59 protein-coding genes and 2 tRNA genes (1 of these 61 cut by a window edge) are annotated in these 55,219 nt (G+C 59.5%); 20 read left to right on the forward strand and 41 right to left on the reverse strand.

Annotated features, from left to right (window positions below; all coding sequences use genetic code 11):
* Nucleotides 1-536 (reverse strand): EamA family transporter (locus AC0V6X_RS00005; RefSeq protein WP_486182540.1); only part of this gene is annotated, 536 nt, incomplete at its 3' end.
* A gap of 200 nt (nt 537-736) precedes the next feature.
* Here AC0V6X_RS00005 and AC0V6X_RS00010 point away from each other — a divergent pair.
* Nucleotides 737-2,110 (forward strand): L,D-transpeptidase family protein, encoded by a 1,374-nt coding sequence (locus tag AC0V6X_RS00010; protein ID WP_486182541.1) that lies wholly within the window; start codon nt 737-739, stop codon nt 2,108-2,110.
* Nucleotides 2,111-2,116: 6 nt separating this feature from the next.
* On the opposite strand, the gene AC0V6X_RS00015 is transcribed toward AC0V6X_RS00010, so the two are convergent.
* From AC0V6X_RS00015 to AC0V6X_RS00025, 3 genes are read right to left on the reverse strand one after another with little or no spacing between them, the layout of a single operon-like run.
* Nucleotides 2,117-2,506, reverse strand: coding sequence for a hypothetical protein (locus tag AC0V6X_RS00015; protein ID WP_486182542.1), 390 nt, complete (start codon nt 2,504-2,506; stop codon nt 2,117-2,119).
* A gap of 4 nt (nt 2,507-2,510) precedes the next feature.
* Entirely contained in the window at nt 2,511-3,236 is a 726-nt protein-coding gene (locus AC0V6X_RS00020; RefSeq protein ID WP_486182543.1) for a murein L,D-transpeptidase catalytic domain-containing protein, read from the reverse strand.
* A 58-nt stretch (nt 3,237-3,294) separates the two neighbouring features.
* Nucleotides 3,295-4,746 carry an NAD(P)-binding protein gene (locus tag AC0V6X_RS00025; RefSeq protein WP_486182544.1) on the reverse strand — a complete coding sequence of 484 codons (1,452 nt, stop codon included), beginning with the start codon at nt 4,744-4,746 and terminating at the stop codon, nt 3,295-3,297.
* Nucleotides 4,747-4,802: 56 nt separating this feature from the next.
* Here AC0V6X_RS00025 and AC0V6X_RS00030 point away from each other — a divergent pair, with 56 nt between their 5' ends.
* Nucleotides 4,803-5,318, forward strand: a complete 516-nt coding sequence (locus AC0V6X_RS00030) for a hypothetical protein (RefSeq protein ID WP_486182545.1) — start codon at nt 4,803-4,805, stop codon at nt 5,316-5,318.
* A gap of 9 nt (nt 5,319-5,327) precedes the next feature.
* Here the strand turns inward: AC0V6X_RS00030 and AC0V6X_RS00035 are convergent, their stop codons facing one another.
* From AC0V6X_RS00035 to AC0V6X_RS00070, 8 genes are all read right to left on the reverse strand, one after another.
* Nucleotides 5,328-6,242 (reverse strand): histone deacetylase family protein, encoded by a 915-nt coding sequence (locus AC0V6X_RS00035; RefSeq protein WP_486182546.1) that lies wholly within the window; start codon nt 6,240-6,242, stop codon nt 5,328-5,330.
* Nucleotides 6,243-6,494, reverse strand: coding sequence for a hypothetical protein (locus AC0V6X_RS00040; RefSeq protein ID WP_486182547.1), 252 nt, complete (start codon nt 6,492-6,494; stop codon nt 6,243-6,245). It abuts the gene before it with no gap.
* Nucleotides 6,495-6,739: 245 nt separating this feature from the next.
* Entirely contained in the window at nt 6,740-7,252 is a 513-nt protein-coding gene (locus AC0V6X_RS00045) for a thioredoxin family protein (protein WP_486182548.1), read from the reverse strand.
* A gap of 11 nt (nt 7,253-7,263) precedes the next feature.
* Entirely contained in the window at nt 7,264-8,412 is a 1,149-nt protein-coding gene (gene ispG / locus AC0V6X_RS00050) for a flavodoxin-dependent (E)-4-hydroxy-3-methylbut-2-enyl-diphosphate synthase (protein WP_486182549.1), read from the reverse strand.
* A gap of 196 nt (nt 8,413-8,608) precedes the next feature.
* Nucleotides 8,609-9,271, reverse strand: coding sequence for an NrsF family protein (locus tag AC0V6X_RS00055; protein ID WP_486182550.1), 663 nt, complete (start codon nt 9,269-9,271; stop codon nt 8,609-8,611).
* A 6-nt stretch (nt 9,272-9,277) separates the two neighbouring features.
* Nucleotides 9,278-9,808, reverse strand: a complete 531-nt coding sequence (locus AC0V6X_RS00060; RefSeq protein WP_486182551.1) for a sigma-70 family RNA polymerase sigma factor — start codon at nt 9,806-9,808, stop codon at nt 9,278-9,280.
* 25 nt (nt 9,809-9,833) lie between these two features.
* Nucleotides 9,834-10,307 (reverse strand): DoxX family protein, encoded by a 474-nt coding sequence (locus AC0V6X_RS00065; protein ID WP_486182552.1) that lies wholly within the window; start codon nt 10,305-10,307, stop codon nt 9,834-9,836.
* 69 nt (nt 10,308-10,376) lie between these two features.
* Nucleotides 10,377-10,658: a BufA1 family periplasmic bufferin-type metallophore gene (locus tag AC0V6X_RS00070; RefSeq protein WP_486182553.1), complete on the reverse strand. Its 282-nt coding sequence runs from the start codon at nt 10,656-10,658 to the stop codon at nt 10,377-10,379.
* A 263-nt stretch (nt 10,659-10,921) separates the two neighbouring features.
* On the opposite strand from AC0V6X_RS00070, the gene bufB reads away from it, so the two are divergent.
* From bufB to AC0V6X_RS00085, 3 genes are all read left to right on the forward strand, one after another.
* Nucleotides 10,922-11,779 (forward strand): MNIO family bufferin maturase, encoded by an 858-nt coding sequence (bufB, locus tag AC0V6X_RS00075; protein ID WP_486182554.1) that lies wholly within the window; start codon nt 10,922-10,924, stop codon nt 11,777-11,779.
* Nucleotides 11,776-12,585, forward strand: a complete 810-nt coding sequence (locus AC0V6X_RS00080) for an HvfC/BufC family peptide modification chaperone (RefSeq protein WP_486182555.1) — start codon at nt 11,776-11,778, stop codon at nt 12,583-12,585. Before bufB ends, AC0V6X_RS00080 begins: the two co-directional genes overlap by 4 nt.
* 61 nt (nt 12,586-12,646) lie before the next feature.
* The gene (locus tag AC0V6X_RS00085) at nt 12,647-13,585 is read left to right on the forward strand and encodes an alpha/beta hydrolase (protein ID WP_486182556.1); all 939 of its coding nucleotides are present in this window, start codon (nt 12,647-12,649) and stop codon (nt 13,583-13,585) included.
* Here the strand turns inward: AC0V6X_RS00085 and AC0V6X_RS00090 are convergent, their stop codons facing one another.
* On the reverse strand, nt 13,586-14,533 hold the full coding sequence (locus tag AC0V6X_RS00090) for an SDR family NAD(P)-dependent oxidoreductase (protein WP_486182557.1): 948 nt from the start codon (nt 14,531-14,533) through the stop codon (nt 13,586-13,588).
* 62 nt (nt 14,534-14,595) lie between these two features.
* On the opposite strand from AC0V6X_RS00090, the gene AC0V6X_RS00095 reads away from it, so the two are divergent.
* Nucleotides 14,596-15,768: an isoaspartyl peptidase/L-asparaginase family protein gene (locus tag AC0V6X_RS00095; protein WP_486182558.1), complete on the forward strand. Its 1,173-nt coding sequence runs from the start codon at nt 14,596-14,598 to the stop codon at nt 15,766-15,768.
* A gap of 76 nt (nt 15,769-15,844) precedes the next feature.
* Here the strand turns inward: AC0V6X_RS00095 and bla are convergent, their stop codons facing one another.
* The 8 genes from bla to AC0V6X_RS00135 form a co-directional block, all read right to left on the reverse strand.
* A complete protein-coding gene (gene bla / locus AC0V6X_RS00100; RefSeq protein ID WP_486182559.1) occupies nt 15,845-16,774 on the reverse strand; it encodes a class A beta-lactamase in 930 nt (309 codons plus the stop codon).
* Nucleotides 16,771-17,718, reverse strand: a complete 948-nt coding sequence (locus AC0V6X_RS00105; RefSeq protein ID WP_486182560.1) for an RDD family protein — start codon at nt 17,716-17,718, stop codon at nt 16,771-16,773. Before AC0V6X_RS00105 ends, bla begins: the two co-directional genes overlap by 4 nt.
* Nucleotides 17,715-18,836 (reverse strand): stage II sporulation protein M, encoded by a 1,122-nt coding sequence (locus AC0V6X_RS00110; RefSeq protein ID WP_486182561.1) that lies wholly within the window; start codon nt 18,834-18,836, stop codon nt 17,715-17,717. The genes AC0V6X_RS00105 and AC0V6X_RS00110 overlap by 4 nt, the downstream gene beginning before the upstream one ends.
* Complete coding sequence (locus AC0V6X_RS00115; RefSeq protein ID WP_486182562.1) at nt 18,833-20,167, reverse strand: DUF58 domain-containing protein; 1,335 nt, start codon at nt 20,165-20,167, stop codon at nt 18,833-18,835. The genes AC0V6X_RS00110 and AC0V6X_RS00115 overlap by 4 nt, the downstream gene beginning before the upstream one ends.
* A 7-nt stretch (nt 20,168-20,174) precedes the next feature.
* Nucleotides 20,175-21,131, reverse strand: coding sequence for an AAA family ATPase (locus AC0V6X_RS00120; RefSeq protein ID WP_486185488.1), 957 nt, complete (start codon nt 21,129-21,131; stop codon nt 20,175-20,177).
* Between the two features lie 127 nt (nt 21,132-21,258).
* The gene (locus AC0V6X_RS00125; protein WP_486182563.1) at nt 21,259-22,539 is read right to left on the reverse strand and encodes a DUF4350 domain-containing protein; all 1,281 of its coding nucleotides are present in this window, start codon (nt 22,537-22,539) and stop codon (nt 21,259-21,261) included.
* Nucleotides 22,536-23,393: a hypothetical protein gene (locus AC0V6X_RS00130; RefSeq protein ID WP_486182564.1), complete on the reverse strand. Its 858-nt coding sequence runs from the start codon at nt 23,391-23,393 to the stop codon at nt 22,536-22,538. The genes AC0V6X_RS00125 and AC0V6X_RS00130 overlap by 4 nt, the downstream gene beginning before the upstream one ends.
* Nucleotides 23,394-23,489: 96 nt before the next feature.
* A complete protein-coding gene (locus AC0V6X_RS00135; protein ID WP_486182565.1) occupies nt 23,490-24,395 on the reverse strand; it encodes a prephenate dehydratase in 906 nt (301 codons plus the stop codon).
* A gap of 133 nt (nt 24,396-24,528) precedes the next feature.
* On the opposite strand from AC0V6X_RS00135, the gene AC0V6X_RS00140 reads away from it, so the two are divergent.
* Nucleotides 24,529-25,203, forward strand: coding sequence for a c-type cytochrome (locus AC0V6X_RS00140; protein ID WP_486182566.1), 675 nt, complete (start codon nt 24,529-24,531; stop codon nt 25,201-25,203).
* 70 nt (nt 25,204-25,273) lie between these two features.
* Here the strand turns inward: AC0V6X_RS00140 and AC0V6X_RS00145 are convergent, their stop codons facing one another.
* Together AC0V6X_RS00145 and AC0V6X_RS00150 are read right to left on the reverse strand one after the other, a co-directional pair.
* Nucleotides 25,274-25,942 (reverse strand): RlmE family RNA methyltransferase, encoded by a 669-nt coding sequence (locus AC0V6X_RS00145; protein WP_486182567.1) that lies wholly within the window; start codon nt 25,940-25,942, stop codon nt 25,274-25,276.
* Between the two features lie 4 nt (nt 25,943-25,946).
* The gene (locus AC0V6X_RS00150) at nt 25,947-27,203 is read right to left on the reverse strand and encodes a Ppx/GppA phosphatase family protein (RefSeq protein WP_486182568.1); all 1,257 of its coding nucleotides are present in this window, start codon (nt 27,201-27,203) and stop codon (nt 25,947-25,949) included.
* A 245-nt stretch (nt 27,204-27,448) separates the two neighbouring features.
* Here AC0V6X_RS00150 and AC0V6X_RS00155 point away from each other — a divergent pair.
* The 3 genes from AC0V6X_RS00155 (at nt 27,449) to AC0V6X_RS00165 (ending at nt 30,510) form a co-directional block, all read left to right on the forward strand.
* Nucleotides 27,449-27,522, forward strand: a tRNA-Gln gene (locus tag AC0V6X_RS00155).
* Nucleotides 27,523-27,677: 155 nt separating this feature from the next.
* The gene (locus AC0V6X_RS00160; protein WP_486182569.1) at nt 27,678-29,552 is read left to right on the forward strand and encodes an HWE histidine kinase domain-containing protein; all 1,875 of its coding nucleotides are present in this window, start codon (nt 27,678-27,680) and stop codon (nt 29,550-29,552) included.
* 49 nt (nt 29,553-29,601) lie between these two features.
* Nucleotides 29,602-30,510, forward strand: a complete 909-nt coding sequence (locus AC0V6X_RS00165) for an LOG family protein (RefSeq protein ID WP_486182570.1) — start codon at nt 29,602-29,604, stop codon at nt 30,508-30,510.
* A 226-nt stretch (nt 30,511-30,736) separates the two neighbouring features.
* Here the strand turns inward: AC0V6X_RS00165 and AC0V6X_RS00170 are convergent, their stop codons facing one another.
* From AC0V6X_RS00170 to glmM, 4 genes are read right to left on the reverse strand one after another with little or no spacing between them, the layout of a single operon-like run.
* Nucleotides 30,737-31,645 (reverse strand): acyl-CoA desaturase, encoded by a 909-nt coding sequence (locus AC0V6X_RS00170; protein ID WP_486182571.1) that lies wholly within the window; start codon nt 31,643-31,645, stop codon nt 30,737-30,739.
* Entirely contained in the window at nt 31,642-32,466 is an 825-nt protein-coding gene (gene thiD / locus AC0V6X_RS00175) for a bifunctional hydroxymethylpyrimidine kinase/phosphomethylpyrimidine kinase (protein ID WP_486182572.1), read from the reverse strand. Before thiD ends, AC0V6X_RS00170 begins: the two co-directional genes overlap by 4 nt.
* Nucleotides 32,463-33,227: a hypothetical protein gene (locus tag AC0V6X_RS00180; protein ID WP_486182573.1), complete on the reverse strand. Its 765-nt coding sequence runs from the start codon at nt 33,225-33,227 to the stop codon at nt 32,463-32,465. The genes thiD and AC0V6X_RS00180 overlap by 4 nt, the downstream gene beginning before the upstream one ends.
* Nucleotides 33,228-33,243: 16 nt before the next feature.
* Nucleotides 33,244-34,593, reverse strand: a complete 1,350-nt coding sequence (gene glmM / locus AC0V6X_RS00185) for a phosphoglucosamine mutase (RefSeq protein ID WP_486182574.1) — start codon at nt 34,591-34,593, stop codon at nt 33,244-33,246.
* A 106-nt stretch (nt 34,594-34,699) separates the two neighbouring features.
* On the opposite strand from glmM, the gene AC0V6X_RS00190 reads away from it, so the two are divergent.
* On the forward strand, nt 34,700-35,986 hold the full coding sequence (locus AC0V6X_RS00190; RefSeq protein ID WP_486182575.1) for a dicarboxylate/amino acid:cation symporter: 1,287 nt from the start codon (nt 34,700-34,702) through the stop codon (nt 35,984-35,986).
* Between the two features lie 3 nt (nt 35,987-35,989).
* Here the strand turns inward: AC0V6X_RS00190 and AC0V6X_RS00195 are convergent, their stop codons facing one another.
* The 5 genes from AC0V6X_RS00195 to AC0V6X_RS00215 all read right to left on the reverse strand — a co-directional run bounded on the left by AC0V6X_RS00195 (nt 35,990) and on the right by AC0V6X_RS00215 (nt 40,555).
* On the reverse strand, nt 35,990-37,138 hold the full coding sequence (locus AC0V6X_RS00195) for an AI-2E family transporter (protein WP_486182576.1): 1,149 nt from the start codon (nt 37,136-37,138) through the stop codon (nt 35,990-35,992).
* Between the two features lie 50 nt (nt 37,139-37,188).
* The gene (locus tag AC0V6X_RS00200) at nt 37,189-37,824 is read right to left on the reverse strand and encodes a sigma-70 family RNA polymerase sigma factor (protein ID WP_486182577.1); all 636 of its coding nucleotides are present in this window, start codon (nt 37,822-37,824) and stop codon (nt 37,189-37,191) included.
* Nucleotides 37,824-38,102, reverse strand: a complete 279-nt coding sequence (locus AC0V6X_RS00205; RefSeq protein ID WP_486182578.1) for a NepR family anti-sigma factor — start codon at nt 38,100-38,102, stop codon at nt 37,824-37,826. Before AC0V6X_RS00205 ends, AC0V6X_RS00200 begins: the two co-directional genes overlap by 1 nt.
* A gap of 172 nt (nt 38,103-38,274) precedes the next feature.
* Nucleotides 38,275-39,084 (reverse strand): response regulator, encoded by an 810-nt coding sequence (locus AC0V6X_RS00210; RefSeq protein WP_486182579.1) that lies wholly within the window; start codon nt 39,082-39,084, stop codon nt 38,275-38,277.
* A 304-nt stretch (nt 39,085-39,388) separates the two neighbouring features.
* Nucleotides 39,389-40,555 (reverse strand): N-acetyltransferase, encoded by a 1,167-nt coding sequence (locus AC0V6X_RS00215; RefSeq protein ID WP_486182580.1) that lies wholly within the window; start codon nt 40,553-40,555, stop codon nt 39,389-39,391.
* Between the two features lie 187 nt (nt 40,556-40,742).
* Between AC0V6X_RS00215 and AC0V6X_RS00220 the strand changes: the two genes are divergently transcribed.
* On the forward strand, nt 40,743-41,837 hold the full coding sequence (locus AC0V6X_RS00220; protein WP_486182581.1) for a fatty acid desaturase family protein: 1,095 nt from the start codon (nt 40,743-40,745) through the stop codon (nt 41,835-41,837).
* 4 nt (nt 41,838-41,841) lie between these two features.
* Here the strand turns inward: AC0V6X_RS00220 and AC0V6X_RS00225 are convergent, their stop codons facing one another.
* From AC0V6X_RS00225 to AC0V6X_RS00260, 8 genes are all read right to left on the reverse strand, one after another.
* The gene (locus AC0V6X_RS00225) at nt 41,842-42,141 is read right to left on the reverse strand and encodes a hypothetical protein (RefSeq protein WP_486182582.1); all 300 of its coding nucleotides are present in this window, start codon (nt 42,139-42,141) and stop codon (nt 41,842-41,844) included.
* A 44-nt stretch (nt 42,142-42,185) separates the two neighbouring features.
* A complete protein-coding gene (locus AC0V6X_RS00230) occupies nt 42,186-42,716 on the reverse strand; it encodes a GNAT family N-acetyltransferase (protein ID WP_486182583.1) in 531 nt (176 codons plus the stop codon).
* A complete protein-coding gene (lptG, locus tag AC0V6X_RS00235; RefSeq protein WP_486182584.1) occupies nt 42,713-43,810 on the reverse strand; it encodes an LPS export ABC transporter permease LptG in 1,098 nt (365 codons plus the stop codon). The genes AC0V6X_RS00230 and lptG overlap by 4 nt, the downstream gene beginning before the upstream one ends.
* 24 nt (nt 43,811-43,834) lie before the next feature.
* Nucleotides 43,835-45,085: an LptF/LptG family permease gene (locus AC0V6X_RS00240; protein ID WP_486185489.1), complete on the reverse strand. Its 1,251-nt coding sequence runs from the start codon at nt 45,083-45,085 to the stop codon at nt 43,835-43,837.
* A 169-nt stretch (nt 45,086-45,254) separates the two neighbouring features.
* Nucleotides 45,255-45,755, reverse strand: coding sequence for a DUF427 domain-containing protein (locus AC0V6X_RS00245; protein ID WP_486182585.1), 501 nt, complete (start codon nt 45,753-45,755; stop codon nt 45,255-45,257).
* 9 nt (nt 45,756-45,764) lie between these two features.
* The gene (gene clpS / locus AC0V6X_RS00250; RefSeq protein WP_486182586.1) at nt 45,765-46,208 is read right to left on the reverse strand and encodes an ATP-dependent Clp protease adapter ClpS; all 444 of its coding nucleotides are present in this window, start codon (nt 46,206-46,208) and stop codon (nt 45,765-45,767) included.
* Between the two features lie 273 nt (nt 46,209-46,481).
* Entirely contained in the window at nt 46,482-47,135 is a 654-nt protein-coding gene (locus tag AC0V6X_RS00255) for a phasin family protein (RefSeq protein WP_486182587.1), read from the reverse strand.
* Between the two features lie 311 nt (nt 47,136-47,446).
* Nucleotides 47,447-49,396, reverse strand: a complete 1,950-nt coding sequence (locus tag AC0V6X_RS00260; protein ID WP_486182588.1) for a PHA/PHB synthase family protein — start codon at nt 49,394-49,396, stop codon at nt 47,447-47,449.
* A gap of 179 nt (nt 49,397-49,575) precedes the next feature.
* Between AC0V6X_RS00260 and AC0V6X_RS00265 the strand changes: the two genes are divergently transcribed.
* The 7 genes from AC0V6X_RS00265 to AC0V6X_RS00295 all read left to right on the forward strand — a co-directional run bounded on the left by AC0V6X_RS00265 (nt 49,576) and on the right by AC0V6X_RS00295 (nt 54,194).
* Entirely contained in the window at nt 49,576-50,775 is a 1,200-nt protein-coding gene (locus AC0V6X_RS00265) for an LL-diaminopimelate aminotransferase (RefSeq protein WP_486182589.1), read from the forward strand.
* Between the two features lie 141 nt (nt 50,776-50,916).
* Nucleotides 50,917-51,468, forward strand: coding sequence for a hypothetical protein (locus tag AC0V6X_RS00270; protein ID WP_486182590.1), 552 nt, complete (start codon nt 50,917-50,919; stop codon nt 51,466-51,468).
* Between the two features lie 30 nt (nt 51,469-51,498).
* Nucleotides 51,499-51,849, forward strand: coding sequence for a hypothetical protein (locus AC0V6X_RS00275; RefSeq protein WP_486182591.1), 351 nt, complete (start codon nt 51,499-51,501; stop codon nt 51,847-51,849).
* A gap of 13 nt (nt 51,850-51,862) precedes the next feature.
* A complete protein-coding gene (locus AC0V6X_RS00280) occupies nt 51,863-52,435 on the forward strand; it encodes a hypothetical protein (RefSeq protein ID WP_486182592.1) in 573 nt (190 codons plus the stop codon).
* 8 nt (nt 52,436-52,443) lie between these two features.
* A complete protein-coding gene (locus tag AC0V6X_RS00285) occupies nt 52,444-52,851 on the forward strand; it encodes a JAB domain-containing protein (RefSeq protein ID WP_486182593.1) in 408 nt (135 codons plus the stop codon).
* On the forward strand, nt 52,848-53,228 hold the full coding sequence (locus AC0V6X_RS00290; protein WP_486182594.1) for a winged helix-turn-helix domain-containing protein: 381 nt from the start codon (nt 52,848-52,850) through the stop codon (nt 53,226-53,228). The genes AC0V6X_RS00285 and AC0V6X_RS00290 overlap by 4 nt, the downstream gene beginning before the upstream one ends.
* A 129-nt stretch (nt 53,229-53,357) precedes the next feature.
* The gene (locus tag AC0V6X_RS00295; RefSeq protein WP_486182595.1) at nt 53,358-54,194 is read left to right on the forward strand and encodes a crotonase/enoyl-CoA hydratase family protein; all 837 of its coding nucleotides are present in this window, start codon (nt 53,358-53,360) and stop codon (nt 54,192-54,194) included.
* Nucleotides 54,195-54,222: 28 nt separating this feature from the next.
* Here the strand turns inward: AC0V6X_RS00295 and AC0V6X_RS00300 are convergent, their stop codons facing one another.
* Nucleotides 54,223-55,002: an acyl-CoA thioesterase gene (locus tag AC0V6X_RS00300; RefSeq protein ID WP_486182596.1), complete on the reverse strand. Its 780-nt coding sequence runs from the start codon at nt 55,000-55,002 to the stop codon at nt 54,223-54,225.
* A 162-nt stretch (nt 55,003-55,164) separates the two neighbouring features.
* On the opposite strand from AC0V6X_RS00300, the gene AC0V6X_RS00305 reads away from it, so the two are divergent.
* Nucleotides 55,165-55,219, forward strand: a tRNA-Cys gene (locus tag AC0V6X_RS00305) (it continues 19 nt past the right edge of the window).

Below are 55,219 nucleotides of genomic sequence, written 5' to 3' on the forward strand. Positions count from 1 at the left end.
GCGTAAAGCAAGGCTGAGAACATCAGCGAGGCAAGACCCAGCATGATGTCACGGTCCCACTCGCCTTCGCCGATCTTCCCTCCGATGATGACGAGGGTCCCGATAAAGCCAAGCACACTGGCAAGGATCGCCTGCCGCTTAATCTCTTCGCCCAGCAACACTTGCGCGAAATAGAGTGCCACCAGCGGGGCGACAAAGCTGATTGCGATGGCCTCTGCTAGCGGCAGTTTGGTGAGCGCGTAAAAGAAGCTTAGCGCCATGAAGGCGGAGATGATGCCGCGCTCCAGATGGAGCTTCATTGTCGCCTTGGCAGGCCAGCCCTTCCACCGCCACAGCCAGAAGGGTGCGATAATCGCTGCGCCGATCAGAGCTCGCAAGACGGTCGCGGTGTAAGCCCCCGTCGCAGTCGCGGCCTCTTTCATGAACGCGTCCATCATCGAAAGAAACCCCACACCCGCGATTGCGGCAATGTAGGGCATCAGCCGCGCTGCATTGCCGTCAGCGGCGGCGTTGGACGAGGAAGCTGGAGAGTCCATGGAAAGCCTGCTTTAGGCGCAGTGGTCGGGAAGGTCACTCACTGCTTTTGCTCCGCTGGCGATGGATCAAGCGTGCCACGGATTCATCAAAGCGAAAGCGCTTATGCTTGATAGCAGGCGGGTAACAGGGGTATATTCTCTCTGCTTTGCAAAAGGGATCGCGCAATTCAGTGCGATCCTACGCTTACGGGAAGGCTAATATGCGCAAACGGGTTGCAACATTCGCAGTGGGTCTTGCAGGAGCGGGATTGCTCGCTAGCACGGCCTTGGCGCAGCAGGAAAGCGGTGCATCAAACACCACTCCGGAAACCGCGCCGGATGCAAGCTTTGACGAAGCCTTTCCGCAAATGGTCTCTGATCCGATGGTGCAGGGCGACCTCGCGCCTCCGGGACCGCTGGTGCAGGCATGGGATGCTGAGAACGTCGCCAGCCTGATCAAGGTGATTGAGGGGATTGAGGATGAGGGCCTTGACCCCGACGACTATAACCTCATGGGGCTTAAGGCGCTGATGGCCGAAGGACCGTCAGAAGCGCTCGATGCGCTCGCTTCGCGCAATTTCGTCTGGCTGGTGGAGGATCTGCGCGATGGACGCACCCCGATGTCGGCGCGCAAACAGTGGTTTATCGTCGATCCAGATCGCGACACGTTCCGTACCGGTGACCTGCTCACTGAGGCGCTTACGAAGGGCGATGTGGCTGGCGTTCTTGCTGAGCTGAACCCAACCCACGGCGACTACGCACGCCTTCGTGAAGAGCTGGCTGCCACCCCATTGGAGGATGTTGAACGCCGCAAGCTCATCCGCGCCAATATGGACCGTTGGCGCTGGCTGCCGCGAGATCTGGGGCGCATTCACCTGATAACCAATGTTCCCGAATATCAACTGCGTCTGACCGTCGGAGACCGTATCATCAAGAGCTACCGGACAGTTGTCGGTAAGCCGGGCCGGACTGCGACACCTCAGCTGGCCGAGATGATTGAAGGCGTCGTCTTCAACCCGACCTGGACTGTTCCACAGTCGATTGTGGTGGGCGAAGGACTGGGCCGCCGCGTGCTCGATAATCCGCAATGGGCGCGTGCAAACGGCTACACTGCGACCGAGGGCGCGAATGGCTGGATCACGGTCGTGCAGCAGCCGGGGCCGGGAAACTCGCTTGGCCGGATGAAGCTGGAGATGCCCAATCCGCACGCGATCTTCTTCCATGACACGCCGTCGCGCCACCTGTTCAACAACGCCAACCGCGCGCTCTCCCATGGCTGCATCCGCACCGAGCGCGCGCTGGAGTTGGCGATGACGATGGCGATCCTTGGCAAAGGCGCAACGCGGGACGAAGCGGTCGCGATTGCTCGCTCGGGCCGCTACACCAAGGTTCGCAATGAGCGGGAGATCCCTGCTTACATCACCTATTTCACCATGGGCGTGAACATCGAAGGCGAGCTGGTGACCTTTGACGACATCTACAACCGCGATGCGCCCGTGCTCGCCAGCCTCGACGAGGCCCGCGTCCAGAACCGCTCGGGCGAAAGCGATGACGAGGTCATCGTGATCGAGAACAACCCGCTGGCGGGGTCTTAGGTCACCTCAACCGCTGAGGCTTTTCTCTAGCTCTATCTGACGGTGATAGAGCAGGACCGCCGGAATGGCGTAAGGCAAGACGAATATGAGATAGCCCATTCCGCCCAAGGCTGCGGCCAATAATGTTGCGAGAACAAAGGCAATAATAACGGGGGCCATTGGCCCGTAGTTTTCTCCCAACGTATGGCGCAGGACCAGATCTATGGGCGGGCCCACGATTGCGAGACAAAGAGCGACACCCACCGTGCCTATTACAAAGGCGATCGGATAAACTATGATCGCCCCAAGCATGAAGGGTAAGGCTACAACCGCCGATCCAATTGCACTGGCCCACATGCTGACCGTTGGAATTGCGCCGACTGAGCCGGAAACATCATAGGTTGGCTTGTAAGGCACGCCTCTAAAACGCCCCCGGATTGTACCGCTGCATAGCGCTCGGATTGTCGGGCCTCAGCGTCTCAAGGTTCAACGCCAGCTGCTGCTCGCGGGTGAGCATCGCGCCGTCCTCTTGCAAACCCAGGCTGTCGCAATAGAGCAGCCGACCTCCGGACAAGTTCAGCAACACATCGCGGAATTGCTCTTGTCCGAAAACAAAGCATCCGTTTGACCGGCCCATCCGGCCATAGCGCGCCAGATGCTCCGGCTCGGCATAGCGGGCGCGGTGCATGACGATGTAGCGGCGCAGGGCTGCGTCGTTGGTTTGATCGAGCCCTCCCAAACGCACCGATGTGCCATAGCGTCCGGTATACCACTCCCAGGTGACATAGGCGCCGCGACTCGATGCGTTTGAGCCTTCGACATTGGAGTAGGAATTGAGCCAGCCATCATGCTCAGGGTCGGAACCCTTGCCGTGGCTGCAATGCAATGCGGTCACTTCTTCAAGGCGCAGATTGACGAGGTAGAACCGCTCGCGCGCGCTGTGAACGCCGTAGTCGCAGATACCGACAATATCCTTGCGCCAAATCGCATCGCCTGCGCGGTCGAGCTCGCGTTTGGCAATGTCGAACAGGGCGCGGTCGCGCGGGGAGCCGGCGCGCGGCTGAGCGGCGAGTTTGGCGGGCAGAGCGGGAAGCGCGGCAGCGCTGGCGGCGACAAGCCCGGTTTTGAGGAGATCGCGGCGTTTCATAATGACTATACTACATAACCCAACATGGCGTTCCCGTGAATCCCCCTCTGGTAACCACTTAGGAGGTAGCCTCATGGATCGCTTTGGCGGCCATGCCGAGCTTGATAACGCCTGGCATATTGGCCTGAATCGCAGGGCCGACCTTGGCAAATTCAGCAAGGCGCGGGTCGTTCTCAGCAATCATTTTGGCGATGGCTGGCCCGGTGGGATGGAGGCGGCTTTTCGAGTTGAACGCATTGGTCTTCTCGTTGCCAGAGAGGATCGCGGTGCTCATCAGATTGGCCATCACCGCATACGGATAGGTCTCTGTCGTATCAGTCAGCGGAGCGGGCGGGAGAAGGTTGTTTTTCTCCTCGTCCGTCTCAAAATTCGCCTCGATGAAGGCAGCGAGCGCAGCGGAGTAGGGTACGAAGGGCGACTGAGCCAATTGCAAGGTGATCGTATCCCCATCGAAGAAGGGGCGACCATTGTTGCGCTGTTCAAACGGAACAGCACTGGCGGTGCAGTCAACGAAGAGCGTCCTTTCGGGCACTGACACGCGCTCTTCGCCAAACACCAGCGCGCCCGGTTCAACCGCTGTCACACGCTTGCCGCGATGAACCTTGGTGATCTGACCAAGAAGAGCGACTTCGGCTTCGGAGATCACAGCGAAGTGGAACATTTTCGGCGTCACTTCGGGGTCAATCCGCAGCATCGTGCCAAGCTCTCCCAGCTTTGCGAACATCTCATCCCCGGTATCCGAGGACGCGGCGCATTCAACCAGATCGACCTGGAACTTGATCAGCCGGTCAATGTGATGCTGAGCGGGTTGGAGGAGCTTGCGGTTGAACATCCAGCTGTCGCGCGGACGCACCCAGTCAATGCGATCGGGGGAGACGCCTGCCTCGAGCAACCAGACAGCGGTATCCATCGCCGTCTTCCCGCCGCCGATAATGGCGAAGTGTTCGGGCAGGTTGTCGGTGTCTTTCCAAAGGCCCGGCAGATCGCCCGGCACCGCAAAGCGCGCATCCGCAGCAACCTGATACCCGGCTTTGTGGGTCGAGGGGACGGAGGTCTTGAACCACGTGCCATCGACCAGCTTGCGCCGGACGGTGAAGGTCGTCTCTTCACCCGACAGGATATGATGCGCTGTATGTGTGCCGTCGGAGCCGCCCTCGTAACTCGTCAGCGGATGGTAGGCGACGCGGCCTGACGGGATCAGCCGTTCGCTCATCAGCTTGGAGTAATAGGCCAGAAGCTCTGAGTGTTTCGCCAGCGGATACATCCCCGCATTGTGCCCATGCGTGTCGACGCGGTCGGGGCATAGCTCCATTGAGTTCACGCCATAGGTCGCGCTTGGCTGGTGCAGCGTCACGAAGGAATAGGCGTCGTTCCAGTGCCCACCGGGGGCGGCATGCTTGTCGATGATCGTGATGTGACAATCCGGATCTTCGTCCAGCAGAGTGTCAGCAAAGGCGAGGCCAACCGCGCCCGCGCCTATGATCAGATAGTCGGTTTCGTGGCTGTTCATTCTCGGGGCATCCTGTTTGACGTAGTGTCTTTGCGAATCGTCTTGGGGGAGTTTCTATGTCTAAACCGCTCTTGGGAACATTGCTTTCGATCGGGCTTTGTCTGTCCGTCAGCGGGCCGGCATTGGCAGGCCAACATATCATGGATGTGGTCGAAGAACATCTTGAAGGCTCCGCGCTGCCACCGACGCGCATCCTCAGCAATAACGATGTGGAACGGCTGAAGAGCGAGCAAGGGCTAACGCTTCAATGGATCAGCTGGGACACCCGGGGTGAGTTGAGCATACGCGTGTCTGAGCAAGGGCATTGGTTCATGTCTGGTGAGCAAGATGGCGGAGATGCTGGTAAGCTTTCTCTGGATGGTTTCATCCAAGAGATTGGCCCTGACTACTTCCTCTTCGACGGTCGTATAACGATCTTGAATGCACCCTCTGCGGGGCGCACTTGCAGCGAGCACAAGGTCTGGCGGTTCGAGGCGACCCAGCGCCGCTCCTATTACCGCCTGCGCGAATTTGAGTGGTGCGATGGCCTGACCGACTATGTCGACATCTACTTCGCGCCCGGCCTGCGTTAAGGGCTTTCGCTAGGCTCTCACTCTAAGCCGCGCATTCTCATCCGCCATCGCAAGCATGGAGCGGGCGTGACGTTCGGCGACCTCGCGTTGGTCGTCTCCATAACCCCCTCCCAGCGCCGACGCGATCGGAAGCCCGCGTTCGCGCGCAGCGCGGACGACGAAGCGATCACGTTGTTCAAGGCCCTCGTTGCTCAGACTGAGCCGCCCGAGCTTGTCCTCAACATGCGGATCAACACCCGCCTGATAGAGCACAAGGTCGGGCTGGAACCCGTCGAGCATCCTTGGCAAGTGGTTCTCCAGCACACTCATATAGCCCGCATCCGTTGTTTCATCGGGCAAGCCGATATCGACGCTGGAGCGGGCCTTGCGCACCGGGAAGTTTTTCTCTGCATGGATTGAGAGGGTGGCGATGTCGGGGTTGGCGGCGGTCAGGCTGGCGGTGCCATCGCCCTGATGCACATCAAGATCGACGATCAGGATGCGTTTGGCATCCCGCTCAGCCAGCAATCGGTTGGAGGCAACAGCGAGGTCGTTGAACACGCAGTATCCCGCTCCCGTGTCGGCCAGCGCATGATGGCTTCCCGCAGCCGAATTCGCCGCATAGCCATGCTCCATAGCAAGCTGCGCGGCGAGCCAAGTCCCGCCATTGGTATGCCTCACCCGGTCGCGAATGCGCTCGGTCACCGGAAATCCGATCCGCCGCTCCTTCTCGCGCGGGACTTCGGCGCGGAAGACCTCGTCCACGTAGGCGGGATCATGCACCGCCTCCAACCACTCGCGCGGCATGGGGTCAGGTGCATGTTCGGTGACGGGTGCGCCTGAGGTGCGGAGCGCCTCCATCACCAGATAGTACTTGTCGAACTTGAACGTCCCCCGCTCCGGGCGAGGGGCCATGTAATCAGCGTGATGGACGACGTGGAGCATTTAGTGCCGTTCAAGGACGAGATACCAATCTCCATCCAGCCGCTTTGCAACCTCGCACCAGCCGACTTCCTTGATGTGGCAGTCGAGTGGTGCCGATGGCGGAAGCAGTGTCATCTCTTTGGGCAGTTCATCTGTCCGCATGAATGCAACCGACGAGCCGGCTACTATGAGCCCCGATGAACTCCGTTCAAGTACGATCATGTCTGGACCATAGACTGTGACGCCCGATTCAAGATCGAGTCTCTCGAACATTTTGCGGTAGGTGTCCCACTTGGCTTGAGGCGGATCGCCCGAACGTTCGCTCTCTGGCAACTCCCAATTCGGATGGGTGAATTCGAAAGAGATACGTGAATACTGCGTATCTTCTGAGGCTAGGTCCGCAAGAGAATCAAACCCTGCTCTTCTTTCGTTGAATTCGTCAACGAGTTGCTGTTCTGACGGATGGTTCGCGCATCCACAGAGCATTAGCATTGCGAGTAAAGTGAAAGCCAGTTTTCTCACAAATCCATCTCGGCAAGGCGCTCCAGCTCTCCGAAGATTGCATCTTCCTCGCGGCTCGCAGTGTTGCGCCATGTCGTTGCTGTGTCGGCGTTGATGAGCTCGCCCTCCGGCGTCAGCACCAGCAGGTTGGGAGTACCGGGAAGGTCGTCCAAACCAAAGCGCTGAGCGATCTCTAGATTATGCCCATCGTCCGATTGCGGCATGCCGATATTGACGAAGACCAGTTCGTAGCGCTCCTCGATCAGCGCTTCGAACCGCTCGGTCGCCAGCCAACCGGCCAGCGCGCGGCTGTCGTGGCACCAGTTCGCGCCCAGCACAAGCAGGACGCGCTTTTTGCTTTCTGCAGCGCGGGTGAGGGCAGCGTCGACATCGGCGCTCGCGTCCTGCGATACGGTGAAGGAGCGCGCTTCGGGATAGTCGTGCCCGGAAGCTACCGTGGCTTTGAGGACGGTTGCTCCGCCCGCCACCAGCAGTGCGGCGAGCAATCCGGCAAAGATCGGCTTCAGCATAGCTTCTGTGCTTACTCCGCCGCTTCGACTTCTTCAGCGTGTGGGTCGAAGGCGGTCGCTTCGCCGGCTTCGATCTTTTCCGCCTTCTCCTCGACCAGACGTACGATGTGGTCGAGCATGTCCTCGTCCTCAATCGTGTGGTCCTTCATGCCGGAGAGGTAGACCATGTGCTTGCCCGAGCCCCCGCCGGTGAGGCCAATATCGGTCTCGCGCGCTTCGCCAGGGCCGTTGACGACGCAGCCGAGGACCGAAAGGCTCATCGGCGTCTTGATGTGTTCGAGGCGCTTTTCCAAAGTCTCGACCGTGCGGATCACGTCGAAGCCCTGGCGCGAGCAGGAGGGGCAGGAGACCACGCGAACGCCTCGTGTGCGCAGACCAAGTGCCTTGAGCATCTCGTAGCCCACCTTCACCTCTTCCTCTGGCTCTGCAGAGAGCGAGACGCGGATCGTATCGCCGATCCCGGCCCACAGCAGCGAGCCCATGCCGATGGAGGACTTGACCGTTCCGCCGATCAACCCGCCGGCCTCTGTAATGCCAAGGTGCAGTGGACAATCCACCGCGTCTGCGAGGCCATGATAGGCGGCGACGGCGAGGAAGACGTCGCTGGCTTTCACCGCGACCTTGAACTCGTGGAAGTCGTGATCCTGCAACAGCTTGATATGGTGCAGGGCGCTTTCGATCAGCGCTTCGGGGCACGGCTCGCCATATTTCTCGAGCAGGTCTTTCTCGAGGCTGCCGGCGTTCACACCGATACGGATGGCGCAGCCATTGTCCTTGGCGGCGCGGACGACTTCTGCAACGCGCTTGTCGCCGCCGATATTACCGGGGTTGATGCGCAGGCAGGCTGCACCTCCGTCGGCGGCTTCGAGTGCGCGTTTGTAGTGGAAGTGGATGTCCGCAACGATTGGGATACGTGCGGCCTTGGTGATCTTCTTGAAAGCCGCCGTCGCCTCTTCCGTGGGGCAGGAGACGCGGATGATGTCGCAGCCCACATCCTCACACCGGCGGATCTGGTCGAGCGTCGCGACCGCGTCCTCTGTCGGCGTGTTGGTCATGGTCTGCACCGTTATCGGAGCATTCCCACCAACGGGCACATCGCCGACCATAATTTGGCGGCATTCACGGCGTTCAATCGTTCGCCAGGGGCGGATGGCATTCATCTAAAGCGCTCTCAACCTGTCATTTGACACACTTGGCACACTGTCTAGGGGCGAAAAGCCGACCCTTGGCATGCGAGTGGTGCCTATACAGGCTTTATGGCGATTATGCTGCCCTTTTGCGACTCTGCTGTGTTCCGGATCATGCGGAAAGGCATATCATTCCCGCACCTGAGTAGGAAAACCTCCTACCAGCGCCCTACCAACGGATGAGCGGCGGCGCAGCATAGCGCCAGAACACGCCTGCAAGGAACACCGGCGCGACATGCCAGATGCCGACATGAAGGATGCCATCAAACGGGCAGGTGATGTTGTAGGCAAGTGCTCCGAGAGCGCCGCTCGAAAGGCCCACCAGCCAGCCCGCACGGTCGAGCGAGACCGGCGCGCCTTTGCGCAGGAACATGATAGCAGCCAGAGCAATGATTGAGCTGGCGCCCAGACCATAGGCTGCGCACTCCCAATAATGCAGGCCCGGATCGTTGAGGCCGAGGCCGTGATCATGACCCGCTTCGATCGAGACCAACGTGATGATCGCCGCAATCGGCATCACCGCCAGCATCGCCGTGCTCCATCCTGGAGCCGTGCTGCGTCCACCCACACGCGGCGTCGCGCTGGAGACCAGCGCCGCCGTGCTCGACGCGCCAACGACGGCCAGCAGCAGGTTGCTGATCCAGTAAAAGGGCGAGGCCTGCCCTGTGATCGATCCGGTCCAGAAACCGAAGATCATGATACAGCTGATTCCCGCCGCCAGAGCCGCAAACACGATCAGTGCCGCCCCATCGCGGGCGCGCACACGCTTCACGGGGGTGACGTCAGCGGTGAGCGCTGCAATCAGGTCTTCGCGGGATTGTTGCTTTTCCATAATCTTCTATCGTTCTTCCTCAACCAAAGTGGCGAGCTTTTTCAGGCCACGATGGATGTTCACTTTGACGAGGCTTTCGCTCTGCCCCGTTTTCTCGGCTGCTTCACGGATGGAGAAGCCGCCGATTTTTACCAGTTCGATCACAGTCGCCTGTTTCTCGGGCAATTGTCCGAACAAACGGTCAAGGCTGACGCGCGACATGACGACTTCTTCTTCGCTGTCTTCAACCGCATCGTCTTCAAACAGTTCCTTGGCGTCGTGCTTGTAGACTTTGCGCAGGTGGTCGACCCAGCGATAGCGCGCAATGGCTGCGAGCCAGGGCAGGAAGGGACGCGATGGGTCCCAGGTTGCTCGTTTGGTGTAGAAGGCAATCAGCACATCCTGCACCAGATCGTCGATCGAATGCGGGGGGACGCGCCGCTTGAAATAGCGTTCGAGCCACACCCCTGCCTCTGACAGCAGCACATTGGTGGCGGCTTTATCGCCATCCTGTGCTGCTGCCATCAGGCGGGCAAATGTGGGCTCGTCGGCTACCATTGGTCTTGTCCCTCAAGGTCTTTGCTTAGGCCGCTTTGTTTCCGAAAGCGAGGTTCAGACCCTTATCGATGCTGAACATGCCCGGACCACGGCTGATTATCACAGCAGCCAAAGCCAGCACGGTGATGTCCCAGCCAAAGAAGTGTGCCCAAGTCGGGAACACAAAGATCTGGATCACCAGCGCCATCACGGCAAGACCAGCAGCAGCAAAGCGGCTGAACAGGCCCAGGATCAAGAGGATCGGCAGGGCAAACTCGGCATAGACAGTCATTGGCACCGCGAGCTCTGGAGAGATTGGCAAGCCAGTGAACTCATTGGCGAAGATGATGTACTGTACCGGATCAATTTCCAGCCAGGTGCCATCAACGACTTTGGTTTCATAAGAGCGCCAGAAAATCATTCCCAGCGCCACACGCGCCAGCAGAAGTCCGATGCTTTCGATGACGCTGCCCGACAAGATGCCGGTAATGCGCGTCCAGATTGAATTCAGTGCTTGCATTATATCCTCCAAAAGTGGGGAAGCGGGCGGCATCGATTGTGCCTGAGAAGCCGCCCGCTTCCAAATGTCTTATCGACGAATAGGCGTCAGTGAGCCTTTACCCTTAGGCGTTTCGATGCTGGTGCAGGTGCCCTTGTCGACATAGGTCCAGGCATTGCCCTGGTAGTCGCGGGTCGAAGTGCCGGCGCAGCTTGTGCCCGGGCCAGCGGCGCATTGATTTTCACCGGCGAGTGAGACGCCGTAACACTTTTCCTTCGCGCCTTGGGCAGCGACCGGAGCGGTGGTGAGGCCTGCGGTGACACCGGCGGCAAGAGCGAGACCGGCGAGTGAGGCGATTGATTTGGCATTCATGGCATTTTCTCCAAACGGGGTTTGTTTCTCTTGTCCCGCCACTGCCCGGGGTTCTCGGGGGTATCAGGGGATGGCAGTGACGGAACTGATCGGTGGTTCGGCGGCCTGTTGGAGTTGGTTACATTTTATCGAAAAAAGGCTGCGTTTCCCTCGGTGAGAGAACGTGTTCCAAGGTAGTTTGTGCGCGAGAATGTAACGCCCGCGCCTCTGCTTCCGAAAGGTCAGTGACATCCATCACGCGAATATCTGCTAAGGAGGCAATTATGCCCAAACCGCACGACCCGATTGCGCCCTTTGGAGGATTTGGCCTTGGCCTCAGGCGCACGCATTATGACGACTTTCTTGAAAGCGACATTGCAGTCGATTTCGTTGAGGTCATCAGCGAGAATTACATGATCGAGGGCGGTCGCCAGATGCGCATTCTGGAGCAGGTGCGCGCGAAACTGCCGGTGATCCTGCACGGTGTTTCGATGTCGATCGGTTCAGCGGGCGGACTGGATCAAGACCATCTGGCGAAGCTCAAACGGCTTGAACAGCGGATCGATCCGCTCTGGGTGTCCGACCACCTGTGCTGGACCCGCACCAGCGCGCACAATTCGCATGACCTCTTGCCGTTGCCTCTCACTGAGGAAGCTTTGGGCGTCGTATGCAGCAATATTTCGCATGCGCAGGACACGCTTGGCCGCGCGATGCTGTTCGAAAACCCGTCGAGCTACCTCACCTTCCCTGAGGACGAGCTTTCGGAGTGGGAGTTCCTCTCAGAGATGACGCGCAGGACGGGATGCTACCTGCTGCTCGATGTGAACAACATCTATGTTTCTTCTCAGAATCACGGCTTTTCAGCTGAGGACTACTTGGCCGGTATCCCGCTCGACCGGGTTCGACAAATCCACTTGGCCGGGCACGATCCTGCGACGTCGGAGCGCAATATCATCATCGACACTCACGACCGTCCCGTCGCGGACCCTGTTTGGGCGCTGTACGCGAAGGCCGCCGCGATGCTGCCTCAGCCTGTCGCAACGATGATTGAGCGCGATGAAGACATCCCGCCTCTGCCGGAGCTCCTGACCGAATTAGACCGTGCGCGCGGCATCGCTGATGAGGCGCTGGTGCCCGCATGACCGCGCCCTCCAACCTCACACTGGCTGACAAACAAAGCGCCTTCCTGCGCGCAATCCACGATGATCGCGTGGCCTTGCCTGATGGCTGGGGCAACAGCCAAGCGATGGGAATGCAGGTCTATCGTGGCAATTATCGCTCCGCGCTGATGGGCGCACTCGCCGACATCTATGAACGCACCGCGCTCTATGTGGGAGAGGGCCCGTTTCGGCAGGCGAGCATGCACCACGTCATCCATCATCCTCCCGCTGGCTGGACGATTGATGAGGCAGGCGCTGGCTTCGATGCAACTTGCGCTCAGCTGTTTGGGAACAATCGGGAACTCGCTGAACTCGCTTGGCTCGAATGGACATTGCGGGACCTTGCGACCGCTCCCGATAGCGAGCCGTTGACCCCTGAGGGCTTTGCCGAAGCAAGCGCTGCGTTTGGCGAGGAGGACTGGGCCTCTCTTCGCCTGCAATTCCAACCTCGAAGTGCTGCACGGCTGGTGGGGTGTGATCTCGATAAGATGTGGCGTGCTTTGGATGAGGAACCTCCGCAAAAGCCTGATGCCAAGCTAGCTGTCGCGCAAACCTGTCTCGTCTGGCGCGAGGGAGAGCGGCCCACTTTCCAGATGTTCGAGGCGGACCACGCCGCCGTCTTTACCGCGATGACGAATGGCGTGACCTATGCCGAGATGATCGGCCTGCTGCTGGGCGATACTACTGAACCAACCGCAGAGCAGGTCCAGAATGCTGCGATGCGCGCAGGAGCGATCCTGGGCCAGTGGCTGAGTGAGGGGCTAGTCACGGGCATGAATCCCGCTTGATGCGCTGACTTGACTTGGAGCGTGCCTCGTCCACTCTCGCCTTCGACAGGAGAGTAGAGCCATGCTGACCAACACCACGACCGAACTGCGCAGTCCCAAGCCCAGCATGATGATGCGCGGGATCAAGTGGTTGATGAGCAAGCGCAAGCCGGTTTTCCCGCACACAGCCGACGCTTTTGAAGACTACATGGCCGCGCGTCCACTGCCCAAAGACGCAAAGATGCCTGCCCATTTCGATGGGAAGTTCCAGGTTGAGGAGTGGGAGGCGGCTGGCCAGAAGATCATCACTCTCCACCCCAAGTCGGGCCCGGCTGAATGGCACATGCTTTACTTCCACGGGGGAGGCTTTGTCCTGCCTATGTTCAAGGAGCACTGGCCGCTCGCTGCTGCGATGGTTGATACCTGCGGAGTGAGCATCTCGCTGCCCATGTATGAGGTGGTGCCTGAGAGCTCTTGGGAGAAGCAAGACACGGTCGCGGATGCGGCCTTTGCCAAGATCGCTGAAACCCACGACCCGGCCAAGATCATCCTCAATGGCGATAGCGCGGGCGGGCATATGGCTTTGTCCCTTGCGCTGCGGCTGGCGAAAGCCGGAGGCCCTCAACCCGGCAAGTTGGCTTTGTTCGCGCCGTGGCTTGACGTGACCATGGCCGACCCCGCGATTGAGGCGGTCGAGCCGCATGACATCATGCTCAAAATCGGCACTCTGCGTTCTTGCGGGCAGATGTTTGCGGGAGACCGCGATCCGGGAAGTGCGGAGTGCAGCCCGCTCTACACCGCGACCGCAGACCTCGCGCAACTCCCGCCGACGCGGATTTGGACCGGTCGGCATGATCTCTTCATCATCGATTCTCGCACCTTTGTCGGCAAGCTGCGTGATGCGGGCGTGGACGCCAAGCTCTACGAATATGAAGGCGCGCCGCATGTCTTCATGGCGGTGGTCCCGACGCGAGAGGCGAAGGACACTCTGGCTTTGTTGACGGATTTCTTGGCAGAGTAGTTAAGAGTAAACCTCTCCGGTTAGGTTCTCCGACAACGCCCAAAGCTGGTCCGCCGCGCTCTTGTCGACTGCATAGCTGCGCACGCCGCTATTGCGGCTCTCATCGTCCACCGCCGCGACATGGCAATCCTCGCAATAGACGCCGCCTTGGCCTTCCAACTCCTCAGCCGTTGCCGCCCAGACCGACGTCGCAGCGCCCTGCGGAATGGTCTTGAACTTGAAGCTTGGGTCGGAGGTGGTCACGTTCTTGATCAGCTCTTGCTCTTGCTCCTCGGAGAGGTGACGGCTGAGGTTGGTGTTAATCCCGCCCGGATGGACGGCATAGGCATGGATCCCCCTGTCGGAGAAATGCTCCTCCAACCCCACCGAGAACAGAATGTTCGCGGTCTTGGACTGGCCGTAACTCATCCAGGGATCATATTCGCGCTGCTCGAAATTCACATCATCGAGTGCGACGGGCGTGATGAAATGACCGCGGCTCGACAGGTTGACGATGCGCTTATCCCTGCCATTCTCGATCAACGGCATCAGGCGGTTGGTGAGGACAAAGTGCCCGAGGTGATTGGTGCCAAACTGGCTCTCAAACCCGTCCGCAGTCGTGCCTTTAGGCGTCGCCATGATTCCGGCATTGTTGATGAGAACGTCTATCTTGTCGAAGCGCTCCGCTGCCTCGGCCCCGCAAGCGCGCAAGCTTTTGAGTGAGCCAAGGTCGCACAGGATTGTCTCGACACTTGCGCTGCCTGTGTCACCTCGGATCGCATTGGCCGCCGTGTCCAGCTTCGCCTGATCGCGACCAGCGAGAACAACATGCGCGCCCTTCGCCGCCATCGCACGGCCCGTCTCCTGACCCAGCCCCGAATTGCCGCCGGTGATGAAGACGGTCTTGCCTGACGGGTCCTTGCCCGCCAGCACTTCATCTGTGGTCGTCTCTTTGCCGAATGCGCTCATCTTGATCCCTCTTGATCCCGTCAAAATTGTTCCTTGGAGCAATGGGCGAAGATGGGTTAGCGATGCAAGCCATGAAAAACGCTGTTCTTGCATTCGCCGCCGCGCTCAGCGCCGCTCTCCTGCCCACATCCGCTTCTGCCGAGGATCACATGACCGAGACCCCTGAGTCGACAGGCTCGCCCAAATGGTCCCTCGCGATCCACGGAGGCGCGGGGACGATCCGGCGCGATCTGATGACACCGGAGATGGAGGCGCAATACGAGGCCGCTCTGCAGGAGGCTCTGGATGCGGGCGCTGAGGTACTCGCCAATGGCGGGACGGCGATGGAAGCGGTGCAGGCCGCGATCATTCCGATGGAGGACAATCCCTTGTTCAACGCGGGGCGCGGAGCGGTGTTTACCTGGGAGGGGACGAACGAACTCGACGCCTCAATCATGGACGGGCGCGATCGCAGCGCAGGCGCTGTGGCGGGTGTGACGACCGTGCGCAATCCGATTCTTCTCGCCGATCGCGTGCGCACGGACAGTCCGCACGTCTTCCTGATCGGCGAAGGTGCGGAACAATTTGCTGGCGAGCAGGACTTCGAAGTCACTGCGCCCGAATGGTTCGCGACCGAGCGGCGACGCGAGAGCCTTGAGCGGATGAAGGCGCGTGCGCTCTCTGCGATGGATGTTGATCACAAGTTTGGCACGGTGGGCGCGGTCGCGCTCGATATGCATGGCAACATGGCTGCGGGCACTTCTACCGGCGGGATGACCGGCAAGCGCTGGGGTCGCGTTGGTGATGCGCCGATCATCGGAGCGGGGACCTATGCGGACAATCGCTCCTGCGCAGTCTCAGCAACGGGCTGGGGCGAGTTCTTCATCCGCGTCGGCGTGGCGCATGAGATTTGTACGCGGTTGCGATATAGTGTGGGTGACCCCGGCGCTCGCACTCTCATTCCAGAAGGTGGCTTGAGTGGTGAGCTCAATGATATGCTCACGGGAAACACTGAAACCGCGATGGCCATCTGGGAGAGAAGACGGGCCCAACGCATCTCAGACGGCGTGATGGCCGAAGTCGCCGAGCTTGGAGGTGACGGTGGCATCATCCTCGTCACGCCAGAGGGCCACACGATCTACTCGTTCAACACCGCCGGCATGTATCGCGGGCGCGCTGACAGCAGCGGCCTCAACGAAGTGGCGATCTTTGGCGGAGAGGAGCCTTCGGAGCCCACGGCCACGCCTGACCACTAGAATTCTGCGAGCGTGCATCCGGGATGGGCTGTATCTCAGACAAACCCATGTCGGTGCCAAGTTTCCAGCAGACGAGCTAGCCTGCAGCGATCCCTCGACGCTCGGCGAAAGTTGTTAGCACGCCGCCCACATTGGCGAGCACCGCTTCTTCCTCAGGCACCATGCCGTCGCCGCCTTGTCCCTTGGCGCGGAAATAGGACGCGAAGCTCAGCGTCCTGCCAAGGTTCGTCTCGACCACGCCGATATCGACATAGAGCCGCCCCATGCCCGGCCAGATCGACGTCCCGGTCTTGTCGCCCGCTACCCAGTTTTCTGGCAAACCCGCACGCACGCGGCGGGCTCCGGTTGGTGTGTCGACCATCCAAGCCATAAGGGTGTTGCGATGTTCGGGCGGGAGGACATCGCCATAAACCAGCTTTGCCACTGTGCGCGCCATGGCGGCGGGCGTAGTCGTGTCGCGGACCTCTCCGACAGGGACGTTGTTGAGCGCAGGCTCGATCCGATCAAGCCGGCTGACATCGTCTCCGATAGAGCGCCAGAACGCGGTAAGAGCCTCAGGCCCGCCAAACTCGCGAAGCAGGATATTGGCCGCGGCATTGTCCGAATATTTCTGTGTGAACTCTGCCAGCTCGCGCAAGGTCGCGCCTTCTGCGAGGCGGCGGGTGGTGAAGGGGGAGACGAACATCAGATCGTCCTCGCCCCAAGTCACCAGCCGATCCGCATCATCCTGCCCCGCCGCATCGCGCGCCAGAGTCATGGCCGCCAGAGAAAGCTTGAAGGAAGAGCAATGGCCAAAGCGCATATTGCGATTAAGGCCAACCGACAGTCCGGAATCCACGTCAAACAGCTCAACACCCAAAGTGCCGCCGGAAGCCGCCTCGATTATGCGCAGTGAGGCATCGAGCCGTCCGAGCGGGCTCTGATCCACTGGAACGCACGCGCCTGTCGCGGCGGCCAAGCCTGTACCCAGCACGCCGCCAACCCATTCTCGCCTATTGAGCCTCATGAAAACTTGTCCGCTTTGCGAACTCCAAAGCGCATGTCGCCTTCCAGCTTGGCGCGCAGCTGGCCGTAAAACGCCTCTAGGAAGGCCCGCTCGTCTCCGGCGCCCGGATCCCAACCGATCTTGCGGCAGATCGTCGCATGGACCGCCGCGAGCGCTTCGGGCTGAGCGTCGCGCAGCATGCGTTCGAGGGTTTGCAGCTCATGCTCGCCATAGACGGAGAGCTCTTCATCACCGAACTCGTAACGCGCGCCGGTGACGTTGCTCGCCGCTTCCTTGATCGCGCCTTGGGTAGACAGCGCATCGGCCAGCTTGGTGCGCGGAGCCTCCACGACCCACGTGCCCGCGATCACATCTCCGGCTCTCAGCGAATCCTTGTTGAAAAAGGGGAAGGACATGAAGACGAGGAACCAGATCATCCCCGCAAGGCCGAAATTGCCCGCATCTCCGCCCGGTGCAACCATCAGGAAGATGAGCGGCATGAACAGCTCTATGTCGCGCAACAGATTGCGCGCGACGACCGCTTCGGGGGTCAGTCTGCCGCCATTTCGCGCCGCGACGCGGATGCCGACAATCCGCTTGCCCCAGGTCGCCCCGCGCGCGCCCAATTCGAAGCTCAAGAAATAGCCATAGCGAGCCATGAAGACGAGCAGGATGAGCAGGATGACGACAAACTCCGCCGCCCCTGAAACCTGCCGGTCAAGCGCATCGCCTGCTTCCTGAAGCACGCCTCCGAAGACGAAGACGAGGAAAAGGACGATGGCGATTGTGCCGAAGATCAGAATCAGAAAGTCGAGGATCAGTGCCCCTAGCCGGCTCCCGCGAGAGGCGATGGTGACAGGCACTGCGATCCCCTCTGGCGTGACCAGCATGCGCCGCCGCTTTTCCAGCTGCGCGGTGGCGGCTTGATAGGGCGTAGGCCCCGTCGCTGTACCTTGCGCGCTCACGCCTGCCCCTCCTCTGCGTCGCTATCCGCATCTGTGCGGGCCGGGAAGTAGAGGAAGAAATAGGCCAGCCAAAAGGCGAGGAACATGCCGCCGATCACAAAGCGGCTTTGCGCCCCGTCCACCAATTGGCGCGGGAACGCCTCCAGCAAAGCGGCAATGATCATCATGATTACGACACCGACCATCACAATTGCCGCCCGCCGCCCGCTGGTCGAAGCGGCTTCCAGCACCGACTTCTCGCCCGGAAACGCCATAGAGCGGCCAATATGCAGACCTGCGGCTCCTGATAGGAGGATGCCGAAAATCTCAGTCGTCCCGTGCACGGAAAGCCATGCAGAGAATTCAACGATCAGACCGGCCTCATTGAACAGCCACAGCATCGCCCCCAGCAGCGCCATATTGTGCACCAGCAGCATCAACGATGGAATGCCAAACGCAAAGCCTAGCGCGAAGGCAAGGATGCACACGCCTGCATTGTTGCTGAAAAGGGAAGCGGCGAAGATTGAGAGGCCGTCGGTGGAATTCTCCACTTGCAGCGTCTCCATCAGTTCCTCGCGGCTGGCCCCCGGCACGCGGGTACTGGCGAGGTCGACGGGGACAAGGCGGAAGAACCACGCTTCATCGCGCGCGACCAGCAACCAGCCCACAACAGTGCCGGCAACCATGACGAACAACGCAATGCAGATGTCGAGCCAAATCTCGCGCACCGCTTTGCTCCAGCCGCCAAACAGGAAGCCGCTGAACCATGCAAAAAAACCTTTGCGCGGACCATAGACCTGAAACCATGCGCGTTGGACGAGGTTTTCAAGGTAGCGCAGGGTCGCAGCATCCAGGCTGGTTTCACGCGCAACCGAGAGGCTGGAGGCGGCTGTCCGATACAGCGTTGGAAGCGCCAACAAATCCTCGTCATCGACTTTTTTGAGGCCGCCGCCTTCCATCCGGGTGACAATCTCTTCAAGACGCCGCCAATCCTCCTCCCGCTCCAATCGGAAGCGGTCAGAGCGCAGGGCGGCGCTTTCAATGTCAGCGGGCGCTTGGATGTCACCGCCGCCGCGGCCCAACCAATTGGAGAGCTTGCGCGCGGGGCTCGGAGTGGCTGTTTTAGCAGGCGCGTTCATCCGATCGCCTCGCTGTTCTTGATCAGAAAGTACTTGTCGATCAGGTCATAGCCGATCTGCTCATACGGAGCTTCGATCACATCGACGCCCATGCGCCGCAGCCTTTGCAGCACAACCTGGCGTTGATGCAGCAAAGTGTCCGCGGTGACAGAACGAGCCAGCGTCGCGATGTCCTCGGGATCTTGGCCAATGAAGTCCTCAAGGTCGCGATCAGCGATCGTCACGAACAGGACGAGGTGCTTTGAGACCAGCCGCCCGATGCTCTCAATCATCATTTCCGCTGCCGTGGGATCGGTGAAATCGGAGAACAGCACGATGAGCGAGCGGCGCTTTAGCTTCGCGGTCAGCGAGGCGAGGGCGAGCGTGAAATTGGGCTCTGCTGCGTCGTAATCCAGGCCGGCTGCCGCGCTCTGCAAGCGGTGAAAGGCGCGGTAATCGTTGACGAACGGCGTCATGACTTGCGGGCGCTGGGCAAAGCCGAACAGCGCAACCTTGTCTCCGCCTTTGAGCGCAACATAGGCGCAGGTAAGTGCTGTCGTCACAGCACGGTCAATGCGCGGCATGCCGTCAACCGGCTCACACATCGCCTGCCCGCAATCGAAGGCAAAGACGATCTGATTGTTGCGCTCGCTTTCATTTTCGCGGGCGTAGAGATGGACGTGGCGCGCGCTTGCCTTCCAATCGATCCGGCGGCGATCCATCCCTGGCTCATATTCGGTGAGCGATTCAAACTGTGTGCCTTCGCCCCGGATGCGCCTTGCGATGAGCCCGGTCTGGGCATCGCGCAGAAAGGTCTGGAGCGTCTTGGAACGCACGGGTGAGAGGTCCGGCCAAATGCGTACCTCAGTTTCATCAAGATCGCGCTTCACTTGCCGTGCGCCAAGGCCCAAGGGCCCGCACCAGCGCAGCCAGGCGCTCGTGATTTCGCCTGTCCCGCGTCTGTCAGGCTTGGCTTCGAAAGAACCGCTATGCGCCTCCTCCCCTCTTACGAGGCGCATCGTTGCGCGTCCGCCAGGGGCAAGCCGTGGGTCGAATTCGAGCGCGGCTTCGGGCAGGCTCACAAAGCGGCGAACGAAGCGTGCATGGACATCAAGCGCGGTCGGCTGGCCGACCTCTGTGTCCTTGGGCGCTATGACTTGCCAATCCTCCACACCGCCAGCCATCAATCCGTCGAGCACGATTAACGCGACCATCGACAGCGCAGCAATCGGCGCAATCACCCATAGCTGCGGAGAAATCGCGGCGATCACCAAGGCGATTGGCGCAAAGGCTGCGATCAGCCAGGCAGCGCGCTCGGTCGGGACCAGAGGAAGGGCGAAGGACGTTGCCATTGGTAGCTTAGCGCGGGGCCTCGGTGCTTTCGACCAGCTCTGCCACTAGCTCCTCAACGTCCCGACCCTCAATTTCTGCCGCCGGACTTAAAGTGAGGCGGTGGCGCAGGACGGGCACAGCGAGCGCTTTGACATCGTCAGGGATCGCATAGGCGCGCCCCTTCAGCGCAGCGCGAGCGCGGGCCGCTCCAGCAAGCATAACCGCTGCGCGCGGGGAGGAGCCAACAGCAAGCTCAGGATGCTCGCGCGTCGCGCGAACCAGTCGAACGATATACTGCGTGATCTCATCCGCGACCGTCACTTGCGCAAGAGCGCCCGAAGCAGCGGCAAGCATGCCGGTGTCAGCGACGGCTTTCACGCCCAGATCAGCGGGACGCTGCGGCCCTTGGCGCGATCCATAGCTTGCAACAATCCGCGTTTCCTCCGCCTCATCTGGATAAGGCACGAGCAGCTTGAACAAGAAGCGGTCGAGCTGCGCCTCTGGCAGCGGATAAACGCCCTGGTTCTCAATCGGGTTTTGCGTTGCGACCACCATGAACTGGTCGGCCAGCTTGTGTGTCTCCCCATCCAGCGTCACGCGGCGTTCCTGCATCGCTTCTAGCAAAGCTGCCTGCGTCTTGGGCGGGGTGCGGTTGATCTCATCGGCGAGCAGAAGCTCACAGAAGATGGGACCGCGCGTTAGCGTGAACTGGCTGGTCTGGAAGTTGAATAGGCTCGAGCCCAGAATATCACCCGGCAGCAAGTCCGGCGTGAACTGGATGCGGCCAAAATCGAGGCCCAACGCGGTTGCAAAGGCGTTTGCGAGGAAGGTCTTTGCAGTGCCCGGAGGCCCCTCCATCAACACGTGACCCTGGCTAACCATGGCAACCAGCAATTGTTCGATCAGCTCGTCCTGTCCGACGATGGCCTTTGCCACTTCAGCGCGGATCGCATCTGTAAGCGTACGAAGCTGCTCAAGCGACATGGTGCCCTCAGCCTGAGGGGGTGCCGAAGCAGGTGCTGGCGCCGGAGTGGGGGGCGGAGCTGCGTTGGGCGGCGTGGCCTGCGGGCTGCCTGTGTCGTTATCAGTGCTCATCGTGTTCTCGTCCCCATCAGGTCTTGCTGTTCAGTTTATCGGTCAAATCGCTCAACGCACGCGCAGCGCGAAGGATCTCGAGCGGTTTGACCGCATTGTGTAGCCGCGCAGCGCGCAGCGAAAACGGTTCTTCTTGCGGCAAGCGCACTGCGAGCGCCTTGTCGATTGCCTCTGGATCGGGATGGGCAATCCCAAGGGCCTTGCTGATACGTCTTTCGCTCAGCGCAATATAGGGCTGGGCCAGAAGCCCAAAGCGGTTCGCGCGCACAATCAGGCCCGCACCATTCGCCACCAGACGGCGCTTGCCAAAAGCGATTTCCGGCCCGCTTACCGCGCTCGCACCAAAGCGGAGGAAGGCGCGCCACCCAATGATGATCAGCGCAAGGATCAGGCACAAAGTCGCAGCCAAGAATGGCGGCTGAAAGGCCAGCGTCAGCAAGTTCGCCGAATTGCCAAAGCCATAAAGCGACATGTCGAAGGTCACGCTGCTCACATCGCCATATCCCGCCTCTTGGACCAGAGCGAGCGCAGCGGCTGCGCGGTTTGGATCGCTCATGCCGTAATTGTTCACCAGGTCCGGCTCGACCACGAACATGGTCCAGTGGGCGTTTTCATAATAGTCGGTGCCCGGCCTGCCGATGACATGGAAGGCGAGCATGTTACCCGATGAATCGATGATCAGCGGCTCAAAAGTAGAGTTCTGCTCGACATAGAGCCCCGTATTGGTCGGCAAGGTGCCCGAAAGCCCCAATCCGCCCCAGCGCACTTTGGCATCGCCATCGCGGCGGTCGATCTCTTGCGAGAAACCGAATGGCGCTTCCATCTCATTGGTCCAAGGTAGCGTCCGTGCCCCCAGAAGATCGACCCAATCGCGCTGCAAACGCTCTTGGTCTTCTTCCGAAATCTCACCCGTCACCCGGCTTGTCGACCATTTGGGAAGGATCACCATGGTGGGGCCAAGATACTGGCGGTCCTCCAGCACCCGCACCAGATCACTCGCTTCGGTGTTGCGCGGCGGGGTGAGGATCAGCAGGTCGAGCGTATCGAGCCCGTCGCCATCGCGGCTGCGCTCGACATCAATGCCTTCGTTCTCCAGCAGCTGGACGAAGGCGGCATAGCCATTGAGGCCCTTTGAATTGGCATGCGCGGTCCCCGTTTCATCCGGACCGCCCGTGTCCCCTGCGGCGATGAAGTACAGCATCGCAAGAAAGGCGGTGAAACCGACCAGCACCACAGCAAGAACTGCGCCACGGCTGAAGGGCGCTCCGCCGCGGGTGGAGGTTGCAGCATTGCTCATGCGGCCTCCTCTTGCCCAGCGCCGATCCGAATATTGGCAAAGTCAGCATAGGCCGCGCGCGCCGCTTCCCAATCTTCGCGATTGAGTGAGCGCAGCGCGAAGAGTGAGCGCTCCACCCGTTCGGCGATCGTGCCGAACGCGGTGCGGGCGGTCTGCGACAAAGCTGGCAGAGCGGCAAGCTCGCGCGCGGTGCTGGACGGCTCGACCCAATCGGGGCGCGCATCAGAGATGTGGAGCACGCTGCGTTGAAGCAGCAAGTGCGTTGCCTCATCATACCGCCCCTCCGCTGCCAGCGCATCGGCATCACCCAGCAAGGCGACGCTCTGCTCCTGGCTCGGCGCCCATTCCGGTTCACTCACAGCTTCGCGTTTGTCGCGCTTGTTGCGGCCCGCCAACGGCCCAACAGTCCGAGCAATCATGTAGAGAACAAAGGCAACCACCAACGCCAGCAATACCCATTGCAGCCAGAACCAGGACGAAGCCAGAATCTGGCCAATAGGCGCCAATACATCTCCGAGGAACCGGAAGAAACTTTGTACAGCTTCGGCAAACCAGCCCGGTGGCTCAGGCGGTTCGGGAGGCGGTGGGGGCAGAGCCTCAATCGGCTCAAACTGGATCTCTGCGGTATCGCGCATTTCGCGCCAACCATCGGGCTGAGCCGAAGTCGCAGGGCCAATCTCAGTTGGAGTGGCACTGGCCGCCTCGTTGGCTTCGTTGGAGAAGCCATTGTCCGGGTAAGGTGCGATCTCAATCGGTGGGGGAGGAGCAGGGGCCGGAACGGGTGCGAACGCCTCCGCCATCGGGGGAACCGACGGGTCCAATCCACCCGAAACACTCTGCGCCGCGTTCGTCATTCAAGATGACTCGTGGCATGGCCTGCCTCGCGGTGCAACATGGGATTTGGATTGATTTGTGAAGCGGTTAACCAAACAGCGTGGCGGACAAGCCGCTCACCCCCGCTTTCGGGCCTGCTCATAGCTGCCAAGCAAGCGCAATTCCTTGGAATGAAACGCGCATTCCTCAAGCGCTCGATCCACCGCCGGATCGCCGGGTACGCCGATAATGTCGGCATAGAAGCGGGTCGCAGAAAAGCTCGTTCCCACCTGATAGCTCTCCAATTTGGTCATGTTGACGCCATTGGTCGCAAAGCCACCCAGCACTTTGTAGAGCGCGGCCGGAATATTCTTCACCTCAAAGATGAACGTCGTCATCACCGGCTTGTCGCCGCTGTGCTTCAGGAAAGTCGGCGTTTTCGAGAGGATCACAAAGCGCGTCATATTATCATGCGCGTCTTCGATATTCTTCTCGATAATCTCAAGGCCATAGAGCTCTGCGGCAATAGCAGGGGAGATCGAGGCAGTCGTCGGATCGCCCAATTTCGCCACATGCGCCGCTGCTCCTGCTGTATCGATGAAGTTCAGCGGCACGATCCCGCGCTCACGCAGATAGAACCGGCATTGGCCCAGCGCTTGTGGATGGCTGTAGGCTGAGGTGATTGTGGCTTTCCCGTCCTTGGAGGGGGGCGCCATCAGCGCGTGATGGATAGGGAGGAAATACTCGCCCACAATTGACAGACCGCTTTCCGGCAGCAGGAAGTGGATGTCTGCGACCCGGCCATGCTGCGAGTTCTCAATCGGAATGATCGCTTCAGCGGCGCGGCCATCTTTGACCGCCTCCAGCGCGTCCTCAAACCCAAAGCACGGCAGCGGCAAGGCGTCTGGCCGGGCATTCATGGCTGCCCTATGCGAATAGGCGCCCGGTGCGCCTTGAAACGCAATCGCGCGCGCAGGCTCAGCCTCGGCAGCGCTGCGCAAGCGTTCGACAATCGGCATCGCTAGATCAGGAAAACTACTCATGTCGCCACGAGGCCTAGTGCCCCGCTGTGTGAGCGGCAAGGGCCGTGATCATACGGGCTTGCAATTCATGCACCCATTCGTGATGCGATTGGCCTTGCGCAGGCGAAAAGTGGACAGTAAGGGACGCCTCGGGATGACTATGGACAACAACTCATCAGACACGCCGAACACCGAAACGGATTCGGGCGACCTTTTCAACACTGCCGCCGGCTGGGTGCTTTTTGCTGCCGGTCTGGGGCTGGGCCTTTCGATTGTGGCGGGCAAGTTCTTCCACGGCACTGACCCACAACGGCCTGAGCAATTGGGCTATGTGATCGAAGTGGCTGAGGCTGAGGATGGCCCCGCTGGCCCGACCCTTGCCGAAGTGCTGCAGACGGTTACGGCTGCCGATGGCGAGCGCGTCTTTGCCAAGTGCGCGGCCTGTCACACGGTCGAATCGGGCGGCGCTAATGGGGTGGGTCCGAACCTGTATGGTATCATGGGCGCGCCAGTTGGCGGCGTTTCAGGCTACACTTACTCGACCGCAATGGCTGGCTTTGGCGGCAATTGGGGTTGGGAAGAAATGGACGCCTGGCTCGACAATCCGCGCGGCTATATGGACGGCACCAAGATGGGCTTTGCTGGCCTTTCGAGCATTGAAGATCGCGCGGCAGTCGCGGTCTATATGAACGAAAATGGGTCAAACATCGCCTTGCCCGAATTCGTACCGGCCGAGGAAGTGGCTGAAGCCGACGCTGAAGCTGAGGTTGAGGCGGAGCAGAATGCGGCCGAAGAGACCAGCGAAGAGACTGCAGCGGCTGAAAGCTGATCGCATTTTGCAGAACCTGAATTGAAAAAGGGCGCCGATTTCGCGCCCTTTTTCATGTCCGCAAGCAGGTTCAGTCCTCCCGCCCCTTGAAGCCTTGCGCGACCACGTACCATTCTGATGATCCCTTGCGGCTGGCGGGTGGCTTGGCGTGCTTGACGGTCTTGAAGTGCTTCTTGAGCAGCGCCAGCAAATCCGCGTCTGTCCCGCCTGCGAGCACTTTGGCGACAAAGGTGCCGCCCTTCTCCAAAGTCTCAACCGCGAACCATGCGCCTGCTTCAACTAGGCCCATCGTGCGAAGGTGATCGGTCTGTTTGTGCCCGACCGTATTTGCGGCCATGTCGGACAGGACCAGATCAGGCGGACCGCCCAGCGCGTCTTCCAACGCCTTGGGAGCGTCATCGTCCATGAAGTCCATCTCGAAGATGGTCACACCCTCAATCGGCTCGACCGGCAATAAATCGATCCCGACTACCTCCGCCTTGGGAGCCTTAGCCCGCACGACTTGCGACCAACCGCCCGGCGCGATGCCCAGATCGACGACACGCTTGGCCCCTCGGATAAGCCCAAAGCGATCATCCAGCTCGATCAACTTATACGCTGCGCGGCTGCGATAGCCGTCGGACTTGGCCTTCTTCACATAGGGGTCGTTAAGCTGCCGTTCGAGCCAGCGGACCTGCGAAGCGGTGCGTTTCTTGCCGGTTTTGACCCGGCGATCAGGATTGCGTCCAGAACGCGTCATGGCTCTATCCGGCCCTTTGCTGATTGCGGTTTTCGTGCAAGGCTTTGAGGCTGCGTTCACTTTGTCGTTCTGCTGCCATCAGGCTGCGCAGGATCCCCTCGCGGATGCCGCGGTCTGCGACACCAAGCCGCTCTGCCGGCCACAGGTCGAGGATCGATTCAAGGATCGCGCATCCCGCCACCACCAGATCGGCCCGGTCCTGACCGATGCAAGGAAGCTCGCTCCGCTCTGCCGGCGACATGCCCGACAGCCGCGTGCTGATATCGCGCATGGAATGCGAAGGCACGATAAGCCCGTCGACCGCCTTGCGATCATAATGCGGCAGCTCAAGGTGCAGGCTGGCGAGTGTCGTTACAGTGCCCGACGTGCCTAGCAATCGGATATCTTCGCTGCGGGAGGCCTCTGCAATACGCTCAGCAAAGGGAGCAAAGCTGTCCGACACCAACTCTCGCATCCGAGCATAGCGTTTGAGCCGCCCTTTGCGATCGGCGGGCTCACCGCTCAGGCCTGCCGACATCTCTTCGCGTTTGACTGTATCTGTAAGTGATACGACGCCCCAAGGGACGCTCTGCCAGTCGATAATTTCGGGAATTTTCTCTCCGGGCCGCAGCAGAACGAGCTCGGTTGAGCCGCCACCAATGTCGAAGATGAGTGCGGGGCCGTGCCCTGCTTCGAGCAGGATATGGCAGCCAAGCACAGCCAGCCGTGCTTCTTCCTCCGCTGTTATGATGTCGAGCACAATCCCGGTTTCGCGCTTCACCCGTTCGATGAAGGCCTCGCCATTGCTCGCGCGGCGGCAAGCCTCCGTCGCAACCGACCGCGCGAGGCGAACATTGCGTCTCCGCAATTTCTCCGCGCAGATCGACAGCGCGCCGAGCGCCCGGTCCATCGCTTCGTCTGAGAGCCGTCCGGTTGTCGCCAGATCCTCACCCAATTTCACCACGCGGCTAAAGGCGTCGATGACCGTGAAGTCTGGGCCAGAGGGGCGGGCAATCAAAAGCCTGCAATTGTTGGTACCAAGATCCAACGCGGCATAAGCCTCCCTGCGATGGTGGGGCCCCCGATGCGAATTGGCACGTTGATGAGGTTTCTGGAAGGGACCACGCGAGGCATCCGCTCGGCCGTTTCGCTCGGACTTGCCGGTGGTCTTCTTGTCTTGCTGGCTGGAGCGCTTGTAGCGAAAATCGGCTACCTTGCCGGACTTGCTGCCCCGTTTTCTGCCAGCTCTCCTATTCTCGTCCGGCGGAAGCTGATCCGCCATAAGTCATTCTTTCATCTCACTGATGCGAACTGTTGCATCAGCACCTGTCGGAGAAACTACCAGTGAGTGCCCAAGAGAGCAAGACAATGGAGAAGGGGCGAAGGGTGGCCATGGTGAGCCTACAAAGCTTGACCCGGCTGACACGCAAACCTAACAGGCGCCACTCGCGCGGGCGACCGCGCTGATTCTGCGCAGCGGTTCGTGGGCGTCGCGTTCAATTCGACCCGCCTCCGCGCTTTTGGTAATGCCCCGTCGTCTAATGGTAAGACTACGGACTCTGACTCCGTCAATTGAGGTTCGAATCCTCACGGGGCATCCAACGCCTTTGCGCGACCTAGCCCTTGACCGCAGGCCAGCCTTGGGCTCAGGCAGACCCAGCCGTTCTTCGCTTGTCGCAGGAGTGATGCCATCGCACCGTCTGAACAGTCTCCCGTCCCCGGCGACGCGCACCCGCAAAGCGATCCTGAGCGCCGTTTGGCGGCGCGAGAGCGGCAGGCGCGGATTATCGCTGATCTGGGGCAAAAGGCACTGGCGACGCGCGATTTGGACGGGTTCTTTGACGATGTCTGCAGCTCGCTCTGCAGCGCACTCGAATGCGGTTTCTCCAAATTGCTCAAACTGTCTGAGGACGAGCAAAGCTTCGTTGGCATAGCCGGCGCGGGATGGGAGCCCGGCGCGCTTGAAGCCAGCCGGATCGATACAGGCACACACAGCCAGGCAGGCTATACTCTGATAGAGGATCACTCGATCCTCATCGAAGACCTTGAGACGGAAACTCGGTTCGAAGGGTCGCAGTTGCTGGTCGATCACGGCGTTCGTTCCGGGATCGGAGCGCTGATCACCGTGGGAGCCACGCCGTGGGGTGTGATCAGCATGCATGACCGAAGGCCGGGTGCCTTCGGGGCAGAGGATCTAGCGATTCTCGAAAGCGCCTCGAACATCATTGCGATGACGATCAAGCAGTCGATGCGTGAGGACTTTCTTACGCAGGAGCGGTTGATCCAATCGCTTTCTTTGGGGGTAGCAGAGATCGGCGTTTGGACCCGCGATCTTGCCACTGGCGCAACCACTTGGGACCAACGCCTGCGTCAAATTGTCGGTGTTGAGAGCGCAAAGATCAATCCGAAGACTGATAGTCTTCTCGACTTCGTGATTGATGACGATCGCGAGCGTGTGCGCGAGGCGTTGGAGGCTACGGCAGAGCGCGGGCAGGCCTTCGAGGAAGAGTATCGCCTTCTGCGCCCCGATGGCGAGACGATCTGGCTGCACACCCGCGCTGAGCGAACCGTTCAGAACAACCGCTCGCTTGTCATTGGGATCACGATCGACATCAGCGAGCGCAAGCTGGCGGAAGAGCGCAGCGACTTCATGATGCGCGAGCTGGACCACAGGGTGAAGAACCTGCTCGCCATTATCCTTTCCATCGCTGAGATCACTGCGCGCTCTGCAAGTGATGTGCAGACGTACAAAGGCGGCTTTCGCTCTCGGCTCGAAGCGATTGCACGCACGCACAGTCTGCTCGCGGATTCCCGCTGGTCGGGTGTCGACCTGCGCTCGCTTGTCGAGGACGAGGTTGTCGAGAAGGCCGCGGATGGCGCGGTGACGATTGACGGTCCCGAAGTGCCTATTTCGCCGGGAGCGGCGCAGTCTTTGTCGATGCTGTTTCATGAGCTCAACACAAATGCCCGCAAATATGGCTCGCTTTCCGTCACCGGGGGCAAGCTGAGCGTGCTGTGGTACATGCTGGGCGGGGATGATGGCGAGGTTGTGGTCACTTGGGCAGAGAGCGGCGGGCCACCTGTGCGCGAGCCTACTCATACCGGGTTCGGCAGCAAGGTGATCAACCAGATCGTCAAGCGCCAATTTGGCGCGAGCGTTACGACCGAGTGGAACCCGGCGGGCATGAACCTGTCTTTGCGGTTTCCAAATGCCAGCATCAAGCCCACTCCGCTTGAGGCCCCTGAAAAGCAAGAAGACGGCGACTTTGTCTCGCAAGAGGCTTTGGCGGATAGGCGGGTCCTGGTGGTGGACCACGAATGGCTCGCAGCCGAGCAATATGCGGCCGTATTCAACAGCGTTGGCGCCCGGGTGATCGGACCGTTCCTGAAGCTTGCCGACGCGGCGGAGGCAGACCTTGCCGGCATGGATATCGGCATAGTTGACCTAGGCTTTGGCGACGATGCGGTGGCCTTTGCGGAAAGGCTCAAACAGGCCGGTGTTGCGATTGTCTTCGTGGCCGAACCGGGGGCCTCGATCGTATTGCCAGAGCGGTTCACCGACGACCCCGTTCTGATCAAGCCGGCCAGCGCAGACGTGCTGATCAAGAGCGCGGCGCGGCTGCTCGCTTAACGCAATTGCTTGCTTGCTGCTTGAGGCATGCGGGCTTAGTGGGATCATCATGACGAAATCAAACGACACTTCCGGTGCCTCCGATAACCCCGGGCGCGACCTGATCGACCGCAAATTCTATCCCGCGGGCGAGGAAAGCCGCTTTGCCGATGAATCGCCAGAGCGTACGCCGCAGACCGAACACCCGGCTTACAAGCTCGCTTTTCGCGACACCGACTTCCTGCTGCGCGACGAACTGCGCCCGGTGCGGTTCCAGCTGGAGCTGCTGAAGCCGGAAATGCTGCTCGACGAAGCGCGCGTTGGCTCGACCATGGTCATGTATGGTTCTGCCCGCATCCCCTCGCCGGAACAGGCGCAGGCCAAGATCGACGCGGCCAAAGACGGCACGGAATATGAGCAGAAGGTCGCGCAGAGCCTGGCCAACAAAGCCAAGTACTATGAAGAGGCGCACAAGCTCGCCAAGATGGTCTCAGAAAAAGCGATCATCGAAGATGGCAAGCGCCAGTTTGTCGTCTGCTCCGGTGGTGGCCCTTCCATTATGGAAGCGGCCAATCGCGGGGCAAGCGATGCGGGTAGCGAGAGCATTGGCCTCAACATCGTGCTCCCGCATGAGCAAGCGCCCAACCCCTATGTGACGCCCTACCTGTCGCTCAACTTCCACTACTTCGCGCTGCGCAAGATGCACTTCCTGCTGCGCGCGAGGGCTGTGGCGGTGTTCCCAGGCGGCTTTGGCACGTTCGATGAATTTTTCGAGCTGCTGACTCTGATCCAGACCGGCAAGATGAAGCCCATTCCGATCATGCTGTTCGGCAAGGATTTCTGGACGCGCGTGGTCGATTTCGAAGCGATTGCCGAAGAGGGCACGATTGCGAAGTCCGACCTCGACCTGTTCCATTGGTGCGAAACCGCTGACGAAGCCTGGGCGCATATTGCCGAGTTTTACGAGCTCAAGACCTAGGGCCTTACACCCCCTTTTTCCCGACTGTTTGCAAGGGTAGCGCCCTCCCGTTTGACACACTTGACACACTGTTCAGGGGCAAAAAGCGCCTCTGTCCGTTCAAGGCCGGAAAAACGGCTCGGAATGACGTCCAAACAGAGGAAAGGGAAGCGATCCATTCGCTCTTTGTGCCTGATTGGCGCGGCAGTAGGAAAATGGTTTCTAGGGCGCGGCGTTGATACCAGCTTTATCGCTGAGCGCGCTCGATCAGATCATCGCGCGCCTCTGCATGACGTGGCAGCTTCACATCGTAGACTAGGCCCAGCTTCTCCAACCGTGCAATCACCCACCAGCCCGGATCGACCTGCCCCGGTTCTAGCCCAATTCGTGCGCTTTCAGGGAAGGCGTGATGGTTGTTGTGCCAGCACTCACCATAGGTGACGAGGCCAAGGCCAGGCAGGTTAGAGGCCTGAATGCCGGCATCCTTGACCAGCCAGCTCCCTGAACTGGGCCCGCTTCGCGGGTTGTGGCAGAAATAGGTGACGGTCCAGTGCCCCGCCGTGCTCACCAATACGCGCACGCAGACGCCCCACAGAACGAACGGCCAGCCTCCTGCCCAATAGAGCAGGGCCGCGAGTGGCAGCTGGTGCCAACGCCATGTTGCATCGAGAAAGCGATAGAACGGATCGGCGGCGATCAGTGGCTCAACAGTGACTTTTGGAGGATGCTCAAATTCAAAGCGGCAGAACAGGTTCCAGCCCAAATCGATCAGCAATGACCGGCGGTGGGCAAAGAAGTCGTGGCATTCAGCCTCTCGCTGCGCCCAGTCGCGTGTGTCGTGGATGCGGATAATGCCGGAAGGGCCGGACACGCCCACAATAGTGCCAATGTAGATCAAGAGCCGCGCCACCCAATTGCGCGCCTTGAATGTGCGGTGGATCATCATCCGGTGCATACCGACGCTGTGGCCGACCAACAGGGTCGCATAGGTGAGGGCAAGGAACAGCAGCACCGACTGCCACGTCACCAGCACGATAGCGGCCAGCGTGCCCAAAATCATCGCGCCGTTCCAGATAGATTTGGGCCAGTCGATGCGGACCTGCCCTGCGCATGGGTCAGCGCCTTTGCCATCGACGCGGATGACAGGCTCCATCATAGGTTGCGCACCGCGTGATGGCCCAACGGACCGTTGCCTTCGCCAAAGCCGGGAGCCGCCTCAATCGCGCGCAGCACGAAGTTGCGCCCCAACCGCACCGCGTGTTCCAGCGGCTGACCATGGGCAAGCAGCGTCGCAATCGCGCTGGAGAGTGTGCAGCCGGTGCCATGCGTGTGCTTTGTGTCGATCCGCGCATGGGTGAACTGGATCGCGCGCGCGCCTTTCTCGATGTCGGGATCGTAGAGGATGTCGACGATCCTCTCATCAGCGGTGTGCCCGCCTTTGGCGAGCACCGCTGCGCCGGTCTGATTGGCCAGCGCCTCTGCGCCCAGCGCCATATCGCTCGAGGTCTTGAAATTGCGCTCGAGCAGATAGCCGAGCTCAGGCAGGTTGGGCGTGATAAGGCTCGCAATCGGGAACAGCCGCTCGCGGATTGCGGCAATGGCATCGGGCGCCATCAAGGTCGCGCCGCTGGTGGCGACCATGACAGGGTCGAGCACGATCGGCATATTGAGACCAATCTTTGCCTCTGCCAGCGCATCTGCGACCGCATTGGTGATCTCCGCATCGTGGAGCATCCCGATCTTGATTGCATCAACCCCGATATCGTCAACGCAGGCCTTGATCTGCTGCGCCACCGCCGTCCCGGCCATGGGCGCGATGGCTTGGACGGAGACGCTGTTTTGCGCGGTGACAGTGGTGATCGCGCTCATCGCATATCCGCCGAGCATCGTGATCGTTTTGATATCGGACTGAATGCCCGCTCCGCCAGAGCTGTCTGACCCAGCGATAGAGAGGATACGCGGCGGGGGCTTGCTCATAAGCGATCCATGATCTCAGCCTTCTTGGCTGCGTATTCGGATGGTTCAATCAACCCATCGTCGAGCATGGTCTTGAGCGATCGGAGCGAGCTGATGTTCTTTGCATGCGGATCTTCGTGCTGGCCCGCCTCTGCATTCGACGTCATCCTGACCATCTGTGCGAAATCCAGATCAATTGTTCCGGGCCTTTCAGGATCGATAAGCCCTTTCAGTTTTCGCCCGGGCAACAAATGCGGGATGAATATCTCCGGTGTTGTTTTCCGCTTGTGAACCTCAAAGGCGGGCTGCCCTTCTGGCTCGACACGCAGGTGGTATTTGATCACCGGCATGTGATTGATTTCCATCCTTGTCTGCTCGACCGAGAGAATGTGAACAATGGCGGGGATGCCGTCCCGATCCAGGCGATGGGCTTTTGCAAGCGCCTTGTGCCGCAGCGCAGTGACAATCGGCCACACAATTGCAAGGCCAAGCGCAATGTATACTGCAATTGCGCTGCCGATTATCTTCCAATCATTGGCAGGTAATCTGCCTTCCGCACCCTCGCAGAAATATCGCACCTGTTCCTCGCCGCCGGGTTTGACATAGGTTTCGTAGACCATTGTCTCACCCGCGGCGCAAACAAAGGTCTCCAGTTGCAGCGCGACGAAAGGAACAGCGACAATTCCGAGGAAGCCGATCGAGACAAACAGGATGAAGAGTGTGGTGGCCAGCGATTTGCGCGCGGTCGTAAGAATACTCTGCATGCTCTGATTGTCCCCCATGTTTCAAGCCTTGGTTCTAAGTTGCGGCCCGCACTGCATCGCACACTTGGTCTACCACGCTTTCGACCTGTGCGGCATCGTCACCCTCCGCCATGACACGGATGACGGGTTCGGTGCCGGACGGACGGATGACCAGCCGGCCTTTGCCTTCAAGCTCGCCTTCTGCCTCGGCAATGACCGATTTGACTGAGTCGTTCTCCAGCGGCGCTCCGCCTGAATAACGCACGTTCTTGAGCAGTTGCGGCACGGGGTCGAATTGGTGGAGGATTTCGCTCGCCGGTTTACCGGACCGCACGAGGCTGGAGAGGACCCGCAAAGCCGCCACCGTCCCATCGCCTGTGGTTGAATGGTCGAGCATGATCATGTGGCCCGATTGCTCGCCGCCAATGTTGAAGCCGCCCGACTTCATCCGTTCCAGCACATAGCGGTCGCCGACTTTGGTGCGTTCAAGGGTCAGGCCAAGGCTCCTCAGATACCGCTCCAGCCCGAGGTTCGACATGACGGTCGAGACCACGCCGCCTCCACGCAGAGCGCCCTTTTCGTGCATCCGGGTAGCGATCAACGCCATGATCTGGTCGCCATCGACCGCGCGGCCTTGCTCGTCGACCACAATCAGCCGGTCCGCATCGCCATCCAGCGCAATGCCGATATCCGCGCCTTCCTCGACCACCTTGGCTTGTAGTGTCTCGATTGCAGTGGAGCCGACGCCGTCATTGATGTTGGTGCCATTGGGCTCAACGCCCAGCGTCACGACTTCCGCACCCAGCTCCCAGATGGCAGAGGGCGCGACTTGATAGGCGGCCCCGTTGGCGCAATCGACCACGACTTTGAGATCATCGAAGCGGATGTCGCTCCCGACCGAGGCTTTAAGCGCGTGGATATAGCGCCCGCGAGCATCCTCAATCCGGCGCGCCCGGCCAATGGCTTCGGCGGTGGCTAGGGTCGGCTCGCTTTCCAGTAGAGCCTCAATCTCGCCTTCCGCCTCATCCGATAGCTTGAAGCCATCGGGGCCGAACAGCTTGATGCCGTTGTCGGGAAAGGCGTTGTGGCTGGCGGAGATCATCACGCCCAGATCTGCACGCATTTCGCGGGTCAGGAGTGCAATGGCGGGGGTGGGGAGGGGGCCGGTCATGATCACATCCATGCCCACGCTCGTGAACCCTGCGACGAGAGCACTCTCCATCATATAGCCCGAAAGCCGCGTATCCTTGCCGATCACGACACGGTGCCGGTGGCCGCCGCGCACGAAGTAATTGCCCGCCGCTTGGCCGACGCGCATCGCGGTGGCAGCCGTCATCACCCCATCATTCGTGCGACCTCTGATCCCGTCAGTGCCGAAGAGTTTCCGTCCCGTAGATTTCGCCATGGGGCCTGTCTGTTCCCTGTTATCCATCAAGCTTGATTTGTGTCTGGGTTCTGGCGCGGTTATCGCTCGAAGGGAAGAGCGCAAAGGCTAAAGGGCAACGGTTTTGGTGGCGAATAGCGAAGCAAATGCAGGTGAGACGACTGAAGCATCCGCAATCGGGACCAATTTTGAACTGGTGACGATCCGCCTGCCGGTCCTGGCGACCTTTGCCGCGTTGGTAATTGGTCTCGTTGCAGGGATGGTCGCATCGGGCCTTGAACTGCCCGCATGGCTGCTTGAGACCACCGCATTGATCGGCAAGTTGTGGCTGCGCGCTTTGCAGATGACGATCATTCCGCTGGTGGCGGCTCTGCTGGTCCTTGGCCTTGCGCAAATGGTCAACGCCGCAAGAGCCGGCGCAGCGGCGAAGCGGTTCTTGATGCTTGTCTTTGGCGTGTTGATTTTGGGCGGACTGTTCACCGCTATTGTCTTGCCGACATTGCTCAGCGTCTTTCCGATCCCCGAAGGCGCGAGGGGCTTCATCGACGCAGGCGAGACGCAAGCGCAGGAGGTGCCTGGAATATTGGACTTCCTCGGCTCACTGATCGCGCCCAACATTATTGCAGCGGCCGGTGAGACAGCGATGCTGCCGCTGACGATCTTCTTTGCGCTGTTTGCCATCGCCATCACGCGGCTGCCCGAAGGCCAAGGCGCGACGCTGCTCGGCTTCTTCCACGCGCTGGCCAATGCGATGCTGCTGATCATCGGCTGGGTCTTGTGGGTCGCGCCCATTGGCGTTGTCGCGCTGGCCTTCGGAGTAGGTCTAAGGAGCGGGGGCGGAGCGTTCGCGGCGCTCGCGCACTACATCCTCATTGTCTCGGCCATGGGTGGGTTCATTCTGGTGCTGGCCTATCTGGTCGCGTGGCTGCTGGGAGGTATTTCGCCTCTGCGCTTTGCCAAGGCGATGGTGCCAGCCCAAGCCGTGGCGATCTCGACTCAAAGCTCGCTCGCAAGCCTGCCCGCAATGCTCGACAGCGCCAGCCGCTTGAACCTGCGCGCGCGGACATCGGAGTTTGTTTTGCCGCTTGCAGTGGCAATCTTCCGCGCGACCAGTCCCGCAATGAACATGGCGGTTGCGATGTATGTGGCGACGCTGGCGGGAGTGGAGATTACTCCGGCGCTGGCGATTGCGGGCATTCTGGTCGCGCTGATTATCTCGGTCGGCTCCGTTTCGCTGCCCGGTTCGATCAGCTTTGTAGTCTCAATCGGTCCCATCGCGCTCGCCATGGGCATTCCGATTGAGCCTCTGGTGCTGCTTGTCGCAGTCGAGATGCTGCCAGACATCATGCGCACGCTTGCCAATGTGACGATGAATGTCGCGGTGGCGAGCGCGGTGGATCGCGGACAGGACTAGCGCTTAGCGGGTAAGCACGCCTGCCTGATCCTCTTCAATTGGGAAATCTAGGGCGTCGCTTCGGAACAGCGGTTCTCCAAATAGGAAGCCGACAATGTTGGGCCGCCCGATATGGTCGAAAAGTGATGTCAGCGTCAGCAGGATCGGAACAGAGAGCAGCGCGCCGACCACGCCCCAGATCCATGTGAAATAGGACAACGCAATCAGGATCATCACCGGGCTCATGGAAAAACGCTTACCCAGCACAGATGGCGTGACCACATTCGCCTCGATGGCATTGAGGGCAAGATAAGCAAGCGCATAGGTTAGCCCAAGCGCCACGGTGTCCGCTGTGCCTAGCCCAAACAGCGCCAACAGAGATGTCATTGCCAAAGGGCCAACATAGGGCACGAAGTTCAATAGCATCGCCAGCCCGCCCCACATGATCGGCGCCTCCAGCCCAAGCGCCCAGGCCCCCAGCGCAACGATCACGCCGAGCCCTGCATTAATCATCGTGACCGTGGTTATATAGGCCGCAACCTTGTCCTGAACCTCTCGCATAGCCCTTGCCGCGCGCACGCTGGAGCCGAAGCTGGCGCGGTCGAACAGCAGGTGGCGGCGCATCCGCACGCGCGCCTCGATCATGAAGAACGCCATCAGAAACATGATCAGCGTCTCGATCAACACGCTGGGCGTTGCGAAGGCGATTTCTTCAAGCATGGTGGGAGTAGCGAGGACGACTTGCGCGGTTTGACTGCCGCCCATGGCTTCTGCCAGTTGATCGTTCATCGCTGCGATCCATGCAAAGTCATCGCGCAATTCCGCGAAGCGTTCGCCCACTCGTTCAGCAATCGCAGGCAGTTGCTCGAACAATGAAATCGCTGGCTGAATGATAAGCGCGAGCGAGGCGAGGAGCACCAGCAAGAACAGCAAAAGCGCACTGATCGAAGCAAGCGCATTGGGTAGCCCGAACGCCATCAGCTTGTCGGCAAGAGGGGAGAGCATGATGGTGAGAACGAGCGCTGCAACCAGTGGCAGGAAGACCACCGAGCCGATCGACAGCACAAAGGGTAAGGCCAGAAATACGCCAATACCCAGCAGCAGCACAATCGCGCTCATCAAGCGCACTTCTTGCGTAGGGCGGGCAGAGGTGTCTGGTGCGTCGTCGTCCATTGCGCGTGGATCTATGCCAGCGTCAGCCCATTTGGCCAAGCGCTGTGGACTTAGTCCTTCAGCGAACCCCTTGCATCGGGTGCAAAATCAGAGCCCGCAACATCGTCGAGCTCTTCCAGAATGGCGCTGTGTGCGGTGCGTTCGTCATCATCACGGCCCGGAAGGTCCCCGCTTTCCAGCATGTCGCTGAGAGCGGCACGCGCCCGGCCTACCCGGCTCTTGATCGTGCCAAGTGCGCAGTCGCAGATTTGCGCCGCCTCTTCATAGGAAAACCCGCCTGCGCCCACTAATAGCAACGCCTCACGCCGTTCGGACGGTAGCGATTGCAAGGCGCGCTGGAGATCGGAGAGGTGGACGGGGTGCTCTTGTCCGGCAGGCGCGGTCAGGATGCGCTCGGCCACACCCTCATCATACTCACCGCGAAACCGGTTACGGCGCATGTCGGAGAGGTAGGCGTTGCGCAGGATCACAAAGGTCCAGGCGCGCATCGAAGTGCCCGGTTCAAACCGATCACGCGCGGCCCAGGCTTTCAGCATGGTCTCCTGCACCAAATCGTCAGCCATATCCGCATGGCCGCAAAGCCCGCGTGCAAAGGCGCGCAGGTGCGGGACTACATCAGTCAGCTCGCGCTTGAAATCAGCCTGTTCACTTGCTGTGCGTTTGGGGGGCGGAGATTTTACCGCCATTATGCGGGATTTTCCGGATCAGATGGTTTGCCATCCTCTCCGGTCTCGTCAAACTGGTCGAGCAGGTCTTTGAAACTGCCGGGCAATGGCTCATCCACGACGTCGCGATAAAGCTGCTTTAGGCCACTTGCCCAAGCCGGTGCATCGCTTGCCTTTGTGGAAGGTTCGGATTGACCATGAACCTCAACCTTGGCTGAAGCTGCAGCAGGCACAGCATCGCCAGCGCCATTGGCGCTGTCCTTGCTGTCTCGCTGATCTGGCTGTTCTTCCGAACCCATTACTCTGTTCCAATGATCCCAATCGACTGCGCGCGCACCACCCGCCCAAGTGGCTGGCTCACATCACGTTGACGATGCTGACCCAACGCAGGCTTTGTCGTAATGTTCCTCGGCGTTCTTGAAGAACGCGTCAAGTTTGCTGGAAAAACAGCGTGTCTTGGGCACCTGTCATTCAGGCACTTGTGCTGACGACAGGGACGCCGGACTGAAAAAACAGTGCTTGGCTGATTGCCGCCTGCACGGTCTTCTCCTTAAACGGCTTGGTCACCAGATAGGTCGGCTCTTCGCGGTCCCCGGTGAGAAGGCGTTCGGGATAGGCCGTGATGAAAATCACTGGCACATCGGCAAAGCTCAAGATGTCATCGACAGCGTCCAGTCCTGATGAGCCATCAGCCAGTTGGATGTCGGCAAGAACCAGTCCCGGACGGTGCTGGGTCGCGGCTGCTACCGCTTCATCACGAGTGGTGGCCGTGCCGCAAACCGTGTGGCCAAGCGATACAACAAGGTCCTCTAATTGCATCGTGATCATCGGTTCATCTTCGATGATGAGGACATCGGTGGCTTGCTCAGCCTCAATCTCGGCGATGGCTTCGGTGACCAGAGCGTCGATCTTTGCCGTAGGCAGCTCCATGATCTGCCCCGCTTGCTCGGCTGAGAATTCCTCCACCGTGGTCAGCAGAAGCGCTTGGCGCTTGCGCGGAGTTGCGGCGGCAAGACTGCGCTGCGCGCCTTCTTGAAGCGGTTCGCTGACGGAGGCCGTTCGTTCAGAGTTTGAGGCGGCGCTCTTCGCCCAAATGCGATGGAATATCCGATAAAGCGCAATGCGAATATTGCCATCTGCGCGCTTGAATTCGGCATCGGCCAAGGCGGCTTCAAGCGTTGTACGGACAAGCCCGTCGCCTGCGGCCTGCGACCCGGTCAAAGCGCGCGCATAGCGCCTCAAAAAGGGCAGATTGTCGGCAACCTTTTGGCCCAAAGACATGCATCACTCCCTGTTTGATCGCGCCAACGAGCGAGAAAAGTACAACTTTTCAGCCCTTCCCGTCCCCGGATCTTCCACTCGCACATGATTTAACTGGCGTCAAAAAGAGTTACGTACTGTCTCTGCGCGGAGATGAAACTTCACCCTTTTTGAAACACGTGGGAACCAAGTCTGGACCCGCGCATTATTGTCTCATCACCGGCGATCCCTCCCTCCCGTCCAAGGCGGCTGGTGATACGATCCGGAAAGGCCTTCACTCTTCACTGAGTGGAGGCCTTTCTTTTTGTGAGAACTGCGAACCGCTCTAGCTGATCGACTTTTCGTAGATGGCGTATTCGCGGTTGATCTGGCTGTCGATCGCATCGGCGATGGCGACCATGCCCTGATTGTCATCAAGGATCCAACCGATCTCTCCCCGGGTCGAGGCGTACTTTGCAATGGCGTTCGTGCGGATCTGTTCGATCATCATGAACGCCAATTGGCTTGCCATGCGCGACCCCTGAAATTCCCTGAGCACGCCCATCAAAGGCACGCGCATATCGCAATCATTGGGGTTCATGACCCAACGCAAAAGCCGCCACCAGCCAAGCGGGAAGAGCATGCCGTTCGACTTTTTGAGCACCTGGTTCACATCCGGGAAGGTCAACATAAAGGCGACGGGACGGCCATCGATCTCAGCGATCATGTTGAGCTCTTCATGGATAATCGGTTTCAGCTTTACGCCCGTATGCGCGACCTCTTCCGGGGTTAGCGGTACAAAGCCCCAATTTTCCGACCATGCATCGTTGAGAATGGAAAGGATGATCGCGGCTTCCGCATCCCAATCCTTCTTGCGCACTTGGCGGACGGTGATCTTCTTGTTGCGCTCGCCCATTTTGACGATGCGTGAGATCAGCGGGGGGAACTCCTTCGTGATGTCGAGGTCATAGGTGTAGAGCGTCTTGGTGCGCGCAAATCCATCGCCTTGGATCCAGTGCTGATAGTGCTCTGGATGATGGCCCATCATGATGACCGGCGCGTGGTCCTGCCCTTTGACTAGCAGTCCGGGCTCCTCCCAGATCGACAGTGAGATCGGCCCGACAATCCGGGCCATGCCTTCACCGGAAAGCCACTCCTTCGCCTTGGCCAACAGAGCCTTTGCCACAACCTCGTCCGCCGCATCGAAATAGCCGAACATGCCTGTTCCCGGACCAAAGCCTTGGTCAGGCGGCATGCCCAGAGCCAGCTCGTCAATGTGCGCAGAAATCCGCCCCACCGGTTCGCCAGCGCGCATCGCCACAAACAATTGCACGCGCGCGTGGAGGAAGAAGGGGTTCTTTTCGGGGTCGACCAACTCCATCTGCTCTGACAGCAATTGCGGGACGGAGTTCGGCACGCGCGCGGCAAATTCGCGGCCAATATCGACAAAACGGCGGCGTGCCTTCTTGTCGTGAGCATCAATCGGCTCGATTGTGATGGGCGCATCTGTCACGCGGGCGGCCTCGTACTTTGGCTTAAATCAAAGCGCTGTGTGTCCCGACATGGGAGAGGACGCAAGAGGCGAGGGCGGATGCTCCACCGACCTTGCGAACCAAACAGTCGATCACACTGATGGGAAAGGCGAGTTTGCCGAAGCGACGTCAAATGCGGTAAAGGCGCTCAAATTCTGATAACAAACAATGACAATGCACCAACCAATCCCCTCGACCCATTCTGCCGACAAACCGGTTGCCCGCGCCACCCGCGCTGATTTTCAGACGCAGGATGACAAGGACATGCTGCGCGCTGCTCGTGATCTGACCAAGGATCTGGGCGAGGCGAAGGGTAGCATCTACTGGCCCGACATGCTGATTTCGGCAGGGCTGGGCTATGGCGGTATCGCGCTGGCGATTGCTACGGACAATCTGGCTGTTGCGATTGCGGCGGGGCTGGTGGCCTCGCTCGCAATGTATCGCGCGCTGATGTTCATTCATGAGCTGACGCATATTCACAAGAACGCGCTCCCCGGTTTTCGCACCGGTTGGAACCTGTTGGTCGGCATTCCGCTGTTGACGCCCAGCTTCATGTATGAAGGCGTGCATGTGATCCACCACAAGCGCACGCAATATGGCACGGTTGAGGACCCGGAATACCTCCCGCTCGCGCTGATGAAGCCATGGAGCCTGCCGCTCTTCGTGATCGTCGCTCTGCTTGCACCGATTGCGTTGATGATCCGGGCTGGCATTCTGGTGCCGCTGGGCTTGGTTATTCCGCCGATCCGCAAACTGGTGTGGGAGCGGGCTTCCTCCCTGTCGATCAATCCCGAATTTCGCCGCAAGCCCCCGACCGGCGACCTCGCCAAGCGCGTAACTTGGCAAGAAGCGGGCGTCTTTGTGTGGAGCTGGGCGCTGGTCGGCAGTGTCTTTGTGCTGGGCTGGAAGCCTTTGCTGGTGGCGCTCGCGATCCTGTCCTTCACCGCGCTGCTTAATCAGCTGCGCACGCTGGTTGCACATCTCTGGGAGAATGAGGGCGAGCCGATGACCGTGACCGCGCAGTTCCTCGACAGCGTGAACGTTCCGCCTCCGGGCGTGCTGGCGGAAATCTGGGCGCCGGTGGGCCTGCGCTATCACGCGCTACATCACCTGATGCCCTCAATGCCCTATCACGACCTGCCCGAAGCGCATCGCCGGCTGGCGGGAGAACTGGGGCAAGGCTCAACCTATGAGGGGGCGAACCATCCCGGCATGTTTACGCTGGTCGCCCGGATTGCCCGTTCGACCATGATCGCGCGCTGACGCGTCACTGCTTGATCGGCTGGACTTTTGAGCCGGCTGGCGGAGCCGTCATTCCGGGCGGGTTCGATCCGCTCTCCATCGTATCGGGCAGGACCGGCGTGCCGTCGGCTGACATCTCTCCGCCATCCAGACCCACTCTGCCGACACCCTCGCCATCGAGCGCGGCTTCGGCGTCGCTGACCGCATCATCGGGATTGTCGAGCGGGATTGCCTCGGTGATGTCGGGAGCTTCTTCTTCCTGGCCCTGACAGGCGGCAAGCGCGAGTGGAGCGGCGATACAGGCGATGATGGCGACGCGTTTCATGGGGCGGTTCTCCTCGATTGCAGTGCGACTATAGCGCGAGGCGTTCAATCGAGGAAACATATCATCGCACAGCGCCGTTCAGCGGGAAGGCCGTCATCGACTTCATTAGCAAGTTCGCCCGCAAGCCGGGGATGCGCGTCGAGGGCGGTAACTTCCTCAAACCCCAGCTTTGCATAAAAGGGCCCGTTCCAAGGAAGGTCGCGAAAGGTGGTTAGGGTTAGGGCCTTGAACCCCGCATTGTGCGCGTCGATCTTGGCCGCGCGCAGAAGACCTGCGCCAATCCCGTGCCCCTGAAAATCTGGGTGAACGTCCATTTCCCAAATGTGTAGCTCGCGCCGAAAGGGTTCGCTGACGAGGAAACCGGCCATCCGTTCGCCGACATGGCTGACCAGACAATGGCCCTTCCGGATCAGCCGGATAAGCTCTGGCTCTTCCCACGGATCGTCGAAGTCGAGGTTAGCGAGATCAGGGTCATCGGCAAACAACACCGATGCTGCACTTTCGATCTCAGGCATGAAAGCCGCATCTGCGGGGCGCGCAAGGCGCAGTGACCAGTCGGTTTGCTGAATGCTCATTCCTCGGTGCGGATAAGCACGGTCTCACCCACCAGCAGGAACAGGAAGAATGGCGCCCAGGCTGCGAGGAAGGGTGGGTATCCGCCAAAGCTGCCCATAGCGAGCGCCGCATTGTCGACCACGAAATAGGCAAAGCCCAAAGCCATGCCGATGATCGCGCGAACGAACAACTGGCCTGACCGCGCGAGCCCGAAGGCCGCGATGGAGCCAAGCAGTGGCATCAGCAAGGCAGAGAGTGGCCCCGAAATACGATGCCACCATTTAGCACGCATTTCCGAGGTGCGTCGACCGGCATCCTCGTAAGCCTCGATCGTTTCGCCGAGCTCCCAGAAGCTTTGCGCGTCCGGATCGACCGATTGCAGGTCGATCTGATCGGGGGTGAGGTCCGGTGCAACCACCAATTCGGGCAAGTCCTGCACCTGCGCCGCACCAACGTCGAAGCTTTGGGGGCTGTCCAGGCGCCATCCGGGTCCAGCGTAACTTGCGGTTGCTGATCGGACCTGTTCGCGGATAATCCCCCCTGGCGCGCGCGTGTACCAGGTGACGCCGGTGAGCGTGATATTTTCGCCTGTCCCCGTCAGCGAAGTCGCCGTCAGGATGTTCTCACCATCGGTGAAATAGACATTGGTGCGAACCCCGGAATCCTCCGGGATCGCTCCATATTCGGCCGCATCCCACGCTTTCAGCGTCGCATTGGCGCGGGTAACAATCCGCTCGTTGAAGGCAAAGCTGATCACCGCAATCACGGCAGCGGTAAGCAGCAGCGGGGCAAGCACCTGGTGCGCCGACAGGCCCGCAGCCTTCATCGACACCACCTCGCTGTTCTGGTTCAACGTGACCAGCGTGATCAAAGTCGCCAGCAGCACAGAGTAAGGCAGGAAGCGCGCGATCAGCTGCGGTATGCGCAGGCTTGCATATTTAATGATCTCTGCCTGGCCATTGCCTTCAGGCGCGAGGATCTTGCCGGTCTGACCCAGCAGGTCGAGCGCCATCAGCACCAGCACCAGCATAACCAGCACCGCAAAGATGCGCAGGATGAACATCTTCGCCAGATAAAGCGTCAGGGTGCGCGAGGGGAAAAAGTCGAGCTGCATCGTCTAAAGTATCTGCGCCTTCGCCTATTCCGCCGGGGAGAGCGACGCTTCGCCCTCTGCCGAATGGTCGCTTTTCAGCGAAGCGGGCTGCTTGCGCGCAAACAGCTTGGCAACGCGTTTGGAGAGCTTGCCGAACACCGTCTCTAGTGCGCCCAACGCCTGCCCACCGGGCACATAAGCGGTGCGGTAGAACATCCACACGATAAGCGCGGCAAAGAGGAAGAACGGCCCCCATAGAGCAATGATCGGATCAATCCGGCCAAGGGCGGCGATGTCCTCCCCATACTGATTGATCTTGTGATAGGACACCACGAGGATGATCGAGACGAAGACGCCCAGCGCGCTGGTCGATCTCTTTGGCGGTATGGCGAGCGATACCGCAAGCAACGGCATCAGAAGCATCATAACCACCTCCACCATTCGGTAGTTGAAGGTAGCCTGTACTGCGTCGCGTTCAGAGCTTTCGGCCTGTTCGTTCCACCCGATACTTAGCAATTCGGGTAATATATATTCGCGGCTCTCATTCCCTCGATCTCTGAATTCTTCAATCCGGGGCAAGTCAATTGGCAGATCGTGGCGGCTAAAGGAGAGGACACGCGGCGTCGCACTGCCCGTGTCTTGAACGATGGTGCCTTCAGTCAGGCGCAGGATTATTGTGTCGGGGCTGTCGGTCGTCGCCATGAACGACCCTTCGCGCGCGCTAATTGAGAGGACCTGGCCCTCTTCGTTGGACACCCGCGCGAAAATGCCGATCAGGCGTTGGCCCTCATCCTCGCTCTCTTCGATCCGCAGCGCCATGCGGTCGGCGAGAGTGGTGAACTCACCCACCTTGATCGAGGCGCCGAGCGCACCGGTGCGCAGGTCGTATTCCATCTGCTCGTAATAATAGCGGCTGATTGGCTGGATGTAGAAGACAAGCGCGATGTTAACCGCGACCAGCACCAGGGTGATCGCGTAGGGCACCCGCAGCAGCCGCCAATAGGACAGGCCGACAGCACGCATCGTGTCGAGTTCTGACGAGGTCGCGAGCTTACGGAACGCCAGCAGCACGCCCAGCAGCAGGCCCAGCGGAATCGCAAGGCTCGCATATTCCGGGATCAACGCGCCCAGCATCTTGAACACGACGCCAATCGGTCCGCCTTCCACTGCGACAAAGTCGAACAGTCGCAGCATCTTGTCGAGCAGCAGCAGGGATGCGGCGAGCGCAAAGATGCCCAGCATTGGCACGACCACCAGCCGCAGGATATAACGGTCAAGACTGGGAAGGAAGTTCAGCACTCTTTGATCCGGTTGTGTCTGGCGCGAGAGCCGCGCTCCAATTGCTTGTCCGCGCCTCTGTCCGTGCCCTAGCGTCAAAAGCCGCGCGCGTCATGCCCCCGTTGCACTTAGTGCCCGATGAAGAGCCGCCTAACGCGCACAGCCTGTGCCATGCGCCAACTTAACCTTACCAGAAGCGGCTTCCGGGAATGCCTTTAAACGGTCCAGCCTCGTATTGGCTGATCCAGCCGCCATAGAAGCCACCCGGCTGCGGAGTGATTTGCTCTCCATCGACCAGACACTGATCCAGCGGGTCGGGGTAAAAGGCGCAGTATTCGCGGATGCCTTCGAACGCTTTGGTGGGTTTTGGGTAGGCCCACACTGCCGCCTCGATCCGCTCCTCTGCGATTACGATGTCGAAATAGTGTGCCTGCCCCTTCCATTCGCACAGAGTGCGGCGTGGGTTAGGATCGAGGTGCTCCATCGCGATGTCCGCGCGTGGGATGTAGTAGGTAGGCGGATGTGAGGTTTCCAGCGTGCGCCACGCATTGGTGCTTTCGACCAGCGTCACGCCGCGATGGATGATCGTGATCCGGCGCGCGGTGGGCTCGCATATGGCGGGGCGGGGGTAGTCCCAGACGCTCTCTTGTCCGGGGCCTGCGGGATCGGGTTCAGGATGGCCGAGCAAAGTAGGCTTTCAAGCCTTTTCAAGCGTGCATTGCAGGGGGTGCTGGTTCTCGCGCGCGAAGTCCATGACCTGGTTCACCTTGGTCTCGGCCACTTCGTAGGGAAAGATGCCGCACACTCCGACGCCTTTCTGGTGGACGTGGAGCATCACACGTGTCGCTTGTTCCAGATCCATGCCAAAGAAGCGCTTCAAGACCATCACGACGAATTCCATCGGCGTGTAGTCATCATTGAGCATCAGCACTTTGTACTGGCTCGGCTTCTTTGGTTTGGTTCGGGTCTTGGTGGCAACGCCTACTTCGCTTTCGCTATCATCGCCGCCTGCACCACCGGCATCATCTCCATCGCTGTCATCGCCGGCACAAACCGGTGCGAAGACGAGCGATGCACCGCGGCCTTGGCCGAGGGCTGGATCGAGTTGGAGCTCAATTGAAGATGAAAGCGTGTCGCGCATCAGACGTCCATTATGGGAAACGATCCCCAATTCGCAAGGCCAGACCTTCGTCGAGACCTTGTACCCACTAGTTCACGCTGTCTGACTGGCGATTGGGCGCAAAGCCTTAACATCGCCATAGTGGATCACACTGGTTGAGCCGAACTGGCGATACTCATGAAAAAGGGCCGGACGAACGCGCTATGGTTCATCCGGCCCTTGCGCCTAAGCGCTCTTTCTTGAACCGGGATTGGGAGAGAGAGAGGAGAGGCCCGGTCCAGAAACTGTGTTGGCTTATGCAGCCTTGTTGAAACGCTCAGTAGCTACGCTCACACGGTTCGAAATCGGCGCGAAAGCATCGTTGTAGAGCTTTACCAGCGCTTCAGTGCGCTTCGAACCAAACGACATAGCAGCGTCAAGGTTCCGACGGGTGATTTCACCCTGCAGTTCAAACAGCTCAGTCGGTGACTTGATGGTGGTCATTTTCTTGACGTCGGCTTGCACGGTTTCAACAACGCCCTTGCCGGTTTCGACGTCCGACTTCACAAGTTCCTGTGCGCCAGCGAAGAAGATCTTGCCGCTTTCGACGACAGCGTCGAGGTTAGCCTTGTTGAATTCACCAGCTTCACCAGCGATCTCGGTTGCCTTTTCGTAGGCACCCTTCACGCGGGTCTGAACGTCAGCAGCCATTTCCTTGGCTTGGGCGGTGATGTCGGTCTTTTCAGCAGTTGCCATGATAGTGTCCTTGAGTTTTGAAACGGGATTTTCAGCAGTCTTGGCAGCGGCTTTCACCGGAGCCTTTTTGGCAACCGGCTTCTTGGCCGGTGCCTTACGAGTTGTTTTCTTCGGAGCCGCCTTTTTGGCAGCGGCCTTTGCCGGAGCTTTTTTGGCGGGCGCCTTCTTTGCTGGGGCAGCCTTAGCAGCGGTCTTGGCCGGAGCCTTCTTCACCGGTGCCTTTTTGGCAGCGGGAGCGGCCTTCTTTGCTGGAGCAGCTTTTGCAGCAGGCGCTTTGGCAGCGGCTTCTGCGTATGCCTTCTCAGCAGCGGCGTCGATTTTCGATTTTGGTCCTGCGGTAGCCATAGAAACCTCGAATTGAATTCTTGCGAGAAGCGCTCATCGCCTCTTGTTGCACTGCACAAAATAGACATTGCGAGTGCGAAGTCAAGGGTTTTTTGTGCAGTGCACAATAAGGCCTATAGTCCTGAAAATACACGGAAGTTTGGGAGGTGAGCCGCAAATGTCTGAAAAATTCTTCGGCTCTACCTTGTCTTCACATAACTGCCCGGAGCATCCTCCAGCCCCGCTTCACCGCGTCCACCCGGCTTGCGCTTGCCGGTTGCCGCGACCTTCTTGGGGGCCTGTGCATCGAGCCATTCAAGCCAATGTGGCCACCAACTGCCAGGATGCTCCTCAGCGCTGGCGATGAAATCTTCCAAAGAGCTCGCATCCTTGTCGCCCAGCCAATATTGATACTTACCTGCGGCCGGTGGATTGACGACGCCTGCAATGTGGCCAGAGCCGGCGAGCAGGAACTCCATTGGTCCTTTGAAGTGCTCTGTTATGCGCCACACGCTTTCAGCTGGGGCAATATGATCCTCACGGCCTGCCTGCACATAGGTCGGCGTCTCGACCAGGGTCAGGTCAATCGGAGTGCCATCGGCGATAAGCGCATCGGGCACGACCAGCTTGTTGTCGCGGTAGAGGTCACGCAGATAGTCATTGTGCCATTTTGAAGGCAGGTTGGTGACGTCGCCATTCCAATGCAACAGGTCGAAGGCCGGATAGTCTTCTCCCAACAGGTAATTGTTGACGACGTAATTCCAGATCAGGTCTTTGCCGCGCAGAGCATTGAAGGTCGCGGCAAGGTAACGCCCATCGAGATAACCCTCATCCGACAGGCTCCCGATCATTTCGAGCTGACCATCGTCGATGAAGTGCTTCAGGTCACCGCTACGCTCAAAGTCGACTTGAGCAGTGAAAAAGGTGGCGCTTTTGACCTTGTCCGCCTCTCCGCGCCGCGCCAGCACTGCAAGCGTTGCGGCAAGGGTAGTGCCAGCGACGCAATAGCCGATCGCGTGAACAGCCTTGACTTTGAGCCGCTCGCGGATTGCGTCAATCACTTCGATTTGCGCGCGGATATAGTCGTCCCAAACGACATCCTTCATGCTCGCATCGGCTGATTTCCAGCTGACCACGAAAACCGTGATGCCTTGATCAACCGCCCATTGGATGAAGCTCTTTTTCGGGGTCAGGTCGAGGATATAGAACCGGTTGATCCACGGCGGGAAGATCACCAGCGGCACTTCGTAAACATCCTTGGTCGTCGGCGAATATTGCAACAGCTGGAACATCGGTGTTTCCAGCACCACCTTGCCCGGCGTCGCGGCCAGGTTCTCGCCCAGCTTGAACGCGTTGGGATCGGTATGGGTCAGTTGCCCGCGTTTAAGATCAGTGATCAGATGCCGCATGCCTCGGACCAGGTTCTGGCCTTTGGTCTCGACCGTGCGTTTCATCACTACCGGATTGGTGAGAAGGAAGTTTGCTGGGCTCATTGCCTCTGACAGCGCATTGACTGCGAACTGCAGTTGCAGCTGCTTCTCCTTGTCGAGACCATCCATACTGGCAGCGGCCTCTCGGAAGTATTCGGCGAGCATCAGATAGGTCTGATGGAGGAGCGCAAAAGCAGGCTGCTCGCTCCAAGCTGGATCGGCAAATCGCCGATCCTTGCGCGGCAGGTCGGCAGTTGCTGGTTGCTCTTCATCGCTGCCGGGGGAGGTGAGAGAGGACACCGTGTTGCCCAGCACGCTCTTCCAGAGCTCCATCGTATCCTTGGCGAACCTGGCCTGCGCGTCAAAACTCCCTCCGGGAAGTTGTTTTGCCATGCTTTGCGCGACCAGTAGCCATTGCGCAGGATCAAGCAGGTTCTTGCCCGAGGCTGCCTTCTCCGCAGCCTCGCGCGCTTTGCCTGCGACGAACTCGATCCACATCTGTTGCAGTTCAGCGCCAGCTTTGGCCCATTCGCCAAGGTCGCCAGCCTCATTCAATTGCGGAAAGGCGGCTGACATGGCTTCACCATCATTCGCGCCGCCCATGGTCTGAGCGAACAGATCTCGCATGGCCTTGCCTTGCATATCGAAGAAGGCGTTCACAGACGCTGCCTGATCGATCGCGTCATCAGAGTGACTTCCTGTCTTGTCTTTAGATGCCATAGACCCATCTGCCATTGCCGAGTGTCAAAGGAGCAGTTGCCCCACACACGGTTGCAACCTTTCCACCTCTTTGTGCTTCTAGCTCAAACGGGCCTTCACTTCGACCGCTAATGCCGTAGAGTTGCTAAAATTCGACGCTTAAATCAACGCCAATCGAGGACCTCAAATAAGGATCGAAAATGGACGACCAGTTTTACCGCATGAAGCGCTTACCGCCTTACGTCATCGCCGAAGTGAATGCGATGCGGCATGCGGCGCGGCAGGCGGGGCAGGACATTATCGACCTTGGGATGGGCAATCCCGATCAGCCTCCGCCTCAACATGTGATCGACAAATTGTGTGAAGTGGCAGCGAAGCCTGACGCGCATGGTTATTCCCAATCCAAGGGTATTCCGGGCCTGCGCCGCGCTAAGGCTAACTATTATCAGCGCCGGTTCGGCGTGGACCTCGACCCCGAAAGCGAGGTCGTGGTCACGATGGGATCGAAAGAGGGGCTCGGCAGCCTTGCCAATGCGATCACAGCTCCGGGCGACGTCGTGCTAGCGCCCAACCCGTCCTATCCGATCCATACCTTCGGCTTTATCATCGCAGGCGCAACAATACGTGCGATCCCGACAACGCCCAATGAGGATTATTGGCGCTCGCTCGAAAGCGCGATGAACTTCACGGTCCCGCGCCCCAGTGTGCTGGTCGTGAGCTACCCTTCAAACCCCACGGCAGAGACGGTTGATCTCGCCTTCTATGAGAGGTTGGTCGATTGGGCGCGTGACAACAAAGTCTGGGTGTTGTCCGACCTCGCCTATTCCGAATTGTATTATGATGGCGAGCCGACGCCCTCTATCATGCAGGTAGAAGGCGCAAAGGACGTCGCGGTTGAGTTCACCAGCATGAGCAAGACCTATTCCATGGCCGGATGGCGCATGGGCTTTGCGGTTGGCAACAAGCAGCTGATCGCGGCGCTGACGCGGGTGAAATCCTATCTCGACTATGGCGCCTTTACGCCGATCCAAGCAGCGGCTTGTGCGGCACTTAATGGTCCGCAGGACATCGTGGAAAGCAATCGCAACCTTTATCGTAAGCGCCGCGATGTCATGGTTGAGGCATTTGGCAGAGCTGGATGGGATATTCCCCCGCCCGCAGCCTCGATGTTTGCCTGGGCACCGCTCCCACCTGCATTAAAAGGCATGGGAAGCCTTGAATTTTCAAAACAATTACTGACTGAAGCGCAAGTCGCTGTTGCTCCCGGTGTGGGTTACGGTGAAGAAGGCGAAGGTTACGTGCGTATCGCAATGGTTGAGAATGAACAAAGACTTAGGCAGGCGGCGCGTAATGTGAAGCGCTATCTTGCAAGCCTTGGTGTGAACACTTCTGCTGCATAACAGTATTAAATGGTGGCAATAGGTGCAAAGATCACTTGGAACTCGTCGTAATTAAGTGCATTAGTTAAAAGCAATGTCTGAGTAGAGGTAAAAATGCCTAGGGATAGGTCACGGCCGCTTACGGAGCGACAACGCGCCGTGATGGAACGCATAGACCGAAGGGTCCCGATCAAAGTGATCGCGCGCGAACTCGAAGTGTCCGAGACTCGCATCAATCAGCATATCCGCGCTCTTAAGAATTTGTATGAAGTCGAAAGCCTGGGCGACCTGGTCGAGGCGTATCGCGCAGAAAATCGACGCAAGTCCGATGCCCCCGATCTCGAAAAAAGTTACGATAACGAGGCGGTTACAACAAAGCTAAAGGGCTTCAGCCCAGCTCCATACAGAAAAAGTCAGATACCGGCAGATACCGATGCGGCCGACAACCGTGAGCGGAACGACCCGGGAGAACTCGTACTCAGCGACGTGCTCCCATTGGAAGAACAGGCGCCTTGGTTGCGTACTGGAGAGCCGCAGGTTGTTCCCCGGGTGCTCGACGGCGAATACGCAGTTTGGGTCCGGCTCTTGGCGATTGTCGGGATTGCTTTTGGTGTCCTGGCTGCTGTGGTTCTGACTGTAACTGCAGCAATGACAATCAGCGAAGCGTTGGATGGACGTGCAGTCGTCCCGGTTGATGAACAAGGCTTCTCCTGATGGGCCAGGAGGCCTTCAGGAGTTAAGAAAATGTCCGAACGTTTAGTGGGCGACGCTCGCAACATCAAAAAGCTGATCCGCGAGGCAGAAGCGCTCGCCGATGAATCAATGATCGCCTTTTCACGTCTTAAGCAAGCGATGCTGATGGCGCGGCAAAACCCTGAGATCGAAGTGGCTGATGGACAGCGAGCTCTTATGCGCCTTGCCCAAGCTGAAAGCCAAGCGGTTGCCATGTCCAGCAATCTGCTGCGCGTACACAGTGAACTGAGTGACGTTTACAAGGTGAAGATGCCGAGCGACACCGACACACCGACTGAAATCGTACCCGAAGCCATCGCTCAAGATCCGGCCGAAGCGGCTAGCGTTTCAGAGCACGCATAGGCTTTAGAAGCTGATGTTGGAACTTATTGCCTCAGACCTTCGCGGCGTAATTCAGAATGGCCTTGTCATTCTGATTTGCGGCGCTGCGTTGATATGGGGCAGCGCACCGGAACGAGCCGTAGCAGTTGTTTGGCTAGTGCTCTTTGAACTCGCCAAATACCTCTATCGTTCGGTGCTGGGTAACGACACAGTACAGCTCTTGAGCGTCGATGCTTTTCTAACCCTTACTGACATCCTTGCGGGTGTTTTCTGGGTTGCTATCGCGCTCTATGCCAATCGAAATTATACTCTCTGGATTGCAGCCTTGCAGCTCCTGACCATCTTCGCGCATCTAGCACGGGGACTCAGCGACCTCATATCGCCCGTGGCGTATGTTGTCATGCTGGTGGGTCCGGGATGGGTGCAACTGATCATTTTGGCGGTCGGTTTGACCCGCCATATTCAGCGCAAGCGCATTTACGGTCCCTATCGAGATTGGCGGTTTACACGCTCACCGGCGCATTTCGCGCCGGTTGCGGCAAAGGCCGGCGTACAAGGCCCATGGTTGCCTGATAAGGCACAATCATGGCGGGATAATCTGAAATGATACCGTTCTTGCTCAAGGATCGCAGCAGAGCCCAACCAGCGGCTCTGAGTGAGCACGCGACGGTAGAGTTTCTCCGCAGCATGGTGGTCATCGCACCCCATGGGGTTGAACGATTTCATGTGATGTTTGTTGATGCAGAGCACCGATATATCGGCGACGTGCCCCTTGGCCATGGGCGCGCTGGCGGTCTTTCGGTGAGACTTCGAGACCTTTTTGAGCGAGCTCTATCGCTTCAGGCACAAGGACTTGTTGTCGCGCACAACCATCCATCCGGCCTTTGCCGCCCAAGTTCCAGAGATATCGAGTCGACCAAGAAATTAAGAAATTTGGCTGAGGCTCTCGATATCCAACTGCTGGACCATCTGATTTTTACAACGCGCGGGGTCTATTCAATGCGCGCAGGGGGTGATTTATGAGTTCGACCGCACCCAATAGGTTGGTCGTTGCTGACAATGCGACGCTGCCGCGGTTCCGTATTATCGGCGATGTGACGCTCGATCTGTTCCATCGCGATGGGAGGGTCGACGACAAATGGCTTGGCTTTCACCCGCGCGAGTTTGAACTGCTCTGGCGGCTATCGGAAGCTCCAGGCGAACGCGTAACCAAGAAGCAATTGCTGACAGAGGTCTGGCGCATCAACTTTGAGCCAGAGACGAACAGCGTCGCTGTGCATGTCGCCAGGGTCCGCGGCAAGCTGGCGCCACATGGTTTGTCAGGTCTGCTCGCAACGCATGCGGAAGGTGGCTATTTTGTCGATCTTCCACACCAACCCAAGGCCAACACGAAGCCGTGATCTGAGCGTACGGCACGGCTAGGCTGCGCATTTGCACTATTCTCTTCAGCTCTCCGCATGCTGGACTTGGCCCTTTGCTTGCGGCACTCTGACGGCCAACGCATCAGTGCGAGCCATTGAGGGGTCTTCATGTCGCAAGAGCAAGCTACGCTTTCACCAGAAGTTCTGATTTCCAACGACCGTATTTCAGTTGAACTAAGCGCCAATGGCGTGGCGCAGGCGCGGCTGATGCGCGCGGATAAGATGAACGCGCTCGACCCGGAAATGTTCGCAGCCATCATTGAGGCAGGCGAAACTCTTCATACAGCGAAGGGCGTTCGCGCAGTGGTGCTCTCAGGGGAGGGACGCGCCTTTTGCGCAGGGCTCGACACTGCAAGCTTTGGCCGCAGCCCCGATGACAGTGAGCCAGACTTAACTGAGCGGACCCACGGCAATGCGAACCGACCTCAGCAAGCCGCTATGATCTGGCGCAAGCTGCCCGTCCCGGTCATCGCCGCCGTTCACGGCGTGTGCTTTGGAGGAGGCCTTCAGATCGCAAGCGGCGCGGATATCCGCGTTGCTCATCCAGAGACACGGATGGCGATCATGGAGCTCAAATGGGGTCTCGTGCCAGATATGGGTGGCTATGCCTTGTGGCGCGGTTTGATCCGCGAGGATGTCATGCGCGAGCTGATCTACACCAATCGCGAGTTTTCGGGCGAAGAGGCGCAGGAGCTGGGCCTTGCGACATATGTCGATCCAGATCCACTCGCCCGTGCCACCGCCATCGCAGAGGAAATCGCTAACCGGAACCCGCATGCCATCCGTGCGGCAAAGCGGCTTCAGGCTGGCATTTACGAGCGCGACACGGATGCCATCTTGCTTGAAGAGAGTGTTGAGCAACACGCGATCATGCGCAGCAAGAACCAGATTGAAGCGGTGATGGCTGGAATGGCGAAACGCAAGCCAGACTTCGACGACGCGTGAGATGAAATGAGAGGCTTGCTAAGGCCGCCTACCCAAAAACAGCCACGCATTGCAGGCCGTCCATGACCTGCCTGCCTTCGCTGTCCCACATCCGCAGCCGCTCTGACGAATAGCCGCTGTCTGCGTGCTGACTGGCATTCTCTGCCAAGTACCAACCCCCATCCGATTCCGTATGCGGGTCGAGCACGTTGAACGACCAGTTGATCGAACTGATCGGGCCCATCCGCCGCATGATCCGCATGGCGCCGGGGGGCATGACATCGCCCATCAAGACCAACTTGGATACGGGATCAAGGCTGTGCTCCTCGGTCAGCCGCGCCCAGCGGCGGATGGTGGCGCCGTGATCCTCGCCTTTGGCCTGACCGAAGCGCACTTCGAAATTGTTCTGGATGAAGCTGGGGCCTTGGCCTTTCATTGCCACTTCTGCCTCACTCGGAGGACCGGGCCATTCCGCAAGCGGGTCAGCAGGCCGGACCGCATTCGCCTCCCGCTCAGCGGCGAAAAGCCAAAAGCCAGTGAAGGCGACGCCCTTTTCGTTCCGGACCTCACTGCGAACCTGGGTCACATTGCGACCTTGCCGAACGATCTCGGCGGAAAGATGGATATCTTCCCCCAAAGGCGCCACAAATCCGACTTGAGCCGCTCGCAATGGGGGCAGGTCAGGGAAAGCTCTGGTCGCCATGGTATAGCCAATAAGAGCTGAAGCGCCGCCGTAGAGTGTGCGTCCCTGCATCCACTCGCTGGCACTATCGAGACGGGCAGGACCGGGCTGTCCGGTGATGGGTTCAAGTAGCTTTGCGATAGTCATGCCAATGCTGTGCCCAATGCATGACGCCCGGTCCAGAGTGACGTTGCGTAAGCCACAATGCTCAATCGGACGCCCTCATTCTGCACGCGATGCAAAAGCCACATTGCCTTTGCCGCGCCGAATCGCTAGTGCGCCGCTTCCGCCTTTAAATGAAGGCGGCTCGGCCCGATGGCGGAGTGGTTACGCAGAGGACTGCAAATCCTTGCACGCCGGTTCG

It is taken from the genome of Erythrobacter sp. S267 (genome assembly GCF_057365045.1).

Coding starts and splice junctions, on each gene's coding strand:
- AC0V6X_RS00115 (WP_486182562.1), bottom strand. CDS start 20,167: ATGGCAACGTCCTTCGCCCTTCCTCTGGTCCCGACCGAGCGCGCTGCC.
- AC0V6X_RS00110 (WP_486182561.1), bottom strand. CDS start 18,836: ATGAACGCGCCTGCTAAAACAGCCACTCCGAGCCCCGCGCGCAAGCTC.
- AC0V6X_RS00180 (WP_486182573.1), bottom strand. CDS start 33,227: ATGGGGGACAATCAGAGCATGCAGAGTATTCTTACGACCGCGCGCAAA.
- AC0V6X_RS00220 (WP_486182581.1), top strand. CDS start 40,743: ATGACAATGCACCAACCAATCCCCTCGACCCATTCTGCCGACAAACCG.
- glmM (WP_486182574.1), bottom strand. CDS start 34,593: ATGGCGAAATCTACGGGACGGAAACTCTTCGGCACTGACGGGATCAGA.
- bla (WP_486182559.1), bottom strand. CDS start 16,774: ATGAGGCTCAATAGGCGAGAATGGGTTGGCGGCGTGCTGGGTACAGGC.
- AC0V6X_RS00200 (WP_486182577.1), bottom strand. CDS start 37,824: ATGGCGGTAAAATCTCCGCCCCCCAAACGCACAGCAAGTGAACAGGCT.
- AC0V6X_RS00290 (WP_486182594.1), top strand. CDS start 52,848: ATGAGTTCGACCGCACCCAATAGGTTGGTCGTTGCTGACAATGCGACG.
- AC0V6X_RS00130 (WP_486182564.1), bottom strand. CDS start 23,393: ATGACGAACGCGGCGCAGAGTGTTTCGGGTGGATTGGACCCGTCGGTT.
- AC0V6X_RS00020 (WP_486182543.1), bottom strand. CDS start 3,236: ATGAAACGCCGCGATCTCCTCAAAACCGGGCTTGTCGCCGCCAGCGCT.
- AC0V6X_RS00120 (WP_486185488.1), bottom strand. CDS start 21,131: ATGTCGCTTGAGCAGCTTCGTACGCTTACAGATGCGATCCGCGCTGAA.
- AC0V6X_RS00260 (WP_486182588.1), bottom strand. CDS start 49,396: ATGGCATCTAAAGACAAGACAGGAAGTCACTCTGATGACGCGATCGAT.
- AC0V6X_RS00080 (WP_486182555.1), top strand. CDS start 11,776: ATGACCGCGCCCTCCAACCTCACACTGGCTGACAAACAAAGCGCCTTC.
- ispG (WP_486182549.1), bottom strand. CDS start 8,412: ATGAATGCCATCCGCCCCTGGCGAACGATTGAACGCCGTGAATGCCGC.
- AC0V6X_RS00275 (WP_486182591.1), top strand. CDS start 51,499: ATGTCCGAACGTTTAGTGGGCGACGCTCGCAACATCAAAAAGCTGATC.
- AC0V6X_RS00170 (WP_486182571.1), bottom strand. CDS start 31,645: ATGATGGAGCCTGTCATCCGCGTCGATGGCAAAGGCGCTGACCCATGC.
- AC0V6X_RS00085 (WP_486182556.1), top strand. CDS start 12,647: ATGCTGACCAACACCACGACCGAACTGCGCAGTCCCAAGCCCAGCATG.
- AC0V6X_RS00035 (WP_486182546.1), bottom strand. CDS start 6,242: ATGCTCCACGTCGTCCATCACGCTGATTACATGGCCCCTCGCCCGGAG.
- AC0V6X_RS00095 (WP_486182558.1), top strand. CDS start 14,596: ATGCAAGCCATGAAAAACGCTGTTCTTGCATTCGCCGCCGCGCTCAGC.
- AC0V6X_RS00280 (WP_486182592.1), top strand. CDS start 51,863: ATGTTGGAACTTATTGCCTCAGACCTTCGCGGCGTAATTCAGAATGGC.
- AC0V6X_RS00060 (WP_486182551.1), bottom strand. CDS start 9,808: ATGGTAGCCGACGAGCCCACATTTGCCCGCCTGATGGCAGCAGCACAG.
- AC0V6X_RS00090 (WP_486182557.1), bottom strand. CDS start 14,533: ATGAGCGCATTCGGCAAAGAGACGACCACAGATGAAGTGCTGGCGGGC.
- AC0V6X_RS00045 (WP_486182548.1), bottom strand. CDS start 7,252: ATGCTGAAGCCGATCTTTGCCGGATTGCTCGCCGCACTGCTGGTGGCG.
- AC0V6X_RS00150 (WP_486182568.1), bottom strand. CDS start 27,203: ATGGCGGATCAGCTTCCGCCGGACGAGAATAGGAGAGCTGGCAGAAAA.
- AC0V6X_RS00270 (WP_486182590.1), top strand. CDS start 50,917: ATGGAACGCATAGACCGAAGGGTCCCGATCAAAGTGATCGCGCGCGAA.
- AC0V6X_RS00055 (WP_486182550.1), bottom strand. CDS start 9,271: ATGGAAAAGCAACAATCCCGCGAAGACCTGATTGCAGCGCTCACCGCT.
- thiD (WP_486182572.1), bottom strand. CDS start 32,466: ATGAGCAAGCCCCCGCCGCGTATCCTCTCTATCGCTGGGTCAGACAGC.
- bufB (WP_486182554.1), top strand. CDS start 10,922: ATGCCCAAACCGCACGACCCGATTGCGCCCTTTGGAGGATTTGGCCTT.
- clpS (WP_486182586.1), bottom strand. CDS start 46,208: ATGCGCGACACGCTTTCATCTTCAATTGAGCTCCAACTCGATCCAGCC.
- AC0V6X_RS00165 (WP_486182570.1), top strand. CDS start 29,602: ATGACGAAATCAAACGACACTTCCGGTGCCTCCGATAACCCCGGGCGC.
- AC0V6X_RS00030 (WP_486182545.1), top strand. CDS start 4,803: ATGTCTAAACCGCTCTTGGGAACATTGCTTTCGATCGGGCTTTGTCTG.
- AC0V6X_RS00070 (WP_486182553.1), bottom strand. CDS start 10,658: ATGAATGCCAAATCAATCGCCTCACTCGCCGGTCTCGCTCTTGCCGCC.
- AC0V6X_RS00295 (WP_486182595.1), top strand. CDS start 53,358: ATGTCGCAAGAGCAAGCTACGCTTTCACCAGAAGTTCTGATTTCCAAC.
- AC0V6X_RS00025 (WP_486182544.1), bottom strand. CDS start 4,746: ATGAACAGCCACGAAACCGACTATCTGATCATAGGCGCGGGCGCGGTT.
- AC0V6X_RS00125 (WP_486182563.1), bottom strand. CDS start 22,539: ATGAGCAATGCTGCAACCTCCACCCGCGGCGGAGCGCCCTTCAGCCGT.
- AC0V6X_RS00225 (WP_486182582.1), bottom strand. CDS start 42,141: ATGAAACGCGTCGCCATCATCGCCTGTATCGCCGCTCCACTCGCGCTT.
- AC0V6X_RS00205 (WP_486182578.1), bottom strand. CDS start 38,102: ATGGGTTCGGAAGAACAGCCAGATCAGCGAGACAGCAAGGACAGCGCC.
- AC0V6X_RS00135 (WP_486182565.1), bottom strand. CDS start 24,395: ATGAGTAGTTTTCCTGATCTAGCGATGCCGATTGTCGAACGCTTGCGC.
- AC0V6X_RS00265 (WP_486182589.1), top strand. CDS start 49,576: ATGGACGACCAGTTTTACCGCATGAAGCGCTTACCGCCTTACGTCATC.
- lptG (WP_486182584.1), bottom strand. CDS start 43,810: ATGCAGCTCGACTTTTTCCCCTCGCGCACCCTGACGCTTTATCTGGCG.
- AC0V6X_RS00145 (WP_486182567.1), bottom strand. CDS start 25,942: ATGACGCGTTCTGGACGCAATCCTGATCGCCGGGTCAAAACCGGCAAG.
- AC0V6X_RS00195 (WP_486182576.1), bottom strand. CDS start 37,138: ATGGACGACGACGCACCAGACACCTCTGCCCGCCCTACGCAAGAAGTG.
- AC0V6X_RS00040 (WP_486182547.1), bottom strand. CDS start 6,494: ATGTTCGAGAGACTCGATCTTGAATCGGGCGTCACAGTCTATGGTCCA.
- AC0V6X_RS00300 (WP_486182596.1), bottom strand. CDS start 55,002: ATGACTATCGCAAAGCTACTTGAACCCATCACCGGACAGCCCGGTCCT.
- AC0V6X_RS00210 (WP_486182579.1), bottom strand. CDS start 39,084: ATGTCTTTGGGCCAAAAGGTTGCCGACAATCTGCCCTTTTTGAGGCGC.
- AC0V6X_RS00140 (WP_486182566.1), top strand. CDS start 24,529: ATGACTATGGACAACAACTCATCAGACACGCCGAACACCGAAACGGAT.
- AC0V6X_RS00230 (WP_486182583.1), bottom strand. CDS start 42,716: ATGAGCATTCAGCAAACCGACTGGTCACTGCGCCTTGCGCGCCCCGCA.
- AC0V6X_RS00065 (WP_486182552.1), bottom strand. CDS start 10,307: ATGCAAGCACTGAATTCAATCTGGACGCGCATTACCGGCATCTTGTCG.
- AC0V6X_RS00010 (WP_486182541.1), top strand. CDS start 737: ATGCGCAAACGGGTTGCAACATTCGCAGTGGGTCTTGCAGGAGCGGGA.